The sequence below is a fragment of the Amycolatopsis sp. lyj-90 genome (genome assembly GCF_046549035.1).
In the GTDB taxonomy this organism is placed as follows: domain Bacteria; phylum Actinomycetota; class Actinomycetes; order Mycobacteriales; family Pseudonocardiaceae; genus Amycolatopsis.
The window spans coordinates 56,021-112,189 of sequence record NZ_JAJPWP010000018.1 but is presented as its reverse complement, the minus strand read 5'-3'; the positions used below and the strand labels follow the sequence as shown (position 1 = coordinate 112,189).

Sequence of the window (56,169 nt, the reverse complement as noted above, 5' to 3'; positions counted from 1 at the left end):
CGCCGGCGAGATCGCCGACGAGGTCGAGGAGATCGGCGACGACCTCGCGCACGAAACCCGCTCGGCTTCGCGCAAGGTCGCCAACAAGACCGCGCCGAAGACCACCGCCCCCGTGCGCCGCACCCCCACCAGCCCGGTGGCCAAGAAGCCGGCCACCGCGCCGAAGACGACCGAGAAGTAAAGCTCTCCGCGTGAAGTCCAGGGCCCCTGGCACCGGTTCCGGTGCCAGGGGCCCGGGTCATTCGCCCGGTTTGACGTAAGCTGACTTCGTGTTCGTTGCCACCTGGATCCTCATCGCCATCCATTGGGGCGGCGCATTGACCGGGCTGTTCGCTTTCGTTAATGCGCTGAGGCAGCGCTCGGACGCGTATTCGGCCGCCGACCGCAAGACCAAGCCCATCTGGATGCTCATCACCGGCGGGGCCACCGTGGTGCTGACCCTTTTCGAGTTCTACGGCGGCGGCATGATCCTGTGGCTGCCCGCGCTGGTCGCGGTCCTGGTCTACCTCGTGGACGTCCGCCCCAAGCTCATCGAGGTCCAGCGGGGCGGCCGCAACTGGTGACCGCGGTGGCTATCGTGGCGCTGTGACTACCTGGACCATCGCCGGAAGCCTCACCGTCGTCCCCGCCCTCTCCCGCCCGGACCTTGTCGCCGAGCCCGTCGCCAAGGCGCTCGCCTCCCTAGTCGATCCTGATTCCGTCGGGGTCGTGGAGATCGACGCGGACCTGGCCGACACCGCCGCCTTCTGCGAGGCGTACGGCTCACCGCTGTCGGCGTCCGCGAACTGTGTCGTGGTCGCGGGCAAACGCGCCGGCGAGGTCCGCTTCGCCGCCGCGATGATCCTCGCCACCACCCGCGCCGACGTGAACGGCGTGATCAAGCGCCGCCTCGACGTGCGCAAGGCGTCCTTCGCCCCGATGGACGAGGCCGTCTCGCTCACCGGCATGGAGTACGGCGGCATCACCCCGGTCGGCCTGCCCGAGGGCTGGCCGATCCTGATCGACCAGCGCGTCGCGGACGAACCCGAACTGGTCATCGGCAGCGGGATCCGCGGCGGCAAGCTGCTGATCTCGGGCGCGACCCTCGCGTCCCTGCCCGGTGCCGAGGTGATCGACGGGCTCGCGCGTCCCGTCGAGTGAGACTGTCCACAAAGGATTTCAAGCTGGCTTCGGCGTTCGAGGCCGAGGTCCTCGAGGTCGACCCCGCGTTGCTGACGAGGCTCGGTGAGAACCGCGCCCGCGTGCTCGGCGCGCTGACCGATCGCCCCGTCTACGGCGTGAACACCGGCATGGGGCGGCTCGCGGGAGTCGCCTCGCCCGCGTCGGGCGCGCACCAGCGGAACCTGCTGATCGGCCGGGCCGTCGGCGGTCCGCCCTGGCTTTCGGCGGAGGAAGTGCGCTGGCTCCTGCTGGTGCGCCTGCGGGATCTGCTCGCACCGGAGGCGGGCGCGAGCCCGGGGCTGGTGACGTTCCTCGTCGACCGGCTGAACGAGGGCTTCACGCCCGCCGTGCCGAGGACGGGCCTGGGCAGCGCAGGCGAGATCATCCCGCTGGCGCATGCCTTCCAGACCTTTCTCGGCGTCGGGACCGTGCTGGTGGACGGCGTCGAGACGCCCGCGTCGGAGGTGCTGGCGAAGCCGTACGAGCCGGGTCTCAAGGAGGGCGCGACCCTCATCCAGGGCTCGCCACTGGCCGAGACGCTCGCCGCGTTCGCGCTCGTCGAGGCCAGGCGGCTCGTGGACCTGCAGACGCTGGCCGCGGCGATCGCGATCGACGTTCTCGGTGCGCCGCAAGCGGTCTACCGGCCCGCGCTGGCGGGAGACGATCAGGTCCTCCGCTCGGTGCTTCTCGAAGTGAGCGGACTGATCCACGGATCCGTCGAACGGCCGGAGGTCGTGCAGGCGCCGGTTTCCGTCCGGGTCGCGCCACGCGCGATCGCCCATCTGACCAGGGTCACCGCCGAGCTGGACGAGGTCCTGCGGCGCTCGATGCCGACCGACTCGCCGGTCTTCCTGGACGGCGAATTCGTGTCCACGACAGGTTTCCACGCCGTCGAGCTCGGGCTGCGGATGGACGCGGTGACGGCGGCGCTGGTGCATCTCGGCGAGGTGAGCGTCCAGCGGACGCACCGGTTGCTGGACGAGCGGTTCAGTGGCCTGCCCGCACAACTGGCGCCCGCTCCGGGACCGCAGGCGGGACTGGTGCCGCTGCACAAACGCGCGGTGGGGGAGCTGCACGCGTTGCGGCGGCTGGCCGCGCCCGCGACGTTGGGCTCTGTCGACACTTCCGCCGGACAAGAGGACGTGCAGGCGTTCGCCTGGGCCGCGGGCAATCAGCTTCGTGACGCCTGCGCGCGGCTGTCCGCCATCACGGCTTGTGAGCTGATCACGGGTTCGCAGGCGCGGTGGCTGGCGTCCGGTGACGGGCCGCCCGGGCTTCGGGCGGCATACGCGCGGCTCCGGGAACTGGTGCCACCGTTGGCCGCGGATCGGTCATTGGGGCCGGAAGTGACTGCTCTCGTCGCCGCGTTTTCCTCCTCGGGATTCGCACTCGAACAGGTCAGGCTTGGGCTTCCGCGCGGGACTGGATCGCCAGCCCGCGCGGGGTCACCACCCGGGTGATGAGCGCGAAAACGCCCTCGCACACCAAAGCCAGTACGACGACGGCGATGCCGCCCGCCAGGATCTCGCCGTGTCCCGGATCCCCGAGCGCGAAACCGTCCACAATGTACCGTCCGAGCCCGCCGCCGTCGTTGACGATCGCGCCGATCGCGACGGTCGCGACCAGTTGCAGGAACGCGACGCGGGCACCCGCGAGGATGACCGGTGACGCGAGCGGCAACTCCAGGCGCAGCATGATCTGCCACTCGCGGTAGCCGGTTCCGCGCGCGGCGTCGACGGTTTCCTGCTCCAGCTGGATGACGCCCGCGTAGGTGTTGGTGAACAACGGCGGCAGCGCCAGGGCCACCAGCGCGAGCATCAGCGGCCAGAACGTCGTGTCGACTTCGAGCCGGGAAGCCAGGAACCAGAACAGGATCACCAGCCCGAAACTGGGGATCGCGCGGCCGATGTTCACCGCGCTCGTCGCGAGGAACTGCGCGCGGCGGTAGTGCGCGAGCCACAACGCGGGCGGGATCGTCAGCACGGCCGAGATCACCAGTGCCAGCAACGAGAACTGAAGGTGCTCGACCGTCCGGTACGGCACGCCCGCGGAGTCGGTCCAGCTCCAGCGGTTCGGTTCGCCGAACCACTCGATGGTCTGGTCGATGATGCTCATCGCGACGCCTTCCGAGACCACGGCGCGAGCGCGCGCCCGCCGACCCACAGCAGGAGATCCACCACCACGGCCAGCACCACGGAAAGCCCGACACCGACGATGATCGACGTCGGGTTCGGGGTCGCGGTCTGGATCCCGGCGCGGATGAAGTACCCGAGCCCGCCCTTGCCGAGCATGGAAGTCACCGTCACGAGCCCGATCGTGGTGACCGCCGCGACGCGCAGGCCCGCGATCACCACCGGCAGCGCGAGCGGCAGTTCAACCTGCCACAGCAACCGCGAACGCGTGAAACCCATGCCCAGCGCGGCTTCGCGGACTTCCTTGGGCACCTGTTCGACGCCCGTGACGATATTGCGGATGAGGATCAGCAACGTGTACGTCGCCAACGGGATGACCGCGGTCGTGAAGGACGTCAGGCCGGTGAAGGGCACCAGGACGGCGAAGGCGCCGAGACTCGGGATGACGTAGAGCGAACCGGCCGCGCTCAGCGCGACGACGTAGAACCACCGGCGACGCAGCGAAACCACGGAAACACCGATCGACACCACCAGTCCGATGGCGAGCGCCGCCGCTGTCAGCGTGATGTGCTCGCCGAGCCGCTCGAGGATCTCGTCGAAATGGCGGTCCACCCACCGCCACTCGAACAGCGGCCGCCCGCCCTGGGCGGGTACCGGGAACACGGAGGAGGCTCGCACCGGCCGACCCTACCCCGATCGGGCGTACAGATTCCGCTCTCTGAGAGCACACGGGGCGGAACTCTCAAAATGTGGATTCTGTCGTGACCCGGAGATACTGTCCATTCCTCTGTTCGAGTCATAGGAGTGTGTGCACGTGCGCTGGACACGGAATGTTCGAGTGGGCGCGGTGCTCGCCGCCGCCGTCCTCGGTATGACCGCCTGCGGGGGTGGCGAAGACGCGGCGGCCCCGGCCGCGCAGAGCAAGGGCGGGGCGCCGATCGTCGTCGCCTCCTTCAACTTCACCGACAGCCTGGTCCTCGCCGAGCTGTACGCGAACGCGCTGGAGGCCAAGGGTTACCCGATCACCCGCAAGCTGAACCTCGGTTCGCGCGAGCTGATCTACCCGGCACTGAAGTCCGGCGAACTGCAGTTCATCCCGGAGTACCAGGGCGCCGCCATCACCACCGGCTTCGGCAAGGAGGCCGCGAAGGACGCCGCGGGCGAGCACGAACAGCTCAAGAAGCTGTTCGAGGCCGACGGCATCGGCCTGCTGGACTACTCGCCGGCGGAGGACAAGAACACCTACATCGTGAAGGCCGATCTCGCCAAGGAGAAGGGCCTCGCGAAGATCAGCGACCTGTCCAAGGTCGACAACGTCATCGTCGCGGGCGGCCCGGAGTGCGAGAAGCGGCTTCCCTGCTTCAAGGGCTTCACGGACGTCTACAAGCTGAAGGCCACCTTCCAGACCGTGCAGGAAGCGGGCCCGCGCGTCGAGCAGCTGCGGTCCGGCAAGGTCACCGTCATCCCGGTCGACTCGGTGAGCCCGCTCGTCGGCGACCCGCAGTTCGTGGCGCTGGAGGACGACCTCGCCATCGTGCCGACCGAGAACGTCGTGCCCGCGGTGAACAAGAAGGTTCTCGACGAGCGTGGCGCCGACTTCGCGGCCGCCGTCAACGCCGTCAGCAAGGCCCTCGACACCGTGCAGCTGCGTGAGCTGAACAAGCGCGTCGACTCGGACGGCGAGAAGCCGGGCGACGTCGCGAAGGACTGGCTGAAGGAAAAGTCCCTCATCTAGCCCCCCGCGCGCGCTATGAAAGGCCCGTTACTTGCAAATTTTGCAAGTAACGGGCCTTTCATAGCGTTGGGGGAAGGACGGAGGGGGCGCTCGTTCCCCCTGCGGGTAGCGGTGGAATCGTGGACGCTGTCGTTGCACACGGGTGAAAGGGAGTGGGATGGGAAAGGTCACGGCCATCGCGGAGCGCACCATCGAAGCGCCGGCGGACAAGGTCAGGACGCTCGTCGCGGACTACACGGAAACCCGGCCGAAGCTGCTGACGGAGCACTACCGCGACTACGAGGTCATCGAAGGCGGCGTCGGCGCGGGCACGAAGGCGAGCTGGAAGCTGCAAGCGACGTCGAAGCGGGTGCGTGACGTCGCCGCGACGGTGACCGAGCCGTCCGAAGGCACCATCGTCGAGACCGACGCGAACTCGAGCATGGTCACCACCTGGACCGTCCGCGAGGTGCCGGAGGGCAGCCTCGTCCGGATCGAGACGACCTGGGACGGCGCGGGCGGCATCGGAGGCTTCTTCGAGAAGACCTTCGCGCCCGGTGGCCTCAAGCGGATCTACGAAGGCGTTCTCGGCAAACTCGCCGAGGCCGTGTAGCGCTCGCCACAATCGGAATGGTCGCCCCGGTTAGCCCGTTGTACCCGTCGTGAATACGGGGCGATCGCCCCGCTTGTGGTTCGCAACAGACTTGGAGTTACCTCGTGAACGCAACCGAGATCCGGCTCGCCTCCCGTCCGCACGGTGTCCCGACGCTCGAGAACTTCGAAATCGCGGACGTCGAGATCCCGACGCCGGGTGAGGGCCAGATCCTGGTCCGCAACCAGGTCCTGAGCGTGGACCCGTACATGCGCGGCCGGATGAGCGACGCGAAGTCCTACGCCGAGCCGTACGAGGTCGGCAAGGTCATGCACGGCGGCGCCGTCGGCGAGGTGCTCGAGTCCACCGTGGACGACTTCAAGCCCGGCGACATCGTGCTGCACGGCCTCGGCTGGCGTTCCCACGCCGTCGTCGCCGCGAAGCACGCGGTGAAGGTGGACCCCGAGGCCGCGCCGATCACGGCGTACCTCGGCGTCCTCGGAATGACCGGGCTCACCGCGTACGCCGGGCTGCTCGACGTCGCGGAGTTCAAGGAGTGCGACACCGTCTTCGTGTCCGGGGCGGCCGGTGCGGTCGGTTCCGTCGTCGGCCAGCTGGCGAAGCTGAAGGGCGCGAAGCGCGTCATCGGCAGCGCCGGCACGGACGACAAGGTCAAGTGGCTGACCGACGAGCTGGGCTTCGACGCGGCGTTCAACTACAAGGACGCCCCGGTCGTCGAGCAGCTGCGCGCGGCGGCGCCCGAGGGCATCGACGTGTACTTCGACAACGTCGGCGGCGAGCACCTCGAAGCGGCCATCGACTCGATCAACCTGCACGGCCGGATGGCGATCTGCGGGATGATCTCGGTCTACAACAACACCGAACCCGCCGCGGCGCCGCGCAACCTCGCGTCGATCATCGCGAAGCGGTTCACCATGCGCGGCATGCTGGTGGGCGACCACTTCGCGCTGCAGCCGCAGTTCGTCAAGGAGGTCGCGCCGCTCGTCGCCTCCGGCGAGCTCAAGTACTCCGAGACCATTGTGGACGGTATCCGCAACGCGCCGCAGGCCTTCCTGGACCTGCTGGGCGGTGCGAACACCGGCAAGATGCTGGTCCGCGTCTGACCCCTCCCCACAAGCGCTATGAAAGGCCCGTTACTTGCAAAATTTGCAAGTAACGGGCCTTTCATGTCACGCGCGAGGGGCTCAGTACTGCGTCGTAAGGGCACCTTCGGTCAAGGCGGCGTCGAGCTGCTCCGCCGAGATGTCCAGCTTCATCTGGTCACGGAACATCCGGCCGGCGCTCGGGATGCCGGAGCGGTCCGGCCAGGTCTCCGGCTTCCACAGCGAGGACCGCAGGAACGCCTTGGCGCAGTGCAGGTACAGCTCCTGGACCTCGACCATGATCGCCAGCTGCGGCCGCTTGCCCTTGACCACGAGGTCGTCGAAGAACGGCGCGTCCGCGACCAGTTTCGCGCGGCCGTTGATCCGCAGCGTCTCGTTCATGCCCGGCACCAGGAACAGCAGCCCCGCGTGCGGGTTCTCGAGGATGTTGGTCTGGCTGTCCAGCAGCTTGTTGCCGGGCCGGTCGGCCAGTACCAGCGTCTTGTCGTCGAGCACCAGCACCGAACCGGCCGGGTCGCCGCGCGGGGAGACGTCACAGGTCCCGTCGGACGAGGCCGTCGCCAGCAGGTGGAACGGCGAGTGCTCGATCACCGTGCGCGCGTGTTCGTCGACGAAGGAGAGGATCTTCCCCTTGGTCGTCTCTTTCGGATGGCCCAGGTGCTCGCGCAGCGCTTCCCGCGTCTCGATCACCTTGATCTCTGAGGTCCCCATGACCTCAGTGAACCATCAGAAGACGACGGTTCGGTTACCGTGCACCAGGACGCGGCCCTCGAGGTGCCACCGCAGCCCGCGCGCCAAGGTCACCTTTTCGATGTCGCGGCCCTTGCGGACCATGTCCTCGACCGAGTCGCCGTGGTCGACGCGGATCACGTCCTGGTCGACGATCGGGCCCGCGTCGAGGTCGGCGGTGACGTAGTGACAGGTCGCGCCGATGAGCTTCACCCCGCGCGCGTGGGCCTGGTGGTACGGCCGCGCGCCGACGAACGACGGCAGGAAGCTGTGGTGGATGTTGAGCGCCCGCCCGGCCCATGCCTCGCACAGTTCCGGGGGCAGGACCTGCATGAACCGGGCGAGCACGACGGCGTGCGGGTCGTGCTCGTCGACCAGTTTCCGCACCTCGGCGAACGCGGGCGCCTTGGCGGTGGCGTCACCGGCGGGGAACGGGACGTGGTGGAACGGGATGCCGTGGGCGCGGGTGATGTCGCCGAGCGACTCGTGGTTGCCGATGACCGCGGCGACGTCGACGTCCAGTTCCCCGGACGCGACGCGGCCGAGGAGGTCGTAGAGACAGTGCCCGGCCTTGGAGACGAGGATCACGGCGCGACGGCGCTCACCCGTGTCGCTGACCTGCCAGCTCGACTCGGCGGAAAGCGACTCGGCGACGTCGGCGAAGCGCGTGCGGAGTTCGGTGGCGTCGAACGGGAGCGAGTCGGCGCGGACGACCTGGCGGGTGAAGAACCAGCCGGTGTCCGGGTCCGTGTGATACGCCGCTTCGACGATCCAGCCGCCGTGCTCGGCGAGGAAACCCGAGATGCGAGCGATGATGCCGGTGCGGTCAGGGCAGCCGAAGGAGATCACATAGCGGCGTTCAGGGTTCGACACACACGCCATTGTCGCCGGTCCCGGCCGCGGCGCGGCGCCGGGTCAGGATGCGGACGCGGACCCGCCGCCCGATCTCGATCGCCGCGACCAGCACCAACCCGAGCGCGAAGGACAGCAAAAGGCCCTTCTCCGGCTCGTCCGTGAAGGCCGCTCCGCCGACGAGACCGATCAGGACGCTGTACACCGCCCAGACGCTCGCGCCGAGGGCGTCGAGCGAGACGAACTTGCCCGGCGGGTAGCCGAGACTCCCGTTCGCGAGTCCGCTCGCGACGCGCCCGCCGGGTAGGTAGCGGGCGGCGAGGATGAGCAGGACGGCGTTGCGCCGCACCTGGATCTTCGCCCATTCGTAGCGCCGGACCCCGTCCGGACCGCGTTGCAGGCGGGCCAGCGCTCGCGGGCCCGCCGCGGCGCCGACGGTGTAGCCGAGGCAGTCGCCCGCCCACGCCCCGAGCGCGGCGACCAGCGCGAGGAGCGCCAGCTGCGGCAGGTCCGGGCCGATCAGGACGGCGACGGTGATGACCGTCGTCTCACTCGGCATGAACGGCAGGAGCGCGTCCAACCCGGACACGAGGAACACGATCACCCACAGCCAGGGTGATCCCAGCGAGCCCCGCAGCAGCTCGGTGACGTACTCCAGCAGTTCCACGGTTCCATGGTGATCACCGCAGGTCGCGTAGGGGTGACGGAGTGGGGTTGTACCGATGAATTCCTAGTCGGGAGCGACCGACGACCACGGCACGGTGAGCTCGCCGAGCCGCCACCTCGACGGCCGGTTCAGCACCGGCCAGCCCCGCGCGGTGAGCAGGTGGACGGTATGCGCCCAGCGGGCCCGGACGCCGAAGTTCTGGTGCGGCGCCGCCGTCGCCCAGCAGGTGTCCAAGGTGGACAGTAGTTCGTGGACACGTTCGCCGGGAACGTTGCGGTGGATGAGACTTTTCGGCAATCGCTCGGCCACTGTGGACGGACGTTCCAGGCTGGCGAGATGGACCGAAAGGGTCAGCGTGCGGGGCCCGTCGTGCCCGACGGCCACCCAGGTGCTCAGCCGTCCTATCTCGTCGCAGGTGCCCTCGACCAGGAGCCCGTCCGGCGCCATCGCGTCCAGCATCAGCGACCAGGCCCCCGTGACCTCGGCCTCGTCGTACTGCCGCAGCACGTTGAACGCGCGCACCAGCACCGGGCGGGTCCCGGCGAGTTCGAAGCCGCCGCGCCGGAAGTCCAGCCACGGCTTGTCGACAGCGGATTGCGCGACGGCGACTCGTTCGGCGTCCAGTTCCAGGCCGAGCACGCGGACGTCACGCCGGACCGAGCGCAGCCGGCGCGCCATCTCGACCGTGGTCACCGGTGAGGCGCCGTAGCCGAGGTCCACCACGAGCGGCTCGTCCGCGCGGCGCAGCAGCCGCGTCGCGGCCGGGTCCCGCGCGAGCCACCGGTCCACCCGCCGGAGCCGGTTGGGGTTGGTCGTCCCGCGTGTCGGTGCCCCGACCGGCTTCAGCGCTCGGCCAGCCACTTCGCGACGAATTCCGCCTCGCGTTCCAGCAGTTTGGTGACCTGTTCGGCGATCACGTTCTCCAGTTTCCCGCCGACGAACGGGATCCGCACCTTGACCTCGCCGCTGTTGGTCAGGGTCGTCTGCGCACCTTCGCCGGTCAGCGACGTCTTCGCGGTGATCTCGCCGGGCACGCCCTGCACGGACGCCGTCGCGGTGCCGGCGTAGCCGTCTCCGGAGGCCTTCCAGGTCTGCTCGCGCTCGACGACGAGGTCGCCCCGGTGCAGCGTCCGCACGGCGGAGGGGAGCTTGTCCGAGCTGATGCCCTGACGCAGCTTGTAGCGCACGCCGTCCCCGGCCGGGACGTATTCCAGCAGCTCCGCGTTGTCGCCGCCGATCTGCTCCAGCCTGGCCCGCAGTGCCTCTTCGCTCGCCACCGCTTCCCACGCGCTCGCGAGGTCGGCGGAGAAGGCTGTGCGGTGCTCGATACGGGAGGCCATGGCGCCAGACAGTACCGTTCACGGGCGTGAGCACTGCCGAAACTCCCATCCAGCACGCCGTCCTCGCCGACCACACCACGCTGCGGCTCGGCGGCCCGGCGCGGCGCTACGCCGAGGCGACGACCGCGCAGTCCCTGGTCGACGCGGTCCGCGAGGCCGACGAGGCGGGCGAGCCGGTCCTGCTGCTCGGCGGCGGCTCGAACCTCGTCGTCGCCGACGACGGCTTCGAGGGCACGTTGCTGAAGGTCGGCAACACCGGCTGGACGCGTGACGGGGATCTCGTCGAGGTCGCGGCGGGCCAGAACTGGGACGGTTTCGTCGAGGGCCTGGTCGCCGACGGCGTCGGCGGGCTCGAATGTCTCTCCGGCATCCCCGGTTCGGTCGGCGCGACACCGATCCAGAACGTCGGCGCGTACGGCTGCGAGGTGGCCGAGTCCCTGGTCTCTGTCGACCTCTACGACCGGGCCACTCGCGAGACCCGCACGCTGACCGCGGAGGAACTCGGCTTCGGCTACCGCACGTCGATCCTGAAGGGGACCGATGCGGGCGTCGTGCTCACGGTGCGCTTCAAGGTCACCGAAGACGGCCTCTCGGCCCCGATCCGCTACGCCGAACTCGCCCGCACGCTCGGCGTCGAGATCGGTGACCGGGTCCCGGCGGACAAAGCACGCGAAGCGGTCCTCGGGCTGCGTCGCGGCAAGGGCATGGTCCTGGACGCGGACGATTACGACACGTGGAGCGCGGGCTCGTTCTTCACCAACCCGATCATCGGGGAGGCGCAGGTCGCGAAGGTGCTGGCGGGGATCGTGAACGTCGTCGGCGAGGACGTGCGCGTGCCCCAGTACCCGGCGCCTGGCGGCACGAAGCTGTCCGCGGCGTGGCTGATCGAGCGCGCCGGGTTCGCGAAGGGGCACGAAGGGCCGGGCGGCCGGGTGTCGCTGTCGACGAAGCACACGCTGGCGCTCACCAACCGGGGTAAGGCGTCGACAGCGGATCTCCTCGCCCTGGCCCGCGAAGTGCGCGACGGCGTCGAGGCTCGCTTCGGCGTTTCGCTGCACCCGGAGCCCCTGCTCATCAACTGCTCGCTCTAGCCCTCTCCTGCGTTTCGTCCTCTAGTTGCGGTCGTTCGTGGCACGAACTACCGCAACTAGAGGACGAATTGCGGGTGGTGAACAACCCCGGGCCGGTCCCGTGCGTCTATCCCCTTGAGGGGCGAGGGTGAGTTCCATCGCCGCGGGTAACGTCGGAGAGGTCCCCAGCGCTGAGCGGGTAGAAGCTCGCGGGGGGCCAATGGGAGGTACACGGTGATCGAACGGCGCACGGTGTTCAAGGCCGCGCTCGCCGCGGGTGCGGCCATGGTGGCCGCTGCCTGCTCCAGCGAATCAGGCGGCAACGCCAAGCCGGAAGGCAGTGGTGGCGAAGGAGAGAACTCCGCGCCGCCGGTGGCCAAGATCACCGCCGAGCCCGCCGCCGACGCCAAGGACGCCTCCGTGGTCACGCCGGTCGTGGTGAAGGTCGCCGACGGGAAGCTCACCGAGGTCAAGGTCACCGGGGAATCCGGCAAAGATGTCAAGGGTGAGCTTTCGCCCGACGGTCTCACCTGGACGGCTTCCGAGGTCCTCGGCTACGGCAAGACGTACACCTACGCCGCGAAGGCCACCGGCAGCGACAACAAGCCCGCCGAGTTCAAGGGCACCTTCACCACGGTCAAGCCCGCCAAGGAGGTTCGCGCCACGCTGAACCCGGCCGACGACGCCGAGGTCGGCGTCGCGATGCCGATCAGCGTGAAGTTCGCGTCCCCGGTCAAGGACAAGGCCACCGTCGAGAAGGCGCTGAAGGTGACGACCGACAAGGACGTCGAGGGCTCCTGGGGCTGGCTGTCGGAGACGCAGGTCGACTGGCGGCCGAAGGAGTACTGGCCCGCGAACATCACGGTCAACGTCGAGGCGAAGCTCTACGGCGTCGCGCTCGGCGGCGGCGCGTACGGCAAGGCCGACGTCACCACCAAGTTCAAGATCGGCCGCAACCAGGTGGTCAAGGTCAACACCCCGGACCACACGATGAAGGTCTACCGCGGCGGCTCGGAGTCGGCGAGCTACCCGTGCTCGAACGGGCTCGACGGCGACGTCCAGCGGAACACCCCCAACGGCACCTTCATCGTGATGACGAAGGAGCCGACGGCCCGCTTCGACAACGCGCGCTACGGCTACACCAACGTCAACAAGAAGTGGGCCTGCCGGATCTCGAACAACGGCGAGTACATCCACGAGAACCAGGACAACGCGTCGAACATCGGCAAGGCCAACACCTCGCACGGCTGCGTGAACCTGCTCGAGGCGGACGCGAAGAAGTACTTCGACTCGGCGATGATCGGCGACCCGGTCGAGATCACCGGTTCGAAACTGGCCAGCCCGATGAAATCGGACGTCAAGAACTGGTTCTACGACTGGAAGTCCTGGAAGGCCCTGTCAGCTGTCAAATAGCAGGTGAGCGGGGCACCGACCGACTCGGTACCGGCGCCCTGGTCGCAGGGGTGACGACGTGGGGTCGTCACCCCTGCGGCCTGACTCGCTCCTCGAATATCCACGAGGGGGTCGTGAGCGGTAAGTGTCGTTCTAACGCTCTTTATCACTCACGACCCCCATGTAAAACCGCGCACAGCGCCCGAATCGGGCACCAGAACCCTGACGCAGCCCCTTGTGGGCAGCCGCACCCCGCCAGGCGACAACCCGCCCGCTGGACACCCTCGAAACCTGACCCGTGCGAATAGCCGACTTTGCCGAGACTCTGGCGCTAGGCGCAGTGAAGGCCTCCATCACTACGTTCAAGGTAGGCAAGGGGTCCTTGACGACCCGGCCCCGTGAGCGATCGCAGCCCGAAGCCGGTAGGCACCCTTGGCCCTAATCCGAATCGCCACTCACGACCACCCCGGCCGACCTCATAAAGTGCGGGGCATGAAGACCGAGGTAGTCGGCTACGGCGGGACCCGCATCGGCTTGTGGGTCGAAGGCGACGAGAACACCCGTCCGATCGTGTTCGTGCACGGCTGGGCCCAGTCCGCCAAGGCCTGGGCGCCCCAGATGGCCGATCCCGCGCTTTCCGAGCGGTTTCGCCTGGTCGCGATGGATCTGCGTGGTCACGGGGACTCCGAGGTCCCCTCCGCGGGCTATGACGATCCGCGGATCTGGGCCGAGGACCTCGCCTCCGTGCTCGACTTCGCCGGTGACGACGCGATCGTCGTCGGCTGGTCCTACGGCGGGCTGGTCATCACCGACTACCTCCGGGTACACGGCTCCGCGCGGCTCAAGGGCGTCGTTTTTGTGGGCGCTATCACAGAAATCGGCAAGAACCGGCCGGGTGGCAAGGTCGGGCCTGCGATGCGCGAGGCGATTCCGGCGGTGCTGTCGGACGATCCAGCGGTCGCGATTCCCGCGTTGGTGCAGTTCAGCGCGCGGATGACCGCCTCGCCGGTGTCCGGGACGCTCACTCAATCTCTGCTCGGCGCCTGCCTTTCGACGCCGCCTTCGGTGCGTTCCGCGCTGTTCCGGCGTGACGCCGGGAGCGAGGATGTTCTTCGCGATCTGGACAAACCGGCACTGATCGTCCATGGTCTCGCGGATGCTGTGATCGATCCGACGTGCGCGGAATACGCGGCCGGGAAGATTCAGGGTGCCGTCATGCGTTGGTTACCTGAGGTGGGGCATCTGCCGTTCGCCGAAGCAGCGGATGAGTTCGGTGATCTGCTGCGCGGGTTCGCCGATCAGTAGGACTTCAGGAGTGTTGACCAGGTGACGATCCCTCTGCACGGGTTCGATGCCGCGCCCAGGCGCGTCGCGGTGCTGTCGTTGCACACCTCTCCGCTGGAACAGCCGGGTACCGGCGACGCCGGCGGGATGAACGTCTACGTGAGCCAGACGGCCACCGAGATGGCCCGCAGGGGCGTCGAGGTCGAGGTGTTCACCCGGGCGACGTCCTCGGACCAGCCTCCGGTCGCCGAACTGGCGCCCGGCGTGCTGGTGCGGCACATTCCGGCCGGGCCGTTCGAGCCGCTGGGACGCCACGAGCTGCCGGCGCAGCTGTGCGCGTTCACCGCCGGGGTGCTGCGGGCCGAGGCGTTCCACGAGCCGGGCTACTACGACCTCATCCATTCGCACTACTGGCTCTCCGGCCAGGCGGGCTGGCTCGCCCGCGATCGCTGGGGCGTGCCGCTGGTGCACACCGCGCACACCCTGGCGAAGGTCAAGAACGCGGCGCTGGCCGAGGGCGACACCCCGGAACCGCGCACCCGCGTGATCGGCGAGGAACAGGTTGTCACCGAGGCGGACTGCCTGGTCGCGAACACCCGTGTCGAGGCTCGTGAGCTGATCGAGCTGTACGACGCCGACCCGCACGCCGTGCACGCCATCCCGCCGGGCGTCGACCTCGACCGCTTCACGCCGGGTTCGCGGCAAGCCGCGCGCCGGGCGCTCGGCCTGCCACAGGACGCGATCGTGCTGGCGTTCGCGGGGCGGATCCAGCCGTTGAAGGCGCCGGACGTCCTCCTGCTGGCCGCGGCCGAAATGCTGCGCGAGCGGCCGGAGCTGGCGTCGCGGCTGGTCGTGCTGATCGTCGGCGGCCCGTCCGGGACCGGGCTGGAGCAGCCGCAGGCCCTGCGCGAGCTGGCCGTCTCCCTCGGCATCGAGGAGCAGACCCGGTTCATGCCGCCGCAGCCGGGCCGGTCGCTGGTCAACGTCTACCGCGCGGCCGACATCGTGGCCGTGCCGAGTTACAACGAGTCGTTCGGGCTGGTCGCGCTCGAGGCGCAGGCCTGCGGGACGCCGGTGATCGCGGCCGAGGTCGGCGGTCTGCCGGTCGCGGTCCCGCACGGGGTTTCCGGGCTGCTGGTGCCTTCGCACGATCCGAAGGACTGGGCGGCCGCGCTCGCCAACGTCGCGCTGCGGCCGGGGTGGCGTGCCGAACTCTCGGCCAACGCCGTCGTCCACGCGCAGCGCTTTTCCTGGCGCCGTACGACGGACCGGCTGCTGGACACGTACGCTCAGGCGACCGGCGCGTTCCGGCGTGCCCTCGAACAGCGCGCGGAGGTGGCGGTTTGACGCTCGACGAGACTCTACGGTCCTCTTTGGACAGTGCGGGCCTGGAGTACGACAGACGCGGCGAGGGAAAGTACTTCGTCACGTTGCCCGGCACCAAGAAACTGCAGACGAACTGCTGGCTGGTCGCCGGGGACCACGCGTTCGCCGTCGAGGCCTTCGTCTGCCGCCGTCCCGATGAGTCCCATGAGGACGTTTACCGCTTCCTGTTGCGCCGCAACGCGAAACTGTACGGCGTGCACTACACCGTCGACGCGATCGGCGACATCTACCTGGTCGGCAAGTTCGGCCTGGACACGGTGACCGAGTCCGAACTGGACAAGATCCTCGGGCAGGTGCTGGAGGCCGCCGACGGCGACTTCAACACGCTGCTGGAACTCGGGTTCGCCGAGTCGATCAGGCGCGAATGGGACTGGCGCGTCTCGCGCGGAGAGTCGCTCGCGAACCTGGAGGCGTTCAAGCACCTCATCGAGCCCGCGAACGGGCACGAACCCGGAGCCTTGACCGACTCGTGACCCGAACGGTGCAACGGGTCTGAACCCTGCTCCGTCTCTCTCCGCAGCACTGGAGGGAGAAGGATCGATGTTCAAGCGATTGAGATGGGTGGCCGCCGCCGGCATCGTGCTGGCACTGGCCGGTTGCTCGGCGACCGATTCCGGCGGCGAATCCGCCGCGATGCCGATGTCGGCCGACGGCAAGCAGGCCGTGCCGAACCAGGGCGCGCCGAGTCAGGAAGGCCCCGGCGGCACGGGCAAGGCGGGGGCGAACAAGACGCCGGCGCCCGCCGGTCAGCCGGGGATTACCGACCGCAAGCTGGTGCGCACGGCGAGCCTGGAGCTCACCACGCCGAACGTGGCCGACCTGATCTCGCAGGTGCGCGTCATCACCCAGGGCGCGGCCGGTTACACCGGCCAGGAGAGCACCCAGGAAAAGCGGGCGACGATCAACGTCGTCGTTCCTTCCGAGCGCCTCGACGGTGTGCTGGACCAGCTGGGGAAGCTGGGCAAGCAGGTCCGGCGAGAGGTCACCGCGACGGACGTGACCGAGCAGCTGGTCGACGTCGACTCGAGGCTGGCCACCCAGAAGGCGAGTGTCGAACGCATCCGCGCGCTGCTCGCCAAGGCGACCTCGGTCTCGGAGATCACGTCGGTCGAGAGTGAGCTCACGAGCCGTGAAGCCGAACTCGAGTCGCTTCAGAAGCGCCGCGAGAGTTTGGCCGGAAGTGTTGCCATGTCGACAATTTCGGTGCAGATCAAGGCGGAAACGGTTGCGGCGGCGGAGGAATCCCGCGGTGGGTTCTTCGGCGGGCTGACCGACGGCTGGGACGCTTTCCTGACCTTCGGCGGCGGGCTGCTGACCGTGATCGGTGCGATGGCGCCGTTCCTGCTGGTCTTCGGTATCCCCGCGGCTGCCCTGGTGTGGTGGCTGCGCAAGCGGCGCCGTCCGGCGGCCCCCGCGATGGCCGGGGGCCCGGATCTGCCGTCGGCTCCGCCGCTGGAGTGAGCCGGAAAAAACTAGGCGGGACGGCTCGAGGGAGGGGGGAGTCGCGATCTCGAGCCGCCCCGCTGAAGTTCCCGCCAAGGTGGACCCGGTGACGAGGGGGATGCCAACGGGGCCGGCGGGCGCCGCGACTCGGCAGGGGGGAGACGAGTCGCGGTCGTCACCCGCGTCGAGCCGGGGAGTGCGTGGAATCCGGCCGCGCGGGACGTAGTCAACCTGTCAGATCTCCACCTGTAATCACAAGACTACCGGTTACTCCGTTCGAGTGAACTTCGAAAACCGGGATAACGGAGTGCAGCTTGTTTTCCGGAGATTCGGACTTGTTGGCAACCCGTCTTCTGGACGGGTGAAAGTGTTACTCGCGGGTAACGCACTCTCCGTAGAACGTGGGTCAATCCCGGCCCTCTGACCGGCGCTTCTTCCGGCTCTGGCAGGCTGAACCCCATGGCTGAGCTTGGGACTCTGGTGCTGCTGCGTCACGGGCAGAGCACGTGGAACGCCGAAAACCTGTTCACCGGCTGGGTGGACGTGCCGCTGTCGGAGCAGGGCGAGCAGGAGGCGCGTAAGGGCGGGCAGTTGCTCGCCGAGTCCGGTCTGCTGCCGGACGTCGTCCACACCTCGCTGATGCGCCGGGCGATCTCGACCGCCAACCTGGCGCTCGACGCCGCCGACCGGCACTGGATCCCGGTGAAGCGCGACTGGCGCCTCAACGAGCGGCACTACGGCGCGTTGCAGGGCAAGAACAAGAAGCAGACGCTCGACGAGTTCGGCGAGGAGCAGTTCATGCTCTGGCGCCGCTCGTACGACACCCCGCCGCCCCCGATCGACCCGGCCGACGAGTTCAGCCAGGCGGGCGACGCGCGCTACGCCGACCTCGGCGACGCCGCCCCGCTGACCGAATGCCTCAAGGACGTCGTCGCGCGGCTGCTGCCGTACTGGGAGTCCGCGATCGTGCCGGACCTCCGCGCGGGCAAGACCGTGCTGGTCGCCGCGCACGGCAACTCGCTGCGCGCGCTGGTGAAGCACCTCGACGGCATCTCCGACGACGCCATCGCCGGGCTCAACATCCCGACCGGCATCCCGCTGCGCTACGACCTGACGGACGACCTCAAGCCGGTCACCGCCGGCGGGACCTACCTGGACCCCGACGCCGCCAAGGAAGCCGCGGCCGCCGTGGCGAACCAGGGCCGCTAGTTCCTCCTCGCGTTTCGTCCTCTGGTTGCGGTAGTTCGCTCTCGAACCACCGCGACCAGAGGACGAATTGCGTCAGGGGAGAGGCTGGACCGTCTCGATACCGGCGGCCTTCCAGCCCTCGGGCAGGTTCTGGAGGCGCAGGACGACCGGCAGGTACTTCTTGGTCGCCTGGCCCGACGCGTCCGTGACGGTCGTCGTCGCGTAGAGCAGCACGCTCGCCTTGTCGTCCACGAGCTCCATGACCGCCGCGGCCGCGTTCGGATCCATCGCCGACTTCGTGCCCGCGGACCGGAGCCGGGCGATCTGCGCCGCCTTGTCCTTCTGGAAGCCCGTCAGCAGCTGTCCGGTCGAGACGGACTCGTAGCGGGCGTAGCTGCCCTCGGGGTCGGCCGGGTCCAAGCTCAGCAGGGCCTCCGCGGCCCTCAGAGCGCCGTCACGGGCGGAATCCCGCACCCTCGCGATCGCCCGGTCGCCCGCGCCCGGTTTCTCCGGCGCGACCGGCGACCCGGCCGGGTTCACCTTGATCTCGCCGATGCGCCAGCGTTCGCCCTCGCGCACCGTCGCGAGCAGCACCGAAGCGATGCCCTTGCTCGTGGCCCCGGCCCTGGTACTGCTCTGGTCGAGCACGGCCAGCACCCGCGCCTTGTCCGGCGTCTGCTCGACGGCGGCCGAGACGATCACCCGTGTGACCAGTTTGATCGGTTCCGCCGAGTTCCGGACCTCGGCGAACAGCTTCGCCAGCTCGTCGCGCGCGCTCGGCGTCAGGTTCTCGTTCGCCGCTTTTTCGTAGGCGGGCAGGGCGGCACTGTCGTAGGAGAACACCGTTTCGGTGGCCGTTTTCACCGCCGTCAGCACCGATGCCGTCCGCGTCGGATCGACGAGCGCGAGGTTCGAAGGCGGGCTTTCCGGTTCGGGCCGGGCGGTGCCGGAGACCGCGGTGGTGCAGCCCGCGAGCGCGAGCAGTACGGCGAACCCGGCCCAGCGCCTCACAGCAGGCCTAGCTCCCGTGCCCGCGCGTCGACCTGGAGCCGCGACGTCACGCCGAGCGCGACCAGCAGTTCCGAGACGCGCCGCTGATAGGTGCGCACGCCCATGCCGAGGCTCTTCGCTGCTTTTTCGTCCTTGCAGCCGGTGGTCAGGAACTCGAGGATCTGCGGTGCCTCCATCCGGATGTCGGCGAACCGCGCGTCGAACGTCTCCAGGGTCGCGGCCGCCTGCCAGGCGGTTTCGAACAGCGACAGGATGCCCTGAACCAGCTCCGGGCGCGAGATGACGCTGTACGAGCGCACCGCCTTGCCCTCGTCACCGGCCATGATCGCGACCCGCTGGTCGAGCAGGATGGTCTCGTTGATCTCCTCGGTGCCGATCCGGATCTGCGCGCCGAGACCGGAAAGGTGATGCAGATGCTGGGCGGTCTGCTCGTTCAGCAGGACGCCGGGGCGGTACAGCTTCCGGATCCGCTTGTCGTGCACCAGCCGTTCGCCCTGCCGCGTGAGCGACGGCCGGGAAAGTGCCCAGGTGTAGAGGTCATCGGCCGCGCACGCGATGTCGGTCGCCGCGACGAACAGATGAGCCGTCCGGTCGAACAGCTCTTCTTCTCCGCGAATAAGGGAGATGTCACTGACGAGTTCCACGGCGACAGTCTTCCAACATTCCCCGGCCGCCGTGCGGGAACGTCGCTATTTGCCCACGCGCGGCGAAGAACGCTGCCCGGATAGTCAAGACGAAAGTAGGGATCCGGGCGTCCGGCGCCGCAGATGTCCCCACTTCGGGTGACCCGCCTCACCCAGGAGATCTCGGCCAGGGGTCGGCCACGTGAACGGCGTCTGACCTGCAGGCGAACAGGGTGTCCCCAGGTGTCATAGGCATCACGAGTACGCGGCCGGGACTAGGCCAAAAGGCTACCCGCACGCTTACGATTCCCCTGTGACCACGCCTGTTGCACTCGCCCTGGCCGTCGGCGGACTGATCGTCGGTGTGGTCGTCGGCTTCCTGATCGCGAGGGGCCGCGCCCGCCGCGAAGAGCGTCGCCCGACCGGACCCACCGTGGCCGAACTGCTGGAACGCCTCGTGCGCTCCAGCAACAACGGCGTCGTCGTCCTCAACAAGTTCGGTGACATGGTCCTGCACAACCCGCGGGCCTACGAGCTGGGCCTGGTGAAGGTCAACCAGGCCGATCCGCGGGCCCGCAAGGCCGCCGAGCAGGTGGTCGAGACCGACGACCCGATGGAGATCGACCTGTCCCCGCTGGAGGCGAGGGGCCGCCAGCCCGAAGCCGTCCTCGGCGAGGTCCGTCCGCTGGGCGACGGGTTCACCGTGGTCGAGGCCGTCGATCACTCCGAGGCGATCCGCCTCGAAGCGGTCCGGCGGGACTTCGTCGCGAACGTCAGCCACGAACTGAAGACGCCGGTGGGTGCGATCGCGCTGCTCACCGAGGCCGTCCTCGACGCCGCGGAGGACACGGAAGAGGTCCGCCGCTTCGGCGGCAAGATCCTCCGCGAGTCGACCAGGCTCGGCCAGCTCGTCACCGAGCTGATCGCGCTCTCGCGGCTGCAGGGCGCCGAACGGCTGCCCGACCTGAACGTCGTCGAGGTCGACGCCGTCGTCCGCGAGGCGCTCGGCCGGACCACGCTGTCGGCGGAGTCCGCCGAGATCACCATCACCACCGACTCGGCCAGCGGGCTGCTGATCGAAGGTGACCGCACGCTGATGGTCACCGCGCTGTCGAATCTGCTGGAGAACGCCGTCGCGTACTCGCCGGCGGGCAGCCCGGTGTCGATCAGCAGGCGGCTGGTCGACGGGAAGGTCGAGATCGCGGTGACCGACCGCGGCATCGGGATCGCCGAGGACGAGCAGCAGCGCGTTTTCGAGCGGTTCTTCCGGTCGGACAAGGCGCGCTCGCGGTCGACCGGCGGCACCGGGCTGGGGCTGGCGATCGTCAAGCACGTGGCCGCCAACCACGGCGGTTCGGTCGGCCTCTGGAGCCGTCCGGGCACCGGGTCGACGTTCACCCTGCGGATCCCCGCGCACATCGGTGCCGAACCGGCCGCGGCCGCAAAACAGGCTCCGCCGGCATCCCGGCCGGAGAAGACCCCCGAGCGGACACCCCGTCTCGTGGCAACAGGGCAAGAAAGCCCCGACCATGGAGGAAACCTGTGACGAGGGTTCTCATCGTCGAGGACGAAGAGTCGTTCGCCGACCCGCTCGCGTTCTTGCTCCGCAAAGAGGGCTTCACCGCCGCCGTCGCCGTGACGGGGCAGCAGGCACTCGAGGAGTTCGACCGCAACGGTGCCGACATCGTGCTCCTCGACCTCATGCTCCCCGGTATGAGCGGCACCGACGTCTGCAAGCAGCTCAGGCAGCGTTCCGCGGTGCCCGTGATCATGGTGACCGCGCGCGACAGCGAGATCGACAAGGTCGTCGGGCTGGAACTCGGCGCCGACGACTACGTCACCAAGCCGTACTCGGCCCGCGAGCTCATCGCGCGGGTCCGGGCGGTGCTGCGGCGTGGCGGTGAGCCGGGCTCGGAAGGCGACCTCGCGCCCCTCGTGCTGACCGCCGGGCCGGTGCGCATGGACGTCGAGCGGCATGTGGTGACCGTCGACGGCCAGGAGGTCTCCTTGCCGCTGAAGGAGTTCGACCTGCTCGAGTACCTGCTGCGCAACGTGGGCCGCGTGCTCACCCGCGGGCAGCTGATCGACCGGGTGTGGGGCGCGGACTACGTCGGCGACACGAAGACGCTCGACGTCCACGTGAAGCGCCTGCGGTCGAAGATCGAACCGGACCCGGGATCGCCCCGGCACCTGGTCACGGTGCGTGGTCTGGGCTACAAGTTCGAGACGTGAGCCGCTCGGTACCCGCCTGTTGCGATACAGATCACGGTTACGGTTTCGTGACCTGACGTGCGGGCGGGTACCGTAGACGCTCGTGCGCCTAGGGGTACTCGACGTCGGTTCCAACACCGTCCACCTGCTCGTGGTCGACGCCCACCGTGGCGCCCACCCGACCCCGATGCATTCCGAAAAGGCCGTCCTGCGGCTCGCCGAGCAGATCACCCGCAACGGGGACCTGAGCCGCGCGGGCGCGGACAGCCTCGTGCGGGCGGTCGAATCCGCGAAGGCGGCGGCCCTCCGGCTCGGTTGCGAAGACGTCATGGCGTTCGCGACCTCCGCCGTCCGCGAGGCCAAGAACGCCCCGAAGGTACTGGCGAAGGTCCAAGAAGAGACCGGCGTCGAGTTGAAGGTGCTTTCCGGGGTCGACGAGTCCCGGCTCACCTTCCTCGCCGTCCGCCGCTGGTTCGGCTGGTCGGCGGGCAAGTTGCTGGTGCTCGACATCGGCGGCGGCTCGCTGGAGGTCGCGATGGGCCGCGACGAGGAACCCGAGCTGGCCGAATCCCTCCCGCTGGGCGCGGGCCGGACCACCCGGACGCGGTTCCAGCACGACCCGCCGACCCGCTCCGAGCTCATCGCGACTTCGGCGTGGCTCGAAGAACAACTCGCCCCGCTCGCGAAGAAGGTCGCCAAATTGGGTGAACCCGATCGTGTCGTGGCGACGTCGAAGACGTTCCGGTCACTCGCCCGGCTGACCGGAGCGGCGCCGTCGACCAGCGGGCCACATGTGCGCCGTACCCTGACCGACACCGCGTTGCGCCAGCTCATCGCGTTCATCTCCCGGATGACCGCCCATGACCTGGCACAACTCGAAGGGGTCAGCGCGAGCAGGTCGCATCAGCTGGTGGCGGGAGCGCTCGTCGCACAAGCCACCATGCGGGCGCTTTCCCTGGAAGAACTGGAGATCTGTCCGTGGGCACTGCGAGAAGGTGTCATCCTGCGACGGCTGGACCATTCGAACGGTGCGGACGAGACTGTGGGCGGCAGCGCCCGACTGGACTTCGTCGAAGGAGAACGGGCACGGTGAAGAGGTGACGGAAATGCGGATGACGGTGGATAGCGCGCGCGACGCCGCCGATGCCCCGTCGCGTGCCGGTTCACAACGGCTGGAGCGCGCATTGGACAGCACGGTATGACGGACGAGACAGAGAGCGGCCCGCCGCAGAAGACCGTGGCGGAGCTGCTCGCGCAGCACGGAGCCCAGCCCGAAGGCGGGCGCCGCAGGCGACGCCGCGCGGCCGACGACGAGGACGAGGCTCCCGAGCCGCCGCGCGGCCGGCGCGAGCCCTCGGTGAGCGACACGGCGCCGCAGGCGATCATCGACAGGGTGTCCGGCGACACCCCGCCGCCGCCTTCGCGCCCGCCGCGCCGTTCGCGACCCCAAGCTCCGCCTGATGGATTCTCGGCGGAAAAAAGTACCTCGAACCCCGGCGCGCGTCCGGTGCCTCCGCCGCAGCAGGACTCCGCGCCGCTGCCGGTGCCGCCGAACGTCGCGTCCACCCCGACCCGGCAGACGCCGCCGGTGCGACCGCCGCAGGAGCAGAGCGGCTATCAGCAGCGTCCGCCGCAGCCGCCTCAGCAGTCGGGCCAGTTCGTGCGGCCTGCCCCGCCGCAGGAGCAGAGCGGTTACCAGCAGCGTCCGCCGCAGCCGCCTCAGCAGTCGGGCCAGTTCGTGCGGCCGACCCCGCCGCAGGAACAGTCCGGCTATCAGCAGCGCCCGCCGGATTCCGAGGGCCTGCCCCCGCGAGGCCGTCCGCGGCCCGCGGGCCCGGAGGAGACCCGTGGCGCCGTGCCGCCGGTCCGCCGTCGCCCCGAGCCCCCCGCCGGACCGCCGTCCGCCGGACTTTCGGCGAGACTCGACGGCGGGGCCGACGCTCCGCCCGAAGACGTCCAGGACCCGCCCGGCCCGATGGCCAGTGGCGCGTTCGCGACCCCGCCCGCCCAGCCGGCGCGGCGCCGTCGTCCGCCCGCTCGTCCCGCCCAGCCCAAGGCCGAGCCGAGCACCGAGCAGTTCGCCGCGGTCGGCGACGACACCGCGCCCGAAGCCGAGGCGCCCGTGGAGCCCGCGGCTCCGCCCGCCGGTCTCGCGGGCTGGCGCAAGCGCAGGCAGAAGGTGCAGTCCGAGGACACCGAGATCGGCGGGATCCCGCCCGTGCAGCCCCCGGTCGCACCCCTCGAACCGGACGCCGACCCCGAACCGGACCCGTTCGACGCCGGCCCGCCGACCCAGGCTTCGTCCCACCAGCCCCACCCCGCGCCGATGCCGTTCGTGCCGCCGCATTCGCTCGACGACCGCGAGCGGCAGGACAACCTCGACGAGTACGAACGCGAGTTCGCCGACCCGGCGTACCCCGACGGTGGCCCGGATTTCGGCCGCGAGGAGTACGGCTACCGCGCAGACGACTACGAAGACGACTACGACGAGCAGGACGCGGACGTCGTCGAAGAGGTCGAGCCCGAGGAGCCCGCCGAGAACGCCTCACCGGGGAAGCAGTGGCTGGCGCTCGCCGGTCAGCTCGCCCTCGGCGTGGTCGGCGGCGCCGGGGTCTGGCTGGGCTTCAACTGGCTGTGGGTGAACATCCCCGCCGCCGCGCTGGTCGCCGCGTTGCTGGTGATCGTCGCGCTGGTGTGGATCGTCCGCAAGATCCGCCGGGCGGAAGATCTGCAGACCACGGTGCTCGCGGTGCTGGTCGGACTGGTGGTGACGGTCTCACCGGCCGCACTCCTGCTGGTCGCGCGTTAGCCGGTGCCAGGGCGCCTTAGGCTCTCCCCGTGAGTGCTCTCGGGGACTCGCGCCCTGGCAGCGAGATCGCGAAGGGCGCGACAAATATTCCAGTAGGCGTATCCACCGCGTCCGTTTGGCCGTTGAAGGCGGGCGTGGCCTTCGAGATGGCCGCGGACCTCGGCTACGACGGCGTCGAAGTGATGATCTGGGCCGACCCGGTCAGCCAGGACGTCTCCGCGCTGCGCCGATGGTCGCGCCGCACCGGGGTGCCGGTGCTGTCGATCCACTCGCCGTCGCTGCTGATCACCCAGCGCGTGTGGTCGCCGGATCCCGAGGTGCGCCTGCGGATGTCCGTGGACGCGGCACTGGAACTGGGCGCGCGCACGGTCGTGGTGCATCCGCCGTTCCGGTGGCAGCGCCGCTACGGCGACGCCTTCGGGGACCTCGTCGACGAACTCGAAGAAGAGAGCGGCATCGAGATCGCCGTCGAGAACATGTTCAAGGTCCGCCCGCCCGGTGGGTCGCGGACCTCGCGCGTGTCGGCCTTCCGGCCGTCGATCGACCCTACGGACGTAGGGTTTCGCCACTACACGCTCGACCTGTCCCATACAGCGGCAGCCGGAATGGACGCCCTCGCGCTCGCCGAACGAATGGGAAAGGGGCTCACGCACGTCCATCTGGCGGACGGCACCGGCCTCCCGAAGGACGAGCACCTGGTGCCCGGACGCGGGATCGAACCCTGCGCCGAACTACTCGAAAAGCTCGTGAACAGCGATTTCGCCGGACAGATCGTTCTGGAGATCAACACCCGCCGGTCGCCGAGCGCGGCCCAGCGGTCGCGAGACCTCGCGGAGTCACTCTTGTTCGCGAGGTTTCACCTCGGTCAGTGACAAAGATCGTCTCCAGGTGCGGAGATTCATTCCTGCCTGCGCCCAAGGCGCTGCTACACGTAAAGTTCCGACCGTGAACCAGCTGCGCTTGTTGATCTCCCGCACCCCGATGGATCGGCTCGTGGCCTGGGTCAGTGCTCGGTGAACGCGGCAGACGAAACGGGCACCTCCTTCGACGCGGCATGCGCGACTCGATCACTGGGTGACGGCACGTTCACGGCGGTACTGCGCACCGAATGGTCGATCGGCGGCCATCCGCACGGCGGCTTCCTGATGGCGCTGATGGCGCGAACCGCCCTCTCGCTCCTCCACGAACGCGGCGAACCGCCATCCGAGCCGCTGGCGATCAGCGCGGAGTTCCTGCACCCCCCGGCGGTGGGTCCGGTGCTGCTGCGTACCGACGTCCGGAAGGTCGGAAGGCGCGCCTCGGTCGTCGCGGTCCTGCTGGAGCAGCGGGGCCGCAGTTGCGTCGAGGCCAGGGTGACCACCGGGCGGCTGCCGATGCGGCGTCCGGAGTGGACCGACGTCCCGGCCATGCCCGCCGAGCCGCCGCCCGGCGCGGTGCCCATGACCGGTGAGACGTCCGAAGGCATGTTCAACCTGGCGAAGGGCTGCGAAGTCCGGCTGGATCCGGCGAGCGTCGGCTACCTGCACGGCCGGATCGGCGACCCGCCCAAGATCCGCCTGTGGGTCCGGCCGCGGCACGGTCTGCCGGACCCCTACTTCGCCTTGCTCGCGGGTGACGTGAACCCGCCGGTGGTCTACAACCTCGGCCGCGTCGGCTGGGCGCCGACCGTGCAGCTGACCGCGTTGCTGCGCACCCGTCCGGCGCCGGGCTGGCTGCGGGTGATCGTGCAGGCCCAGTCGGTGCACGAGGCCTGGTTCGATTCGGACGCCGTCGTGGTGGACTCGCAGGGCAGGCTGGTCTGCCAGTCGCGTCAGCTGGCGCTTGCCCCGGCGCCCGGAGGCTGACGGCGGTTTGGCACGCTGAACCGCCATGAGCGAGCCTGCGAGCGAATCATCGGCACAGTGTCCGCTCATGCGACGCGAAGTGACCCAGTACGAGGAGTAGGCATGAGTGTGATCGCGGTTCTGGGTGCCGGGAAGATCGGGGAGGCCCTGCTCTCGGGCCTGCTGCACGGCGGGCACAGCCCCGCTGACCTGCTGTTCACCGAGCGGTATCCGGCGCGCGCGGCCGAGCTGACCGAGCGCTACGGCGTGCACGGGGTCACCGTCGCCGACGCCGCGCGCCGTGCCGACGTGCTGGTCGTCGCGGTCAAACCGCAGGACATCGACCCGGTGCTGGCCGAGCTCGCGCCGCTGCTCGGCGAGGAGTCGCTGGTGGTCTCGCTGTGCGCGGGCCTGCCGACCGCCCTGTACGAGCGCAGGCTGGCCGAGGGCGTCCCGGTGGTGCGGGTCATGCCGAACACCCCGATGCTCGTCGGAGAGGCGATGAGCGCGGTCTCCGCAGGCGCGCACGCGACCGCCGAGCACGTCGCGGTGGTGAAGGAGCTGCTCTCCCACGTCGGGCAGGTCGTCGAGGTGCCGGAGTCGCAGCAGGACGCCGTCACGGCGCTTTCGGGATCCGGGCCGGCGTACTTCTTCTACCTGGTCGAGGCCATGATCGACGCCGGGATCCTGCTCGGCCTTCCCCGTGCGCTCGCCGGGCAGCTGATCATCCAGTCGGCGGTCGGGGCGGCGAAGATGCTCGCGGAGTCCGACGAGCACCCGGTGCTGCTGCGCGAGGCCGTCACTTCGCCCGCCGGAACGACCATCAACGCCATCCGGGAGCTGGAGAAGCACGGCGTCCGCGCCGCGCTGCTGGCCGCCATCGAGGCCGCGAAGGACCGCTCGACCGAGCTGGGCCGCGCCCACGAAGGCTGAAATCCGCTGGATACAGGCCCATCTCGGTGACTCGCGTCGCTTTAGCCACACGTGTCCCGCTACTCTCAGGAGAGCACGTGCGTGTCGATACCACAGGTGGGGAAGCCGCGTGGCGCGACACGTGTCGAAGGGCACGGTGATTCATGCCGTCGAACAAGAAGGATGATCTGCCCTCAGTGGGTCAGGTCCAGTTTCTGACGGTCGCCGAGGTGGCCACGCTGATGCGGGTCTCCAAGATGACCGTCTACCGACTGGTTCACTCGGGCGAGTTGCCCGCGGTGCGCGTCGGGAAGTCGTTCAGAGTGCCCGAAAAGGCCGTTCACGAATATCTGCAGGGCGCGTACTTCGACGTGGGCTGAGGCTCGCTTCGCGGAGCACAACGTGCCCGCCCGAGGGTGTCTTCCGGGGCGCGAGTACCCTGGAAGACCGCTCGTGCCTGTGCGCTCCACCCGTTGGACGCTGCGCCGGGCAGCGTGACCGACGACGAAGGAAGGAGCGCTCTCGATGGGCTCTGTGATCAAGAAGCGCCGTAAGCGCATGTCGAAGAAGAAGCACCGGAAGTTGCTGCGCCGGACGCGCGTTCAGCGTAGGAAGGCCGGCAAGTAAGACACAGCCGGTGAGTGGCCCGTCCAGTTTCTGGACGGGCCATTCCCATTTAGTGGACGGTTTCCGCCCATTCGAGTGAGACGTGGATCCCCTCTGCGAGCGTCGGGTTAATAGCATGTAAGCGCTGGCTCGACTACCCCTAATGAGCGGTAACATCTCAAGGGCAGCCGCGCGATGCTTCCCATGAGTGCGGGTTCGCGCACACTCGGTGGATCGAAGTCGTGCTCAAGGTCATCAGGACCCCGTGATCGAAGTCCGAGAACCGCCCCATAGCCGCAGGGAGTCCTATGCCGTCGAACATCGTGCTCGTGACCGGGGTCGGGGGAGACCTTGGCGGGAAGCTGCTCGCCAGACTCGGCAACAATCCGGAGTTCGAGCGGGTGATCGGCGTGGACACCACGCCCCCGCAGAAGTCGGTTCTGCAGCGCATGGGGCGCGCTGAGTACGTCCGTGCCGACATCCGCAATCCGCTGATCGCCAAGGTGATCAGCACGGCCAAGGTCGACACCGTGGTGCACGCGTCGTGCACCGCGCATCCGGCCGGTCCCGCTCGCCGCACGGCGATCAAAGAGGTCAACGTCATCGGCACGATGCGGCTGCTGGCGGCCTGCCAGCGCTCGCCGCTCGTGCGCAAGCTCGTGGTTAAGTCGACGGCCGCGGTCTACGGCGCGGGCGCGCGCTCCCAGGCCGTCTTCACCGAGGATTCCGAGCTCATCCCCACCTCCACGAGCGGCTACGCGAAGGACGCCGTCGAGATGGAGGGATACGTCCGCGGGCTCATGCGCCGCCGTCCCGACATCACGACGACGCTGTTCCGGTTCGCCAACATCATCAGCCCGGAGATCGACACCGTGCTCTCGCGCTACTTCGCGCTGCCGGTGGTCCCGACCGTCTTCGGCTACGACGCGCGGATCCAGCTGCTCCACGCCACCGACGCGCTGGCCGTCTTCGAACAGGCGACGCTGAACGACAAACCCGGCGTGTTCAATGTCGGCTCGGAAGGGGTACTCACCCTTTCACAGGCGATCCGGCGAGCCGGCCGGGTCGAACTGCCGATGCCCAGCGGTGTCGTGCCGTCGGTCGGCAAGGTCCTGCGCGGAGCCCGGGTGGTCGATTTCTCCGCCGATCAGGTCCGGTTGCTGAACTTCGGCCGCGTCGTGGACATCACGAAGCTCAAGAAGGACTTCGGCTACATCCCGCGGTGGACGACCCGCGAGGCGTTCGACGACTACATCACCGGCCGCGGGCTCCGGCCCGTGGTGGACGGTGGCAGGCTGGCCGGGTTCGCGGGCAAGGTCCTGGTGGCCGCGGCGACCGGGCAGGCGGCGCACCGGTGAGCAGGCCGCGCGAGAACACCCCCGAAAACTCTCACGAAGGCGAGGCGGAAAACGTGAGCGGCGCTGAAGCGCAGGTCATCCCGTTGCACGGCCCCGGCAGAGAGAAGCCGGACTCGGCCGCTCAGGCGGATCGGGATCTTCGCGAGTCCGAAGAGGCGCAAGAGCAGCTGAACCAGGAGCGCCGGGCCGACGCGCCCGTCGTCGAGTTCCCCGGGGCGGCGCGGGTCTCGCCCGCCCGGACCAGCCCGGTCGACGCGGACCTCCTCCCGGCCTCGCTCAGGTCGGCGCTGGGGTTCCTGCGGGACCGGCTGACCGGTGACTACACCGTCGACGAGTTCGGCTTCGACGCCGAGCTCACCGAAACCCTGCTGCTGCCGCCGCTGCGCGCGCTGTACGAGAAGTGGTTCCGCGTCGACACCTTCGGCGTCGAGAACCTGCCCGCCGACGGCGGCGCGCTGCTGGTGTCGAACCACTCCGGCACGTTGCCGCTCGACGCGCTGATGACCGCCGTCGCCGTGCACGACCACGTCCCCGGCGGCAGGCACCTGCGCGGCCTCGGCGCGGATCTGGTGTTCCAGGTCCCGCTCGTCGGCTCCTTCGCCCGCAAGTCCGGGCAGACGCTCGCCTGCAATGCCGACGCGGAACGCTTACTGCGCAAGGGAGAACTCGTCGGCGTCTGGCCGGAAGGGTTCAAGGGCATCGGGAAACCGTTCTCGTCACGCTACAAACTCCAGCGGTTCGGCCGCGGTGGTTTCGTTTCCGCCGCGCTGCGGACCGGGGTGCCGATCATTCCCGTGTCGGTCATCGGCGCGGAGGAGATCTACCCGAAGATGGGCGACATCAAGCTGCTCGCGCGGGTGCTCGGCCTGCCGTACTTCCCGGTGACGCCGTTCTTCCCGCTGCTCGGCCCGCTCGGCGCGATCCCGCTGCCGACGAAGTGGAGCATCGAGTTCGGCGAGCCCATCCGCACGGACACCTACGAAGCGGACGCCGTGGACGACCCGATGCTGGTGTTCACGCTGACCGACCAGGTGCGGGAGTCGATCCAGCAGTCGCTGTACAAACGCCTTTCGCGGCGTAAGAGCGTCTTCAAGGGCTGAGCCCGCCCCACCCACGCGTTTCGTCCTCTAGTTGCGTTTGCTCCGCCTTCCGGACGCTATGAAAGGCCCGTTACTTGCAAAATTTGCAAGTAACGGGCCTTTCATAGCACGGGGGGAGGGGTGACACCCTCCGCAACTAGAGGACTAAACGCGAGAGGCGTCAGCGGCGCCGGTAAGCCATTCCGGCCGCCACGGCGCCGGCCACGGCACCCACGCCGAGCACCGAGGGCACGCCGATCTTCGCGGCCTTCCGCCCGGTCCGGAAGTCGCGGATCTCCCAGCCGCGCGCCCGCGCGACGTCCCGAAGGCCGCCGTCCGGGTTCACCGCGACCGCGGTCCCGACGACCGACAGCATCGGGACGTCGTTCTGCGAGTCCGAATACGCGGTGCAGCGCTTGAGATTCAGCCCTTCGCGTGACGCCAGCGCCCGGACGGCGTGGGCTTTCGCGCGGCCGTGGAGCAGATCGCCGACCAGACGGCCGGTGTAGACGCCGTCCCTGGTCTCGGCGACCGTGCCCAGCGCGCCGGTGAGGCCGAGGCGCCGCGAGATGATGGCCGCGAGTTCGATCGGGGTCGCGGTGACGAGCCAGACGCGCTGCCCGGCGTCGAGGTGCATCTGCGCGAGCGCCCTGGTGCCGGACCAGATCTTGTCCGCCATCAGCTCGTCGTAGATCTCTTCGCTGATGTCGGTCAGTTCCTGCACGGTGCGACCGGCCACAAAGGACAGTGCGCGCTCGCGGTGGGTTTTGATGTCTTCCTTGTTCTCCCGGCCGCCGAGCCGGAATTTCACCTGCTGCCAGACGAATCCGGCCAGATCGGCGGAGGTGAAGAACTTGCGCGCGGCCAGGCCGCGGGCGAAGTAGAAGATCGACGCGCCCATCATCATGGTGTTGTCGACGTCGAAGAACGCGGCCGCTGTCAGGTCCGGCGGTGCGGGTGGCGCGGGCGGTTCGAGGGCTTCGGCGGACGCGGTCGCCATGGCGGCCTCGGCCGACGCTTCACCCGCCAGCTCGGCCAGCCGTTCGAGCTCTTGACTCTTATCCTTGCCCCGCCAAACTGACACGCACACCGCCTCCGGAATCCCAGGTGCCTATGCACAGCGTAGCGAGAGCTCAACCGAGTCGTACCAGGTGTGGCGCCTGCCTCATCGCCCGGCGCGTCAGCCGATGATGATCGGCGGTAACCCCGGGATGAGCGGCGGAATCGAAATCAGCGGCGGCGGGGGTGTGGTGGTCGTCGGCGGGGACGGCGTCTTCGTCTGGGTGGGCGTCGCCACCACGGGCGGCGGTGTCCCGCCGGTAGGCGGCGCGAGCGGTCCGGTCGGGGTCGCGGTGTCCACGTTCGACGTCGGCGGCACCGAGGTCGGCGACGGTGACCCGGTCGGTGCCGAGGACGGCGCGGGCGAGACCACCGGCGGCACGACGGCGTTGGGGGAGCCGGGGTCGCGGACGCAGTCACCGGCGGCCGGGAGCGCGCCCAGATCGTCGGAAGTGCCCGTGGTGATGGTGTAGCAGACCAGTCGCGAGCCGAGGTCCGTCGTGCGCGCCTGGACCTTGTCGAGCAGGACACGGGCGGCGGCGAACTTGTCGCGCGCCTCGGCGGGGGCGTTCCCGACCTGGAGGCCGAGCCGGTCGGACTGCTGCCGCGCCCACGAGCTGAGTTCGGTCAGCCTGCTCTGGCCGCCCTGATCGGTGACGACCGCCGTCAGCTGCGACACGCCCGCCCGCAGATCGGTCTCGAAATCGGCGAGACCGGTGAAGTACGCGCCGGTGGACGCGCCCTGGCGGGTCAGTTCGTCGAGTTCGCCGACGCGGTTCGTGGCGAATTCCAGATGCTTCTTCGCCTTGTCCTGCTCGTCGAAGGTGAGCCCGAGCGCGGCCGATTCACCCGCTCGTTTGATGCCGTAGAGCGGATCGCCCGGCAACGCGTCCCTGGACAGCAGGAGGGTGATGCCGCCCAGAGCGAGGAAGAGCGCGACGGCGGCCGCGGAAAGGTTGGCGATGGTGTGACCACGGCGTTTCGACGGGGCTTCGGCTTCGGCGAGGCGTCCGGCGATCTCGTCGCGGATCCGCTTCCGGGTTTCGGCGTCGGGGGCGCCACCGGCGCCGAGTTCGCGCAGGCCGCCGACGAGCGCCAGTTCCAGCTCGAATTCGTCGTCCCGGGGTGGGGTGCCGTCGACAAGGTCCGCGAAGCGGTCACCGTCCGCTCGCTCCCGTGCGAACCATCCCGGCACGCCCACGGCGAAGTCTCCATCTGCTCAGCCCGGTCCTGACACCGGTCTGGCTGGGAAAACGAGCGGGGACGCCCAAGGGTTACGGCAAGGCCCGGTCAGGAGTAAATATGGGACTTTAACGCAATCCGGTGGGCAGAAGTTGTGCCAAACGGCGTACCGCGCGGTGCTGAAGGGCCTTGATGGCGCCCTCGTTGCGCTTCATGATGGCTGCCGTCTCGGCGACCGAAAGTCCCTGCATGAACCGCAGCACGATGCACTCGCGCTGGTCTTCACCGAGTTCGGCGACGCAACGCAGCAGTTCGGCGCGGGTGGCGCGGCTGATGGCCTGCTGTTCGGGCCCCGCGACGGCCTGCACGCCGACGTTCCCGATCGGCGCACCGCTCGGCTCGGCGACCTCGTCGGTGACGACTTCGAGGCGGAACCGGCTCGACTTCACGTGGTCGAGGATGATGTTGCGCGCGATGGTGACGAACCAGGCGCCGACGTCGCGCCCCTGGTAGCTCACCGACGTGATGCGGCGCAGCGCGCGCAGGAAGGTCTCGCTGGTGACGTCCTCCGCGAGGTCCCGGTCGCCGAGGCGGAACAGGACATAGCGGTAGACGACGTCGACATAGCGGTCGTAGAGCCTGCCGAAAGCGGACGTGTCGCCGCCTTGCGCGGCAGTCACCAGTTCCCAGGCTTCGGCCTTCGCGGCCTCGGCGGCGGCGTCGGTCGTCTCGGTCTTGTCGCCGGACTTGGCCCTCGACGACGGAACCGCGGGGAAACCGCTCCGCCGGAGGATGTGGCCCGCCAGCATGGAGACGGGGTTGGGCGCGGGAAGGGTCATGGCGCACCTCCCGTTCCGGACTCCGAAGACCGGCCCGCATGTCCCACCGCCGCGTGGGCCTGCAAGATCTGCACGTCCGGACTCCCTTTCTCACCATCGAGTGATCAACACCACTCGACGACGATCAGCAGCATACGTGTAGTTACCGCGAAGTAGGTAGCGGTGCCGGGGTTACGGAACTGCGACGAAAGCGAGTGACACCCATGACGGTGGTCGAGATGACAAACTGGCAACGCCGTTCACCGAGGGAAGAGGTTCGCAGTTGAGCGCGGAGCAGGTTGCCGAAGGAAGCGTGCCCACCTTGCTCGCCGAGGCCGCCCGGCAGTGGCCCGGCAAGACCGCCGTCCACGAGACCGGCGGAGGGGTCTCGCTGACCTGGGCGGAACTCGACAGCGCCGCCCACACGCTGGCCCGCGCCCTGCTCGACGCGGGAATCGAGCGCGGCGACAGGGTGGCGTTGCGGCTGCCGACGTCGGCCGCTTTCGCCGTCTCGCTGTTCGGGGCACTCCGGGCGGGCGCGGTGGTCGTCCCGATCTCGCCGCAGGCTCCGGTGGCGGAGCTGAACGGGCTGCTGGAGCACAGCGGCGCGCGGCTCGTCCTCGAACGTGAGACGACTGAAGAGCTCCTCGACGGAGTGACGAGCCTCTCACCACCTGTTACTTCGGATGGAGCAGCCGAACCGGTCGAGGCGGCCGGGGCCGGTGAGGACATCGCGGTCATTTCGTACACCTCGGGAACGACGGGCCCGCCGCGCGGCGTGATGCTGTCGCACCGGGCGCTGCTGGCGAACCTCGATCAGCTGAGCCGGATCGTCCCGACGCCGCTCGTGCACGGCGACCGCGTGCTCATCACCATCCCGCTGTTCCACGTCTACGGACTGGGACCCGGATTGCTGCAGGTCGCCTCGGTCGGGGCGACGGCGATCCTGTCCGAGCGGTTCCTCGCCGAGCGGACGCTGGCCGACTGCGCCGAGTACCGGGTGACCTCGATCGCCGGCGTGCCCGCGATGTACGCTGAGTTCGCCGCGATGGACCCCGAAGAACTGGGCGCCGGCCTGTCCACCGTCCGGCGGATGACGTCGGGCGCGGCGCCGCTGCACCCCAAGATCCTCACCTCGCTCCGCGGCGCCACCGGATTGGACGTCTACGAGGGCTACGGCCTCACCGAATGCGCGCCCGTGGTCACCACGACGCTGGTCACCGGCTATCCGAAGCCGGGTTCGGTGGGACGGCCGCTGCCCGGTGTCGAGCTCCGGCTGGTCGACAGCGACGGCGATGCGACGCCTGTCCCGCAGGACCCGGACGAACTCGGCGACGCCTTCGACGAGGACGGCGGCACCGGCCTGGTGTCGATCCGCGGCGCGAACCTGTTCTCCGGCTACTGGCCCGACGGCTCGCACGGCCCCGACGAGGAAGGCTGGTTCCGCACCGGCGACGTCGGCTACCTCGACACCGACGGCGACCTGCACCTGGTGGACCGGGCCAACGACCTGATCATCGTCAACGGCTTCAACGTCTTCCCGCACGAGGTCGAGAACGTCATCTCGATGCTGGACGAGGTCGTCGAGGCTGGCGTCGTCGGTGTCGTCGACGAGCGGACCGGCGAAGCGGTGAAGGCCGTCGTCGTCCCCGCGCCCGGCGCTTCGCTCTCGGAGCAGCAGGTCGTCGAGCACTGCGCGGCGCACCTGGCCGGGTACAAGGTGCCGCACACCGTCGAGTTCGCGGAGTCGCTGCCGCATTCGGCCACCGGAAAATTGCGCCGCCTCCGACTGCGCTGATGGGCCCTCGGCGGAAAAGAGTGCCTCGGACCAGGTAAGGATTGACGCATGACGCACCACGTGACCGTCATGACCCGCACGGGCTGCCACCTGTGCGAGGTCGCGGAACAGGACATCGAGCGGATCTGCGGCGAGCTGGGCGTCGCCTGGTCGGCGGAGGACGTCGACAGTGACCCCGAATGGCGGGCCGAATACGGCGACCGCGTGCCGGTGATCCTGATCGACGACGCCGAGCACGGGTACTGGCGGGTCGAAGAGGACAGGCTCCGGAAGGCGCTGGCGTAACACACTCGTAAGGGCGAACGGCCGATCTTCCGGGGTATCCCTGGCGAAGATGGAGTCGTGGACGACGAACGCAGGCTCACCTTCCCGCAAGCCGCTCTGACCGGGCTGCTCGCCCTCGCCGCCGCACTCGGCGTCGGGCATCTCGTCGCGGGCTTCGTCGGGTACACGGCCTCGCCGTTCGTCGCCGTCGCGAACTTCGTCATCGACCACAGTCCGCACGCCGTCGTGGCCTGGGCCGAGCGGACGCTGGAGACGTGGGACAAGCCGATCCTCAAGATCGGCCTCGCCGTGGTGCTGGTGCTGATCGCGCTGCTCGCGGGACAGCTTTCGCGCCGCAAGCCGCTGCCCGGCCAGGTGATCGTCGGCCTGCTCGGCGCGGCGGGCGTCGCCGCCGTCTACGTGCGCACCGACCTCGGGCAGGTCTCGTTGCTGGCGCCGGTGGCCGCGACGGTCGCCGGGCTCGTCGTCTTCACCTGGTTGCAGTCGTTCTTCCGCCCGCCGGTGTTCTTCGACGCCCGCGAGGGCGAGGGCCCGGACCGGCGGAAGGTGCTGATCACCGGCGCTTCCGTCGCGGCGGGCGCGGGTGTCGCCGCGCTGACCGGCCAGTTCGTCGGAACGCGGAAGAACGCCGAGGAGTCGCGCGCCGCCGTCGGCAGGCTCGTCGCGACGAGGACCGCGCCGCCGATCCCGCCCGACGCGGACTTCGTGAAGTTCGGCACCCCGCCGTACCTCACTCCATCGAAGGATTTCTACCGGATCGACACGGCCCTGGTCGTCCCGCAGGTCCGCACCGAGGACTGGAGCCTGCGGATCCACGGGATGGTGGATCGCGAAGTCACCTATACGTATGACGACATCCGCTCGCGGCCGCTGCTCGAACGCGACGTCACGCTGTGCTGTGTCTCCAACGAGGTCGGCGGTCCGTACATCTCCAACGCGCGCTGGATCGGCATCGACCTGCGCGATCTGCTGACCGAGGCGGGCGTGAAACCCGGCGCCGAGCAGATGTTCGCGACCAGCGTCGACGGCTGGACCTGCGGAACCCCGGTCGAAGCCGCGCTGGATCCCGGACGCGGCGCGATGCTCGCCATCGGCATGGACGGCGAACCGCTGCCGATCGAGCACGGCTTTCCGGCGCGGATCGTGATCCCCGGGCTGTACGGCTACGTGTCCGCCACGAAATGGGTGACCGAACTGGAGATCACCACGTGGAAGGACCGCGAGGCGTACTGGCTCAACCGCGGCTGGGGCCGCGAAGGACCGGTGAAGACACAGTCGCGGATCGACGCGCCGGGTTCGGCCGTGACCGCGGGCAAGGTCGTCGTGTCCGGGATCGCGTGGGCGCAGCACACCGGCGTCGCGAAGGTCGAGGTCCGCGTCGATCAGGGGCCGTGGCGGGAGACCGTCCTGTCGGCCGAGACGTCGAAGGACACCTGGCGGATGTGGTGGGCCGAGGTGGACGTCGCCGCTGGTCAGCATCAGGTCGCGGTCCGGGCGACGGATCAGTCCGGCTACACGCAGACGGAAACGCGAGTCGGAACCGTGCCGGACGGCGCGACTGGCTGGCACGCAGTGTCTTTCAACGCACGCTGACGGAAACCTTTCGCAGGGCGCCGGGCCGTCCCGCACGTCACGCAGGTGCGAAGGGCGCCCTGCAAAACGTTCCCGTGGGCCTTCGGCCCAAGAGAGGCGCGCGCCGGTGAAGTCCCCCGTCGCGCTGACGCGCTCCCGAGCGACGGTCCGCCGGTAGGGTTAGAAGCTCTACGCGACCTTCGACACAGCACCTACCAGTGACTTTGTGCCTGCGTTCACAAGTGGCTACCGTAGATACGTCGCCTCCGAAAGCGCCCGGCATCGAACCGGACTCAGCGCCGCGGGTCAAGAGCCGATTTCCCGGTTCGGGCGACTCATGTACTCAGCAGGACCAGAGGAGCGGACAAGCGTGGTGTCGCAACGAGGCCGGCGCACCCGGGTGACACCGGACGCCGACAACGCGCCCACCGCGGAGATGCCCGCCGTCGAGGCCACCGCCGAGCCGGAAGCCGTCCGCGCGAAGTCGATTCCCGAGGCCGCCGTCGCGCGCCTCGCCGTCTACCTCCGCGTCCTTTCCGGGCTGGCCGAGCAGGGCGCGACGACGATCTCCAGCGAGGAGCTCTCGCAGGCCGCGGGCGTCAACTCCGCGAAACTGCGCAAGGACCTGTCCTACCTCGGCTCGTACGGCACCCGCGGCGTCGGCTACGAAGTCAGCGTCCTGGTCAGCCAGATCGAGCGGATCCTCGGCCTGACCCGCAAGCACAAGGTCGCCGTGGTCGGGATCGGTAACCTCGGGCACGCGCTGGCCAACTACGGCGGGTTCCCCGGCCGCGGTTTCCCGGTCGAGGCGCTGTTCGACCTCGACCCGGATCTGGTCGGCGTGCCGGTCGGCGGCCTCCCGGTCTCCCATCTCGACGAGATCCCCAAAGTCTGCGCCGAACGGCAGATCTCCATCGGCGTCATCGCCACTCCGCCCACCGCCGCGCAGTCGGTCTGCGACCGGCTTGTCGCAGGTGGCGTGCAGTGCATCCTGAATTTCGCCCCGGTGGTGCTGCAGGTTCCGGCCCATATCGAGGTGCGCAAGGTCGATCTCGCCGTCGAGCTGCAGATCCTGTCGTTCCACGTCGCTCGCCGCGCGGATTTGGCCGCTCACGGCAACGGCGGAGGAGACGCCGCCCCCAAGGGCGCCGAGAATGGCAGCGTGAACGGCCACGGCAACGGAATGGTGGTGCGCTGAAGATGAGCGTGTTGGCGGTCGGGCTTTCGCACCGCAGTGCCGAGCTGAACACCCTGGAGCGCGTCGCGGTCCCCGCGACCGACGTGACCAAGGTGCTCCACGAACTGCAGCAGGCCGAGCACGTCAGCGAGGCGATCCTCGTCTCCACCTGCAACCGCATCGAGGTCTACGCGGTCGTCGAGACCTTCCACGGCGGCCTGAACGACGTCTCCGACGTGCTCGCCCGCCAGGCCGGGATGGAGCCCGCGGACCTTTACGACTCGCTGTACGTGCACTACGCGGGCGCCGCGATCGAGCATCTGTTCTCGGTCACTTCCGGGCTGGACTCGATGGTCGTCGGCGAGACGCAGATCCTCGGCCAGATCCGGTCGTCGTACGCCACCGCGCGCGACGCGGGCACCGTCGGCCGCACGTTGCACGAGCTGATCCAGACCACGCTGCGCGTCGGCAAGCGCGTCCACAGCGAAACCGGGCTGGACAAGCTCGGCGCGTCGGTCGTCTCCGAGGCGCTGGCCGCTGCCGGGGACATCACGGGCAAGCGCGCGCTGATCGTCGGCGCCGGGTCGATGGGCGCGCTGACCGCGTCCCAGCTGCGCAAGTCCGGGATCGGCGAGATCACCATCGCCAACCGCACCGAAGCCAGGGCCGCCCGCCTCGCCGCCGCGAGCGTCGAGCAGGGGGTGCCCGCCAAGGCCGTCCAGATGAGCGGGATCGCGGTCGCGGTCGCCGAGGCGGACGTCGTCGTCTGCTGCACCGGCGCGAACGCGGCGGTGTTCACCACCGCGCACGTCCCGGCCCGCGCCGGTCGCCCGCTGGTCGTCTGCGACCTCGGACTCCCGCGTGACGTCGAGCACGAGGTCGCCGAACTGGCCGACGTCACCGTGGTCGACCTCGAGACCATCCAGCGCCGCATGCGCGAAGCGGGCACCCCGACCACGGAACGTCAGACCGCGAAGGCCACCGGCATCGTGCTCGACGAGGTGCGCGAGTACCTCGCCGGCCAGCGCAGCGCCGAGGTCACCCCGACGGTGACGGCGTTGCGGCGCCGGGCGGCCGAGGTGGTCGACGCCGAACTGCTGCGGCTGGACAACCGCCTGCCGGACCTCGAAGCCGGGGTCCGCGAGGAGGTCGGCCGCACGGTCCGCCGCGTGGTCGACAAGCTGCTGCACGCGCCGACGGTGCGGGTCAAGCAGCTGGCCGCCGAGACGGCCGACACCGATTACGCCAACGCGCTGCGCGAGCTGTTCTGCCTCGACCCGCAGGCGCCCGCCGCCGTGGCGAGTCCTACGTCAACGCCGAAAGACAGTGATCATCAGTGAGCAGAGTCATCCGGATCGGGACGCGCGGCAGCAAACTCGCCCTCGCGCAGACCGGCACCATCGCCGACGCCCTGCGCGCCACCGGGGCCGAGGTCGAGCTCGTCACCGTGACGACCCCCGGCGACAAATCGTCCGCCCCGATCCCGACGATCGGGGTCGGCGTGTTCACTTCCGCGCTGCGCGAAGCCTTGCTGCGCGAGGAAGTCGACGTCGTCGTGCACTCGTACAAGGATCTGCCGACGAAACCGGAGCCGGGCATCGTGCTCGCCGCCGTGCCGCTCCGCGAGGACCCGCGTGACGCGCTGATCGCCCGTGACGGGCTCACTCTCGGTGAGCTCCCGCCCGGTTCGACCGTCGGCACCGGCTCGCCGCGGCGCACCGCGCAACTGCGCGCGCTCGGTCTCGGTTTGGAAATCGTGCCGATCCGAGGCAATATCGACACCCGCATGCGCAAGGTGACCGACGGAGAGCTCGACGCCGTCGTCCTGGCGCGTGCCGGACTGGCCAGGATCGGCCGGGCGGAGGAGATCACCGAGACCCTCGACCCGATCCAGATGCTGCCCGCGCCCGCACAGGGCGCGCTGGCGGTGGAGTGCCGGGCCGGTGACGTGGACATCGAGCACCTGCTCGGGTCCACAGTGGACGATGAAGGCACCCGTGCCGTGGCGACCGCCGAGCGGGCGTTGCTCGCGGCGCTGGAAGCCGGGTGCAGCGCACCGGTCGGAGCGCTGGCGGAGATCGTCGAAGACCTGGACGCCGATGGCCGGGTCGTCGAGCGGATCTCGTTGCGGGGCACCGCCGCCGTCGAAGGAGACGGGGACGCGGTCGACATGGTGCGCGCTTCCGCGCTCGCCGACAAGCACGAAGCCGAACAACTCGGCCGGACACTGGCCGCCGAGCTGCTCGACCTGGGGGCCGGCGCACTGTCCGGCCCCGCCCAGTGAGTCAGAACGTTGAAGGTAGGGCCGCGATCGACTGCGGCCGCTCAAGAGGAGAACGCACAGATGACCCCCGCGCGTAAGACCACCGGGCGTGTCGCCTTCGTGGGCTCGGGCCCCGGTGACGCCGGTCTGCTGACCGTCCGCGCTCAGGAGCTGCTCGCCAAGGCCGAGGTCGTGGTGACCGACCCGGACGTCCCTTCGGGCGTCCTGGCCCTCACCGCCGAGGGCGCCGAAGTGCGCCCCGCCGTCGGCGAGGCCACCGAGGTCGCCAAGGACCTGGTGAACGAGGCCAAGGCGGGACGGCTGGTGCTCCGGCTGATCGCCGGTGACCCGCTGACCCAGCCCGCCGTCGTCGCCGAGGTGCAGGCCGTTTCCCGGACCAGCGCCGTCTTCGACATCATCCCCGGCGTCTCGCCCGGCGCCGCCGTCCCGGCGTACGCCGGTGTCGCGCTCGGCGGCACGCACACCGAGGTCGACGTCCGCGGTGACGTCGATTGGGCCGCTTTGGCCGCGACCCCGGGCCCGATCGTGCTGCACGCGACTTCGGCGCACTTGGCCGAGGCCGCGTCCGCGCTGACCGAGCACGGGCTGCCGTCGAGCACCCCGGTCGCGGTGACGTCCAACGGCACCATCAACACCCAGCGCACCCTGGACACCACGCTGGCCACCGTCGCGAACGAGGCGGGCGAGCTCGTCGGCCCGCTGATCGTGACCATCGGCCAGGCCGTCGGCCAGCGCTCGAAGCTGTCGTGGTGGGAGTCGCGCGCGCTGTACGGCTGGAAGGTCCTGGTGCCGCGCACCAAGGAGCAGGCCGGTGAGATGGCGGAGCGGCTTCGCGGCCACGGCGCCACCTCGCACGAGGTCCCGACCATCTCGGTCGAGCCGCCGCGCAGCCCCGCGCAGATGGAGCGTTCGGTCAAGGGTCTCGTCGACGGCCGCTACCAGTGGATCGTCTTCACCTCGACCAACGCCGTCCGCGCGGTGTGGGAGAAGTTCGAGGAGTTCGGCCTCGACGCCCGCGCGTTCTCCGGCGTGAAGATCGCCTGCGTCGGCGAATCGACCGCCGCGAAGGTGCGCTCGTTCGGCATCATCCCCGAGCTGATCCCGGAAGGTGAGCAGTCCTCGGAAGGCCTCCTCGCCGAGTTCCCGCCGTACGACGACGTCCTCGACCCGGTCGACCGCGTGCTGCTGCCGCGGGCGGACATCGCCACCGAGACCCTTTCGGCCGGCCTGCGGGAACGCGGCTGGGAGATAGACGACGTGACCGCGTACCGCACGGTGCGGGCCGCGCCGCCGCCAGCCGAGACCCGCGAGATGATCAAGACCGGCGGTTTCGACGCGGTCTGCTTCACCTCGTCCTCGACCGTGCGGAACCTCGTCGGCATCGCCGGCAAGCCGCACACCCGCACGCTGGTCGCGTGCATCGGTCCGAAGACCGCGGAAACCGCCGTGGAATTCGGGCTGCGGGTCGACGTCCAGCCCGAGAAGGCCGACGTCCCGCACCTGGTCGACGCGCTCGCCGAGCACGCCGCGCGGCTCCGCGCCGAAGGTGCGCTCCCGCCGCCACGCAAGGCGAAGCGGGCCCGCCGCTCCTGACGGTTCGTTGAAGTACATGAAGGCCCCCTTCCTTGCGCCAGGCGCAAGGAAGGGGGCCTTCATGTACTTGGGCCCTTCGCGCAAGTAGTCGACTACTTGCGTAGGGGTCGTGAGTGGCGATTCGTGGACTGTGTGGATTTTGGGTCATCTAACGCCCCAAAATCCACACAGTCCCGCCGTCACTGGTCCGATCGTGGCGGGGTGTGTGGAAATAGGGACACTCAACGTCCCTATTTCCACACAGCCCTTCGCAGGTAGTCGACTACTTGCGTAGGGGTCGTCTCCTGACGATCACCGCTGAAGCCCCCTTCTCACGTTTCGCGTGGGAAGGGGGCTTTTTCGGTCCTTAGTGGCTCTCATCGCGCGGTTCGCCGTGTCCCCGCCTGGGGTGATCAACCAGATCGTCGTCGACGACGGGGCGCGCTGGGTCGTGTTCCGGTTGCCGCTCACGAGAACGTCAGCTGAAGAACTTCACGACCTCCGTGTAGGCCAGGTACGCGAACATCGCCAGGCAGATGCCCAGCAGCCCGTTCGAAATCCAGCCGGACCGCCCCGCCCTCGGCACCCGCGAGGTATTCAGCATCACCAGCAACGTCGCAGCCAGGAACGGCATGAACAACGCGCCCAGCACGCCGTAAATCACCGTGAGCTGGAAGGGCTGGTCGAGGAACAGCAACGCCATCGGCGGAAAAGTCAGCCACAGCACGTAACCTCGATAGGCGAAACTGCGTTCCCCGGCCTTTTTCTCGTACGCCTCAACGCTTTCCGTCGTGTCCGCGGGCTGTCGCAGGATGCGCCACCAGTCCGCGAAGAGCAGGCTCACGCCGTGCCAGACGCCGATCACCGACGTGAACGAAACCGCGAAAAAGCCGATGAGGAACGGGATCCGCGCCCATTGACCGTAGTCCGCGGCGAGTGTGTCGCCGAGGAACAGCAGGCCCTTGTCGCCCGAGATGATCTTCTGGCCCAGCAGCAGTTCCGCGCCGACGATCAGCATCGCGATCACGAAGATCCCGGTCATGAGGTAGCCGACGGCGTTGTCGGTGCGCATCATCGGCAGCCACTTCGCCGAGCGCCAGCCCTTCGCGAGTGTCCAGTAGCCGTAGGCCGCCATGGTGATCGTGCCGCCGACGCCGCCGACCAGGCCGAGGACGTAGACGAGCGAGCCGTCGGGCAGGGTCGGGACGGCGCCTTCGAACAGCGCGGTGAAGTTCGGCATGACGAGGATCGCGGTGCCGACCACGGTCACGAACATCACGCCGGTGAGCACCGTCATCAGCTTCTCGATGATCGCGTACCGGCCGAACCACACCAGCGCGAAACCGAGCAGACCGCAGAGCATCGCCCAGTACCGCACCGGGAGCGCGGGGAAGAGCGCGTTGAGCGGCAGCCCGGACGCCGACATCGCGGTCGCGCCGTAGACGAAGCCCCAGATCACCGTGTAGATCCCGAAGTAGATCAGCGCCCAGACACCGAGGGTCCGCCAGCCGGAGAGGATCGTCCGGCCCGAGGTCAGATGCCAGCGGCCGACGGCTTCGGCCAGCGCGAGTTTGAAGATCGTCCCGACGAGCACCGCCCACAGCAGCGTGTACCCGAAGCGCGATCCGGCCACCATCGTCGCGACGAGGTCGCCCGCGCCGACCCCGGTCGCGGCGGCCATGATTCCTGGCCCGACCTGACGCAGCCGTGCGCGCCAGCCGACGGGCGGTTCTCCCAGTTGGTCGGTCACCGTTGAACTCGACATGCGGTGGAATGTAACCCGCGTCACAGTGGGTACAAACCGGACGAAGGTGACTCTTTACCGTCTCTTAGGGAACGCCGCCCGACTGGACCAATGAGCCTTTCATCGCGCCTGCGGACCGGTTCTCAAGCGGGCCGGAGTACCGTCGTAGGGGTGTTTCCCGAACATCGTCCCCGCAGGCTCCGTACCACTCCGGCCATGCGCAGGCTGGTCGGTGAGACGACGCTGCGCCCGCGCCAGCTGATCCTCCCGATGTTCGTGGCCGAGGGCATCGACGCGCCCCGCCCGATCTCCAGCATGCCCGGGGTCGTCCAGCACACCCGCGACACGCTGCGCAAAGCCGCCGTCGAGGCGGTCAACGCCGGTGTCGGCGGGCTGATGCTGTTCGGCATCCCGAAGACGCGTGACGCGGAGGGTTCCGGCGCGATCGATCCGAACGGGATCCTCAACGTCGCCCTGCGCGATCTGAAGTCCGAGCTCGGCGACACGACGGTCCTGATGGCCGACACCTGTCTCGACGAGTTCACCGACCACGGTCACTGCGGCGTCCTCGACGCCGATGGCGGTGTCGACAACGACGCGACCTTGCGCCTGTACGCGGAGATGGGTCTCGCGCAGGCGGAATCGGGCGCGCATCTGCTCGGGCCCAGCGGGATGATGGACGGCCAGGTCGGCGTCATCCGCGCCGCGCTCGACCGCGCCGGGCGCACCGACACCGGGATCCTCGCCTACTCGGCCAAGTTCGCCAGCGCGTTCTACGGTCCCTTCCGTGAGGCCGTCGACTCGCAGTTGAAGGGCGACAGGAAGACGTACCAGCAGGATCCGGGCAACGTGCGTGAAGCGCTGCGCGAGATCGAGCTGGACATCGCCGAGGGCGCGGACATGGTCATGGTCAAGCCCGCGCTGTCCTATTTGGACGTCATCAGGGCCGCCGCCGAAGCGTCGCCGGTTCCCGTGGCGGCGTACAACATCTCGGGTGAGTACGCGATGGTCGAAGCCGCCGCCGCGAACGGCTGGCTCGAACGCGAGCGCACGATCCTCGAGGTGCTGACGTCGATCCGCCGCGCGGGCGCGGACATGATCCTCACCTACTGGGCGGCCGAAGCCGCTGCTTGGCTCGACTAGGCTGCCTCGCGTGAGCGACAGCGAAACGGGCGAAACGGACGACGAGCGCCGCAAGCGGGGGAGGGCACCCGACCCGATCCTCCCGGGTCAGGAGCCGCCGAAGCGGGTCGTGCCGACACCCGTCACCCTCTCGTTCTGGCTGTGGATCGCGACCGGTCTCACCCTGATCGCCGGACCCGCCTGGTTGCAGATCGGCAGGCAGCAGGTGATCGACGAGTACTCCAGGCAGAACGCCGTGCAGCCCGACCCCGCGCTGAAGGTCGACCCGGCGCGGATCGTCGAGGGCGTCGATGTCCTGATCAGGAACCTCTTCGTCGGGGCGATCACCTTCGCCCTGCTGTTCGGCCTTTTCGCTTACAAGGCCCGCGAGGGCACGCGTTCGGCCAGGTCGGTGCTGACCGGTCTCGCGATCTTCCTGGCGCTCGTCGGGGTCTTCCTCCTCGGTGGCGCACTCTTCGTGGTCATCGCCACCCTGATCGCGGCGATCGCGCTGATCCTGATGTACCTGCCCAGCGTCGCCGACTACTTCCCGAAAGTCGGGCGCAAGCTGCCATGACGCCCGAGCCGGCTCTCTACGGTGAACCCGGCGTCGGCTGGACGGCGTTGCTGTGGGCACCGCTGTTCGCCCTCGCCGGGCTGCTCGCCGAACTGGCGACCGGTGGACCGGTCCACTGGCTGGCCTGGATCCTGGTCGCGGCGGGACTGGTGCTGATCACCGTGCCGTGGGTGTACGCCCGCCGCCGGTACCTCTCGCTCGAAGTCACCGCCGACGGCTACCGGCAGGGCCGCGAAACCCTGGAGGCCGCCCGGATCACCGAGGTCCTCGGTGACGAAGAAGCCCCGGTCGGGGCGCGGGTCCTCGGCGGCGGCTGGACGATCCCCAAGAAGCACGGCGAGGTCGGCCTGAAGCTCGCCGACGGGGTCTTCGTCCGCGCCTGGGCCAAGGATCCGGACGCCCTCCGTGAGGCCCTCGAAGATTTGGTGCGTGCTCGCACCACAGAGTCATGAGAAGCTGCTCACTGTGATCGACCTTCCCCAGCCGACCGGGGCCGACCTGTGGCCACCGGAGGACGCCCGGCCCGCGGCCCGCCTGCACAAACCCCTGCGCGCCGTGGTGGGTGCCGTCGAGCTGATCCTCGCCGCGTTCGCCGTGTGGGGTGTTTTCGCGTGCTGGAAAGCCGGGGTCGTCCCGGTCGTGATCACCTACGGCGAGACGACCCTCGAATCGCAGCGCTACTTCGGCGGCCCGCTCGCCGGCGCCATCGGGCTGGGTGTCCTGGCCGCGATCCTGGTGGTGGACGCGATCCGCCAGTTCCTCCTCGCCGTCCGCACCAAACAGCGCAAGCCCAAGGACTAGTTGAGCCAGACGACGGCGGCGTTGACCGCGGTCGAGAACAGCAGCCACAGCAGGTACGGCACGAGCAGCCAGGCCGCGAGCTTCGACCGGCGCCCGAACTCCATCATCGTGATGGGCACCACGAAGTCCAGCAGGACGACGTCGGCCAGCGCCAGGGCGTGCGCGCTGCCGGCGAAGAACAACGGCGTCCACAGCAAGGTCAGCAGCAGGCAGAGGCCGTAGAAGGCGAAGCCGCGCGTTTCGCCGTCCGTCCGCCAGTAGAACCAGCCCGCGACGGCGACCACGAGGAGCAGCGCCGACCACACCGGACCGTAGAGCCAGCCCGGCGGCGCCCACGACGGACGCGCCAGCGCGTTCTGCGCCTCGGAGCGGGTGGCCACGGCCAGCGCGGCCACCACCCCGACGATCACCGACAGGGCGATGAATCCGGCCAGGGCCTGCCAGCGCAGGCGACGATGGTGGGTCGGCGGTGAAGGCACCGTGGACACGTGGGTTCCTCCGCGAGTGTTTCGACAGGAGTGCTTCCCACCCTAGTGGGACCGGTCACGCCGCGCCCGGAACCGCGAGGACTCGGCGGCGGGTGTCATCCGGGATTTGCGAGACTGGGGGCGTGACTACCGGAGTCGATCAGTCCAAGGCATGGTTCGAACGAGCGAAGGCCGTGGTCCCGGGCGGGGTGAACTCCCCGGTGCGGGCCTTCAACTCCGTCGGCGGCACCCCGCGGTTCATGGTGCGCGGCGAGGGTCCGTACCTGTGGGACGCCGACGGCAACCGCTACGTCGATCTGGTCTCCTCGTGGGGGCCGATGATCCTCGGGCACGCGCATCCGGACGTCGTCTCCGCCGCGCGCGAAGCCGCCGTCAACGGCCTGTCGTTCGGCACGCCGACCCTCGGTGAGGTCGAGCTGGCCGAGGAGATCATCGGGCGCGTCGAGCCGGTGGAGCAGGTCCGCCTGGTCAACTCCGGCACCGAGGCGACGATGAGCGCGATCCGGCTGGCCAGGGGGTTCACGGGCCGGGCGAAGATCATCAAGTTCGCCGGTTGCTACCACGGTCACGTCGACGCGCTGCTCGCCGAAGCGGGCTCCGGCGTCGCGACGCTCGGCCTCCCGACGTCGCCCGGTGTCACCGGCGCGCAGGCGGCCGACACGATCGTCCTGCCCTACAACGACCTCGACGCGGTCCGGAAGTCCTTTGTGGACAACCCGGAGTCGATCGCCGCGATCATCACCGAAGCGGCCGCGGGCAACATGGGCGCCGTCGCCCCGGCCGAGGGCTTCAACGCCGGGCTCAAGGAGATCGCGCACGAGCACGGCGCGCTGCTGATCATGGACGAGGTGATGACCGGGTTCCGCGTCTCGAAGGCGGGCTGGTTCGGCCTCGAAGGCGTCGCCGGTGACCTGTACACCTTCGGAAAGGTGATGTCCGGCGGGCTGCCCGCCGCCGCCTTCGGTGGCCGCGCCGACGTCATGGCGAAGCTGGCCCCGGGCGGGCCGGTGTACCAGGCGGGGACGCTGTCGGGGAACCCCGTCGCCGTCGCCGCCGGGCTCGCGACCCTGCGCGCGGCCGACGACGCCGTGTACGCGGCCCTCGACGCCAACGCGAAGCGGCTCGGCGACCTGTTCGACCGGTCGCTGACCGAGGCCGGGGTCACGCACACCGTGCAGTACGCGGGCAACCTGGTCAGCGTGTTCTTCAGCGGGACCCCGGTGACGAACTACCCGGGCGCGCAGGCTTCGGAGACCTGGCGGTTCCCGGCGTTCTTCCACGCGTTGCTGGACAACGGCGTGTACGCGCCGCCGAGCGCGTACGAGGCGTGGTTCGTCAACGCGGCCATGGGTGACGCCGAGTTCGAGATCATCTCCTCCGCGCTGCGCGTGGCCGCCCGCGCCGCGGCCGAGGCGGTCCAGGCGTGAGCGAGACGACGATCGTGCACCTGCTCCGCCACGGTGAAGTGCACAACCCGGACAAGATCCTGTACGGCCGGCTGCCCGGCTTCAAGCTCTCCGACCGCGGCCAGCGCCAAGCGCTGACCGTCGCCGAAGCCGTCGCGACGCACGACATCACGCATGTCGTCGCTTCGCCGCTTCAGCGCGCGCAGGAGACCGCGGCGCCGATCGCGGCCGCGCACCGGCTCGACGTCGACACCGACGAGAGGCTCATCGAGGCGGACAACCAGTTCGAGGGCGAGCGGGTCGCCGTCGGAGATGGTGCCCTTCGGCAGCCGAAGCACTGGCCGAAGCTGGTCAACCCGTTCCGGCCGTCGTGGGGTGAGCCGTACGTCGAGATCGCGCACCGCATGCTCGGCGCGATCTACCGCGCGCGGCAGGCGGCCGAGGGGCACGAGGCGCTGTGTGTCTCACACCAGCTGCCGATCTGGACCGTGCGGCGGTTCCTGGAGGCGAAGCGGCTCTGGCACGACCCGCGCGTCCGGCAGTGCTCGCTCGCGTCGCTGACCAGCCTGGTCTTCGAGGGCGAGGAACTCGTGCGGATCGTCTACAGCGAGCCCGCCGGCACCACCGATCCGAAGGTGACCGGGGCATGAAGCGGATGCTGGCGGCCATGGCGGTGCTGCTGCTCGTCGTCACGGGCTGCACGACCGGCAAGGACGCCGTCGTCACCGGCGGCAGCTTCAACTTCGTGTCGCCGGGTGGGAAGGTCGACATCACCTACGACGTCGCGGACCGCCAGAAGTCACCGACGCTGTCCGGCGACGACCTCATGAACGAGGGCAAACAGCTCTCGATCGCCGACTTCCCCGGCAAGGTCGTCGTGCTGAACCTGTGGGGCCAGTGGTGCGGGCCGTGCCGCGTCGAGGCGCCCGAGATGCAGAAGGTCTACGACCAGACCAAGGCGTCCGGCGTCCAGGTGGTCGGCATCGACCTGCGCGACAACGACCGGCAGCCGCCGCAGGACTTCATGCGGGACCGGAAGCTGACGTACCCGTCGATCTACGACCCGTCCGGGCGGACGCTGCTGCAGCTCTCGGGCTATCCGCGCAACATCATCCCGTCGACGATCGTGCTGGACAAACAGCACCGCGTCGCGGCGGTGTTCCTGCGGGACCTGCTGGCTTCGGACCTGCTGCCCGTCGTCGAACGCCTGGCCGCCGAACCCGCCTGACCTCCTCGCGTTTCGTCCTCTAGTTGCGGTCCTTGCCCGAGCAACGACCGCAACCAGAGGACGAAACGCGGAGGCTGGTTATTCTCCTCGTCTGCCGCGCAGGGCGGCTCTGAACTGGGGAGAAGGAAATGACGACTGCTGGAGATGTGCCCAGAGCAGGTCAGCGTGACGCCGAAGCCATGATCGCCGAGGCCAAGAAGGCTCTCTTCGTCATGGTCGGCGTGCTCGTGGTCCTCTGGCTGATCCAGATCTACAACGCCATCGACGGCTACGCGCTCGCCCTCGAATACGGGACACGGGCGCGGGAGATCAGCTCGCTGCCCACCGTGCTCACCGCGCCGCTGATGCACGCCAGCTGGGGGCACATCGAGTTCAACTCCGGGCCCCTGTTCATCTTCGGGTTCCTCGCGGCGTATCGCGGGGTGAAGAAGTTCCTCAGCGTCACGGTCCTGATCGCGGTGACGAGCGGCCTCGGCGCGTGGGCCCTGCACGACTCCGGCACGATCGGCGTCGGCGCGAGCGGGCTGGTGATGGGGTACTTCGGGTACGTGCTCGTGCGCGGGATCTTCGACCGGCACAAGATCGACATCGTGATCGGCCTGGTCATGGCGTTGTGCTTCGCGTACCAGTTCACGAACCTGTTCCCGCAGGACGCGGGCGTCAGCTGGCAGGCGCACCTCTTCGGCTTCCTCGGTGGCCTGATCGGCGGCTGGGTGTTCCGGGACCGCCGTCCCAAGCCGGTGGACGCCGCGCCCGCCTTCCCCGCCATCCCGCTGACGCCGCCCGACACCCTCAAGTAGTCCTCTGGTTGCGGTAGTTCGTCAGCGAACTACCGCAACCAGAGGACGAAACGCGGGAAGTGGGACGGGACCAACGTCCTGACCGGGTGCGACGTAGGTCCCGTTGGGCCAGCCCCGGCGTTTTAACTCCGACCACACTGCCTACGCTCAGCCGAGTGAACGCAGTAACTCCGCAAGATGCGTGGCCACGTTGGCGACGGGTGTAACCGAGCTGGCCCTCTCAGGGCCATTGCTGCTCGCTGCGGGTGTCGCGCTGCTGGCCGGGACGATCTCCTTCGCGTCCCCGTGCGTCGTGCCGCTGGTGCCCGGGTACCTCGCGTACCTGGCGGCGCTGGTCGGCGCGGACGCCCCCGCGGTCAGCCCCGACGAGGAGCGCAAGAAGGGCCGCTCCGCCGTCGTCGGCGCGGCGGCGCTGTTCGTGCTCGGGTTCACCGTCGTCTTCGTGGTGACGCTGGGGACGCTGGTGTGGATCGCCGACGTCGTCCAGCTCAACATGGACCTCCTCCAGCGCTTCGGCGGCGTGCTGACGATCGCGATGGCGCTGGTCTTCCTCGGCTGGATCCCCGGGCTGCAGCGCGAGTTCCGTTCGCACCACGTGCCGCGCGGCGGCCTCTGGGGCGCGCCGGTGCTCGGCGCGGTGTTCGGGCTCGGCTGGACGCCGTGCATCGGGCCGACGCTGTCCGCGGTCATGTCCATGGCCAGCGCCACCGGCGGGGCGGCCGTCCGCGGCTACGTGCTGATCCTGGTCTACTGCCTCGGCCTCGGCGTCCCGTTCCTCCTCATCGCGTTCGGCGCCCGCTGGGCCGTCCGCGCGACGGACTGGCTGCGCCGCCACGGCCGTCAGGTGCAGGTCTTCGGCGGCGCCCTGCTGATGATCGTCGGCATCCTGCTGGTGACCGGCCTGTGGAGCGACATGACCGGCTGGATCAGAGACACCCTCGTGACCGACATCAGGCTGCCCTTGTGACCACCGAATACCGCCAGACGCCGCTGAAGCGGGTCCTCGCCTTCCTGCGCAACACTTGGCGCGGGCTGACGTCGATGCGCACCGCCCTGGTGCTGCTGTTCCTGCTCGCGCTCGCCGCGATGCCCGGCGCCCTGCTGCCGCAGCGGAACCTCAACGTCGCCAAGACCGACGAGTACATCGCCGCGCACGGCTGGTGGGGCGAACTGCTCGACCGCACGCAGTTCTTCGAGGTCTACGGCAGCGTTTGGTTCTCGGCGATCTACATCCTGCTGATGGTCTCGCTCATCGGCTGCCTCGCGCCGCGCAGTCTCGACTACGCGAAGGCGATGCGCGCCAAGCCGGTGCTCACGCCGCGCAAGCTCGCGCGGATGCCGCACCACCTGTCCACCACGACCGACCGGACTCCCGAAGCGGTCATGAAGGACACGCACGCGCTACTCAAGGGCTGGCGCCGCGTCGAGCGCGAAGAGGCCGACGGAGTCCGAAGCATCTCCGCCGAACGCGGGTACCTCCGCGAGACCGGCAACCTCGTCTTCCACTTCGGCATGCTCGGCCTGATCATCTTCTTCGCGCTGGGCAAACTCTTCGGCTACGAAGGCCAGGTCATCGTCCAGGCCGACAACAGCCAGTGGTGCAACTCCGGGATCCTCGGTTACGACACCTTCAACGCGGGCCTCCGCGTCGACGGCACCGACCTGAACCCCTTCTGCATCCGCCTGAAGGACTTCGAGGCGCGCTACACCGAGGCCGGGCAGGCGAACTACTACCACTCCAACATGGAGTACCAGTCCGGCGAAGACCTGCAGACCGGCGCGTGGAAGCCGTACGGACTCGAGGTCAACTCGCCGCTGCGCACCGCAGGCGACCGCGTCTACCTGCTGAACTTCGGGTACTCCCCGAAGTTCACGGTGACCTTCCCCGACGGCACCGTGCGCACCAACATCACGCCGTGGCGTCCCGCCGACGAGCCGACGAAGCTCTCCGAAGGCGCGACGAAGATCGACCAGCCCGGCATCACCGACCCGATCGAACGCCGCACCCGGCAGCTCGCGATCACCGGACTGCTCGCCCCGACCGCGTTCCTGCACGGCAACGTGCTGACGTCGTCGCGGCCCGAGGCGAGCAAGCCGGCCGTGGCGGTCGACATCTACCGCGGCGACCTCGGCCTCGACGCGGGCCGCGGGCAGTCGATCTTCCAGATCGACCAGTCGCTCGTCGAGGACGGCAGGCTCAAGAAGCTCACCCGGCAGAACCTGAACCAGGGCCAGGAGACCGTGCTGGACGACGGCACGAAGGTCCGCTTCGACGGCGTCCAGGAATGGGTCGCCATCCAGGTCTCGCACGATCCGGTGCAGGGCTGGGTGCTGGTCTGCGCGGTCGCGATGCTGATCGGGCTGGCGGGATCATTGCTGGTCAAGCGGCGCCGGGTCTGGGTCCGGGTGATCCCGGCGCGTGAGGGCGGGACAGGTACCGTGATCGAGGTCGCCGGGCTGGCGCGCACCGATCAAGCGGGCTATGGCGAAGAGTTCCAGCGGATCGGCGACAAGCTGGTCCAGGGGCAGAGAGGCAACTAGAGGTCATGCCGATCAACGAGACGCTGTCCCAGTACAGCGACTACTCCTACACCACCGCGGCGGCGATCTACGTCATCGCGCTGATGTTCGCCCTCATCGAGCAGGGTTTCGGGGCGAAGGGCCGCCTGGCGGCCGAACGCAGCATGCAGCGCTCCCGCGAACTGGTCGGCGCGGGCGGTCCGCCGTCGACGCCGCCGGCTTACGGGACGCCCGTCGAGCCCCCGCGCGAGATCGGCCGCCCCGAGCGCATCGGCCGCATGGGCGCCGCGCTGCTGGTGCTCGCCGCGCTGCTCCACCTGTCCGCGATCGTGTTGCGCGGCCTCGCCGTGAACCGCGCGCCGTGGGGCAACCTCTACGAGTACGGCATGGCCACGACCTTCATCGCCGTGGTGACCTGGATCGTCATCATGCGGAAGTTCCCGGTCCGCCACCTCACCGGCTTCCTGCTGCTGCCGGTCGTGATCCTGATGTTCGTCAACGGCACCATGCTCTACACGACGGCCGCGCCGGTGCAGCCCGCGCTGCAGTCGTACTGGCTGATCATCCACGTCTCCGCGGCGATCATCGGCTCGGGTGTCTTCCTGGTGCCGGGTGTCGCGAGCGTCCTTTACCTCTTCCGCGCCGCCCACGACGACAACCCGGCGAAGTTCGCCAAGTTCGGCCCGAAGCTGCCCGCCGCGGACGTGCTCGACCGCATCGCCTACCGGACCACCATCTTCGCCTTCCCGATCTTCACCTTCGGCGTGCTCTGCGGCGCGGTGTGGGCCGAGGCGGCGTGGGGCCGGTTCTGGGGCTGGGACCCCAAGGAGACCGTCGCGTTCGTGGCGTGGGTCGTCTACGCGGCGTACCTCCACTCCCGGGCCACCGCGGGCTGGCGGGGGAAGCGGGCCGCGATCATCAACATCGTCGGCTTCTCCGCGACGATCTTCAACATGTTCTTCGTGAACCTGGTGACGTCGGGCCTGCACTCCTACGCCGGGGGCTGACCGTCGCCGCTGCACGCGAGCCGACTACCGTCAATACTGAGGTAATGGGGGAAGACGTGCGCGGAGGAGGAATTCAGCGGTGACCGGACCCAATGAAGAATCGGCTCCTGGCCACCCCGAACCCACCGAGAGCGCCCAGCCCTCGGAGTTGTTCTCCGAGGACAGGACGGACTCGGCGCCGCACCCGCCCGCGAGCGCCTTCGAGGCCGAGCCGACTCAGGTCGTCCAGCCCCAGTACCCGCCGCAGGCGCAGTACCCGCAGCAGCCCGCCCAGCAGCAGCCGCCGTTGCCGCAGCCGTCGCAGGGGCAGTACCAGCAGGCCTACGACCAGAACCTGCCCCCGCTTCAGCCTCAGCAGCAGGCGCCGCAGCAGGCCGCCCAGTACCCGCCTCAGCAGCAGTACGCGCCGCCTCCGCAGCAGCAGCCCGTCCAGCAGCCCGGGGTGCCGGGGCTCCCGCAGCCGCAGGGCAGGCACGCGCTCCCGGACGAGCTCGCCACCGCGAGCCTGGTCAAGCCGCAGAAGCGCAAGCCGCAGTCGGGCTGGCGCAAGGCGCTCTACGTGGGCACCGGCAAGCTCCTCAACCCGGGGGAAAGCCCGGCCGACACCCGCAAGCGTGAACTGATCGCGCAGATCAACCAGCCGCTGCGCGGGTGCTACAAGATCGCGATGCTGAGCCTCAAGGGCGGCGTCGGCAAGACCACCACGACCACCACGCTGGGCTCGACGTTCGCGTCGCTGCGCGGTGACCGGGTCGTCGCCGTCGACGCGAACCCGGACCGCGGGACGCTGTCGCAGAAGATCCCGATCGAGACCACCGCGACCGTCCGGCACCTGCTGCGGGACGCGGACAAGATCACCAGGTACAGCGACGTCCGGTCGTACACCTCGCAGGGCGGGAGCAGGCTGGAGATCCTCGCCAGCGAGCAGGACCCGGCGGTTTCGGAGGCGTTCTCCGAGGACGACTACCGGCGCACGGTCAACCTGCTGGAGCACTTCTACAACATCGTGCTCACCGACTGCGGGACCGGTTTGATGCACTCGGCGATGAAGGGCGTCCTGGACGTCGCGGACGCGCTGGTGGTGGTCTCGTCAGGGTCCGTGGACGGCGCGCGCAGTGCCTCGGCCACGCTCGACTGGCTGGAGGCGCACGGCTACGGTGACCTGGTCAAACGATCCGTCGCGGTGATCAACTCGGTGCGGCCGAAGGGCGGCTCCGTCGACCTCGACAAGCTCTCCGCGCACTTCGGCGCTCGGGTCCGCTCGGTCTGCCGCATCCCGTTCGACCCGCACCTGGAAGAGGGCGCCGAGATCGAACTGGACCGGCTCGACGCAGACACCCGGCTCGCGCTGCTGGAGCTGGCCGCCACCGTCGCCGACGGTTTCGGAGGCCAGCAGTACCGGCAGGTCCAGCCCTAGTCTTTGTCCTCGTCTTTACCTTTGCGCTGTTGCTCACCGAGCTTGCGCAGGAAGTCGGGGTCGTCGTCCGGGGCCAGCGTCGGCCGCGGCGAGGGCACCCCGACACGCTCGATCCCGAACGCGCGCCACAAAACCACGGCGACGGTGAGCGCTCCGATGGCCGCGAGCAAATAGATCATGCTCGGTCCCTTTCCGCGTGGAGGACGTTGCTCAGTCCCACGAGGCTAGCCTCTTTGCCGCGCGCGGGGGGACTCACGGATACCCCAATGTGACGAAGGGCCATTACGAACCCTTCGTCACCGGAGTCCCGTTTGGGAGTAATGCGAGGTCAGACCTTACGAGCGGGCTCGCTGGCGTCGGTGGTCAGCTCGGCGAGGAGCTCGTTCACTTCGGCCTCACGGAACCGGCGGTGCCCGCCGGGCGTGCGGATCGAGCCGATCCGGCCCGCGGTCGCCCATCGGGTCACGGTCTTGGGGTCAACCCGGAACAGGGCCGCCACTTCACCGGGGGTGAGCAACCTTCCGCCCATGGTCGCGGTCATTTTCCGCCTCCTTCACGGCTCAACTGCTAAACCGGCTCTACTGCCAAAACCGAGAGAGGCCTTGTGTCCGTCGAGCTCGGGTAGCCAACACGGCAATCGTTGCATCTCACCCGTCAGGTACTCGAACGGTTGTCCAACAGTAAAGAGCCCTTAAAGGTCAAAACCGACAACCGCGACATGTGTGGCCGGACCCCGCGGTCTTGTCACGGATGTACGAAAACGCGCCCTGGTCATGCGAATCGGGCCATGGGACCTAAGGTGTAGC

General features: G+C 69.2%; 60 protein-coding genes (1 of these 60 running past the window's edge). 44 read left to right on the top strand and 16 right to left on the bottom strand.

Translation table 11 applies throughout. From position 1 onward, the window contains the following. The 4 genes from ACLJPX_RS44025 to ACLJPX_RS44010 form a co-directional block, all read left to right on the top strand. Positions 1-181: the 3' end of a hypothetical protein gene (locus ACLJPX_RS44025; protein ID WP_410606051.1), read on the top strand. Its footprint begins 461 nt before the window's first position; 181 of the gene's 642 nt are visible here — the last part of the coding sequence; its start codon lies off the left edge, out of view; it ends in the stop codon at positions 179-181. Between the two features lie 88 nt (positions 182-269). Next, complete coding sequence (locus tag ACLJPX_RS44020) at positions 270-563, top strand: DUF2516 family protein (protein ID WP_101611983.1); 294 nt, start codon at positions 270-272, stop codon at positions 561-563. A gap of 22 nt (positions 564-585) precedes the next feature. Then, a complete protein-coding gene (locus ACLJPX_RS44015; RefSeq protein WP_410606050.1) occupies positions 586-1,140 on the top strand; it encodes a YbaK/EbsC family protein in 555 nt (184 codons plus the stop codon). Then, positions 1,137-2,621: an aromatic amino acid lyase gene (locus tag ACLJPX_RS44010; protein WP_410606049.1), complete on the top strand. Its 1,485-nt coding sequence runs from the start codon at positions 1,137-1,139 to the stop codon at positions 2,619-2,621. The genes ACLJPX_RS44015 and ACLJPX_RS44010 overlap by 4 nt, the downstream gene beginning before the upstream one ends. Here ACLJPX_RS44010 and ACLJPX_RS44005 read toward each other — a convergent pair. Continuing rightward, positions 2,560-3,276: an ABC transporter permease gene (locus tag ACLJPX_RS44005; protein ID WP_410606048.1), complete on the bottom strand. Its 717-nt coding sequence runs from the start codon at positions 3,274-3,276 to the stop codon at positions 2,560-2,562. The genes ACLJPX_RS44010 and ACLJPX_RS44005 overlap by 62 nt on opposite strands. Further along, positions 3,273-3,956 carry an ABC transporter permease gene (locus tag ACLJPX_RS44000; protein WP_410606074.1) on the bottom strand — a complete coding sequence of 228 codons (684 nt, stop codon included), beginning with the start codon at positions 3,954-3,956 and terminating at the stop codon, positions 3,273-3,275. The genes ACLJPX_RS44005 and ACLJPX_RS44000 overlap by 4 nt, the downstream gene beginning before the upstream one ends. 175 nt (positions 3,957-4,131) lie before the next feature. Here ACLJPX_RS44000 and ACLJPX_RS43995 point away from each other — a divergent pair, with 175 nt between their 5' ends. The 3 genes from ACLJPX_RS43995 to ACLJPX_RS43985 all read left to right on the top strand — a co-directional run bounded on the left by ACLJPX_RS43995 (position 4,132) and on the right by ACLJPX_RS43985 (position 6,723). Next, a complete protein-coding gene (locus ACLJPX_RS43995; RefSeq protein WP_410606073.1) occupies positions 4,132-5,028 on the top strand; it encodes an ABC transporter substrate-binding protein in 897 nt (298 codons plus the stop codon). A gap of 157 nt (positions 5,029-5,185) precedes the next feature. Next, positions 5,186-5,620, top strand: coding sequence for an SRPBCC family protein (locus ACLJPX_RS43990; protein WP_410606047.1), 435 nt, complete (start codon positions 5,186-5,188; stop codon positions 5,618-5,620). 104 nt (positions 5,621-5,724) lie between these two features. After that, the gene (locus tag ACLJPX_RS43985; protein WP_410606046.1) at positions 5,725-6,723 is read left to right on the top strand and encodes an NADP-dependent oxidoreductase; all 999 of its coding nucleotides are present in this window, start codon (positions 5,725-5,727) and stop codon (positions 6,721-6,723) included. Positions 6,724-6,804: 81 nt separating this feature from the next. Here ACLJPX_RS43985 and ACLJPX_RS43980 read toward each other — a convergent pair whose 3' ends face one another. The 5 genes from ACLJPX_RS43980 to ACLJPX_RS43960 all read right to left on the bottom strand — a co-directional run bounded on the left by ACLJPX_RS43980 (position 6,805) and on the right by ACLJPX_RS43960 (position 10,311). Continuing rightward, entirely contained in the window at positions 6,805-7,434 is a 630-nt protein-coding gene (locus tag ACLJPX_RS43980; protein ID WP_101611991.1) for a pyridoxamine 5'-phosphate oxidase family protein, read from the bottom strand. A 15-nt stretch (positions 7,435-7,449) separates the two neighbouring features. After that, positions 7,450-8,334: a formyltetrahydrofolate deformylase gene (gene purU / locus ACLJPX_RS43975; protein ID WP_410606045.1), complete on the bottom strand. Its 885-nt coding sequence runs from the start codon at positions 8,332-8,334 to the stop codon at positions 7,450-7,452. After that, on the bottom strand, positions 8,312-8,971 hold the full coding sequence (locus ACLJPX_RS43970) for a DedA family protein (protein WP_410606044.1): 660 nt from the start codon (positions 8,969-8,971) through the stop codon (positions 8,312-8,314). Before ACLJPX_RS43970 ends, purU begins: the two co-directional genes overlap by 23 nt. A 63-nt stretch (positions 8,972-9,034) precedes the next feature. Then, positions 9,035-9,832, bottom strand: coding sequence for a class I SAM-dependent methyltransferase (locus ACLJPX_RS43965; RefSeq protein WP_410606043.1), 798 nt, complete (start codon positions 9,830-9,832; stop codon positions 9,035-9,037). After that, a complete protein-coding gene (locus ACLJPX_RS43960) occupies positions 9,814-10,311 on the bottom strand; it encodes a DUF2505 domain-containing protein (RefSeq protein WP_410606042.1) in 498 nt (165 codons plus the stop codon). The genes ACLJPX_RS43965 and ACLJPX_RS43960 overlap by 19 nt, the downstream gene beginning before the upstream one ends. 26 nt (positions 10,312-10,337) lie before the next feature. On the opposite strand from ACLJPX_RS43960, the gene ACLJPX_RS43955 reads away from it, so the two are divergent. From ACLJPX_RS43955 to ACLJPX_RS43925, 7 genes are all read left to right on the top strand, one after another. Then, positions 10,338-11,402: a UDP-N-acetylmuramate dehydrogenase gene (locus tag ACLJPX_RS43955; protein WP_410606041.1), complete on the top strand. Its 1,065-nt coding sequence runs from the start codon at positions 10,338-10,340 to the stop codon at positions 11,400-11,402. 213 nt (positions 11,403-11,615) lie between these two features. Then, positions 11,616-12,794, top strand: coding sequence for a L,D-transpeptidase (locus ACLJPX_RS43950; RefSeq protein WP_410606040.1), 1,179 nt, complete (start codon positions 11,616-11,618; stop codon positions 12,792-12,794). 471 nt (positions 12,795-13,265) lie between these two features. Further along, positions 13,266-14,078: an alpha/beta fold hydrolase gene (locus ACLJPX_RS43945; RefSeq protein WP_410606039.1), complete on the top strand. Its 813-nt coding sequence runs from the start codon at positions 13,266-13,268 to the stop codon at positions 14,076-14,078. A gap of 21 nt (positions 14,079-14,099) precedes the next feature. Next, positions 14,100-15,404, top strand: a complete 1,305-nt coding sequence (gene mshA / locus ACLJPX_RS43940; RefSeq protein ID WP_168214474.1) for a D-inositol-3-phosphate glycosyltransferase — start codon at positions 14,100-14,102, stop codon at positions 15,402-15,404. After that, positions 15,401-15,916, top strand: coding sequence for a YbjN domain-containing protein (locus ACLJPX_RS43935; RefSeq protein ID WP_101611999.1), 516 nt, complete (start codon positions 15,401-15,403; stop codon positions 15,914-15,916). The genes mshA and ACLJPX_RS43935 overlap by 4 nt, the downstream gene beginning before the upstream one ends. A gap of 67 nt (positions 15,917-15,983) precedes the next feature. After that, a complete protein-coding gene (locus ACLJPX_RS43930) occupies positions 15,984-16,904 on the top strand; it encodes a DUF4349 domain-containing protein (RefSeq protein ID WP_410606038.1) in 921 nt (306 codons plus the stop codon). A gap of 441 nt (positions 16,905-17,345) precedes the next feature. Then, on the top strand, positions 17,346-18,095 hold the full coding sequence (locus tag ACLJPX_RS43925; protein WP_410606037.1) for a phosphoglyceromutase: 750 nt from the start codon (positions 17,346-17,348) through the stop codon (positions 18,093-18,095). Between the two features lie 72 nt (positions 18,096-18,167). On the opposite strand, the gene ACLJPX_RS43920 is transcribed toward ACLJPX_RS43925, so the two are convergent. Beyond that, a complete protein-coding gene (locus ACLJPX_RS43920) occupies positions 18,168-19,085 on the bottom strand; it encodes a hypothetical protein (protein WP_410606036.1) in 918 nt (305 codons plus the stop codon). After that, positions 19,082-19,729: a LuxR family transcriptional regulator gene (locus tag ACLJPX_RS43915; RefSeq protein WP_101612003.1), complete on the bottom strand. Its 648-nt coding sequence runs from the start codon at positions 19,727-19,729 to the stop codon at positions 19,082-19,084. The genes ACLJPX_RS43920 and ACLJPX_RS43915 overlap by 4 nt, the downstream gene beginning before the upstream one ends. Positions 19,730-20,021: 292 nt before the next feature. On the opposite strand from ACLJPX_RS43915, the gene ACLJPX_RS43910 reads away from it, so the two are divergent. The 11 genes from ACLJPX_RS43910 to ACLJPX_RS43860 all read left to right on the top strand — a co-directional run bounded on the left by ACLJPX_RS43910 (position 20,022) and on the right by ACLJPX_RS43860 (position 30,527). Next, positions 20,022-21,254: a sensor histidine kinase gene (locus ACLJPX_RS43910; RefSeq protein WP_076164238.1), complete on the top strand. Its 1,233-nt coding sequence runs from the start codon at positions 20,022-20,024 to the stop codon at positions 21,252-21,254. Continuing rightward, complete coding sequence (locus ACLJPX_RS43905) at positions 21,251-21,940, top strand: response regulator transcription factor (protein WP_005167072.1); 690 nt, start codon at positions 21,251-21,253, stop codon at positions 21,938-21,940. Before ACLJPX_RS43910 ends, ACLJPX_RS43905 begins: the two co-directional genes overlap by 4 nt. Before the next feature lie 82 nt (positions 21,941-22,022). After that, entirely contained in the window at positions 22,023-23,012 is a 990-nt protein-coding gene (locus tag ACLJPX_RS43900) for a hypothetical protein (protein WP_410606035.1), read from the top strand. 105 nt (positions 23,013-23,117) lie between these two features. Further along, entirely contained in the window at positions 23,118-24,728 is a 1,611-nt protein-coding gene (locus tag ACLJPX_RS43895; protein WP_410606034.1) for a hypothetical protein, read from the top strand. Between the two features lie 146 nt (positions 24,729-24,874). Next, entirely contained in the window at positions 24,875-25,600 is a 726-nt protein-coding gene (locus tag ACLJPX_RS43890) for a sugar phosphate isomerase/epimerase family protein (protein WP_233223111.1), read from the top strand. 141 nt (positions 25,601-25,741) lie between these two features. Further along, on the top strand, positions 25,742-26,572 hold the full coding sequence (locus ACLJPX_RS43885; protein ID WP_101612006.1) for a thioesterase family protein: 831 nt from the start codon (positions 25,742-25,744) through the stop codon (positions 26,570-26,572). A 102-nt stretch (positions 26,573-26,674) separates the two neighbouring features. After that, positions 26,675-27,484 carry a pyrroline-5-carboxylate reductase gene (gene proC / locus ACLJPX_RS43880; RefSeq protein WP_410606033.1) on the top strand — a complete coding sequence of 270 codons (810 nt, stop codon included), beginning with the start codon at positions 26,675-26,677 and terminating at the stop codon, positions 27,482-27,484. A 143-nt stretch (positions 27,485-27,627) separates the two neighbouring features. Next, positions 27,628-27,843 carry a helix-turn-helix domain-containing protein gene (locus ACLJPX_RS43875; protein WP_076164244.1) on the top strand — a complete coding sequence of 72 codons (216 nt, stop codon included), beginning with the start codon at positions 27,628-27,630 and terminating at the stop codon, positions 27,841-27,843. A gap of 145 nt (positions 27,844-27,988) precedes the next feature. Beyond that, positions 27,989-28,090 (top strand): 30S ribosomal protein bS22, encoded by a 102-nt coding sequence (locus ACLJPX_RS43870; protein ID WP_007030867.1) that lies wholly within the window; start codon positions 27,989-27,991, stop codon positions 28,088-28,090. A 287-nt stretch (positions 28,091-28,377) separates the two neighbouring features. After that, positions 28,378-29,427, top strand: a complete 1,050-nt coding sequence (locus tag ACLJPX_RS43865; protein ID WP_410606032.1) for an NAD-dependent epimerase/dehydratase family protein — start codon at positions 28,378-28,380, stop codon at positions 29,425-29,427. Then, positions 29,424-30,527 (top strand): lysophospholipid acyltransferase family protein, encoded by a 1,104-nt coding sequence (locus ACLJPX_RS43860; protein WP_410606031.1) that lies wholly within the window; start codon positions 29,424-29,426, stop codon positions 30,525-30,527. The genes ACLJPX_RS43865 and ACLJPX_RS43860 overlap by 4 nt, the downstream gene beginning before the upstream one ends. Positions 30,528-30,687: 160 nt before the next feature. On the opposite strand, the gene ACLJPX_RS43855 is transcribed toward ACLJPX_RS43860, so the two are convergent. The 3 genes from ACLJPX_RS43855 to ACLJPX_RS43845 form a co-directional block, all read right to left on the bottom strand. After that, positions 30,688-31,590: an HAD family hydrolase gene (locus ACLJPX_RS43855; protein WP_410606030.1), complete on the bottom strand. Its 903-nt coding sequence runs from the start codon at positions 31,588-31,590 to the stop codon at positions 30,688-30,690. Positions 31,591-31,686: 96 nt separating this feature from the next. After that, positions 31,687-32,766 carry a DUF5667 domain-containing protein gene (locus tag ACLJPX_RS43850; RefSeq protein ID WP_410606029.1) on the bottom strand — a complete coding sequence of 360 codons (1,080 nt, stop codon included), beginning with the start codon at positions 32,764-32,766 and terminating at the stop codon, positions 31,687-31,689. A gap of 109 nt (positions 32,767-32,875) precedes the next feature. Beyond that, complete coding sequence (locus ACLJPX_RS43845) at positions 32,876-33,586, bottom strand: sigma-70 family RNA polymerase sigma factor (RefSeq protein ID WP_410606028.1); 711 nt, start codon at positions 33,584-33,586, stop codon at positions 32,876-32,878. Positions 33,587-33,878: 292 nt separating this feature from the next. On the opposite strand from ACLJPX_RS43845, the gene ACLJPX_RS43840 reads away from it, so the two are divergent. The 7 genes from ACLJPX_RS43840 (at position 33,879) to ACLJPX_RS43810 (ending at position 42,274) form a co-directional block, all read left to right on the top strand. Further along, positions 33,879-35,363 carry an AMP-binding protein gene (locus ACLJPX_RS43840; protein ID WP_410606027.1) on the top strand — a complete coding sequence of 495 codons (1,485 nt, stop codon included), beginning with the start codon at positions 33,879-33,881 and terminating at the stop codon, positions 35,361-35,363. Positions 35,364-35,411: 48 nt separating this feature from the next. Beyond that, the gene (locus ACLJPX_RS43835) at positions 35,412-35,648 is read left to right on the top strand and encodes a glutaredoxin family protein (protein WP_410606026.1); all 237 of its coding nucleotides are present in this window, start codon (positions 35,412-35,414) and stop codon (positions 35,646-35,648) included. A gap of 57 nt (positions 35,649-35,705) precedes the next feature. Then, on the top strand, positions 35,706-37,241 hold the full coding sequence (locus ACLJPX_RS43830) for a molybdopterin-dependent oxidoreductase (protein WP_410606025.1): 1,536 nt from the start codon (positions 35,706-35,708) through the stop codon (positions 37,239-37,241). Between the two features lie 349 nt (positions 37,242-37,590). Beyond that, complete coding sequence (locus ACLJPX_RS43825; protein ID WP_369862300.1) at positions 37,591-38,418, top strand: redox-sensing transcriptional repressor Rex; 828 nt, start codon at positions 37,591-37,593, stop codon at positions 38,416-38,418. Between the two features lie 2 nt (positions 38,419-38,420). Beyond that, entirely contained in the window at positions 38,421-39,737 is a 1,317-nt protein-coding gene (locus ACLJPX_RS43820; RefSeq protein WP_410606024.1) for a glutamyl-tRNA reductase, read from the top strand. Continuing rightward, positions 39,734-40,681: a hydroxymethylbilane synthase gene (gene hemC, locus ACLJPX_RS43815; RefSeq protein ID WP_410606023.1), complete on the top strand. Its 948-nt coding sequence runs from the start codon at positions 39,734-39,736 to the stop codon at positions 40,679-40,681. Before ACLJPX_RS43820 ends, hemC begins: the two co-directional genes overlap by 4 nt. 60 nt (positions 40,682-40,741) lie before the next feature. Next, on the top strand, positions 40,742-42,274 hold the full coding sequence (locus tag ACLJPX_RS43810) for a uroporphyrinogen-III synthase (protein WP_101612017.1): 1,533 nt from the start codon (positions 40,742-40,744) through the stop codon (positions 42,272-42,274). 457 nt (positions 42,275-42,731) lie between these two features. On the opposite strand, the gene ACLJPX_RS43805 is transcribed toward ACLJPX_RS43810, so the two are convergent. Next, positions 42,732-44,018, bottom strand: a complete 1,287-nt coding sequence (locus ACLJPX_RS43805; RefSeq protein WP_410606022.1) for an Nramp family divalent metal transporter — start codon at positions 44,016-44,018, stop codon at positions 42,732-42,734. Between the two features lie 150 nt (positions 44,019-44,168). Here ACLJPX_RS43805 and hemB point away from each other — a divergent pair, with 150 nt between their 5' ends. From hemB to ACLJPX_RS43785, 4 genes are read left to right on the top strand one after another with little or no spacing between them, the layout of a single operon-like run. Then, positions 44,169-45,140: a porphobilinogen synthase gene (gene hemB, locus ACLJPX_RS43800; protein WP_410606021.1), complete on the top strand. Its 972-nt coding sequence runs from the start codon at positions 44,169-44,171 to the stop codon at positions 45,138-45,140. Positions 45,141-45,150: 10 nt separating this feature from the next. Continuing rightward, positions 45,151-45,696, top strand: a complete 546-nt coding sequence (locus ACLJPX_RS43795) for a hypothetical protein (protein WP_410606020.1) — start codon at positions 45,151-45,153, stop codon at positions 45,694-45,696. After that, complete coding sequence (locus ACLJPX_RS43790) at positions 45,693-46,148, top strand: hypothetical protein (protein WP_410606019.1); 456 nt, start codon at positions 45,693-45,695, stop codon at positions 46,146-46,148. The genes ACLJPX_RS43795 and ACLJPX_RS43790 overlap by 4 nt, the downstream gene beginning before the upstream one ends. After that, on the top strand, positions 46,126-46,497 hold the full coding sequence (locus ACLJPX_RS43785) for a hypothetical protein (RefSeq protein ID WP_410606018.1): 372 nt from the start codon (positions 46,126-46,128) through the stop codon (positions 46,495-46,497). Before ACLJPX_RS43790 ends, ACLJPX_RS43785 begins: the two co-directional genes overlap by 23 nt. On the opposite strand, the gene ACLJPX_RS43780 is transcribed toward ACLJPX_RS43785, so the two are convergent. Further along, on the bottom strand, positions 46,494-46,985 hold the full coding sequence (locus tag ACLJPX_RS43780) for a TspO/MBR family protein (protein ID WP_410606017.1): 492 nt from the start codon (positions 46,983-46,985) through the stop codon (positions 46,494-46,496). The two genes, ACLJPX_RS43785 and ACLJPX_RS43780, sit on opposite strands and share 4 nt — an antisense overlap. Before the next feature lie 122 nt (positions 46,986-47,107). Here ACLJPX_RS43780 and hemL point away from each other — a divergent pair, with 122 nt between their 5' ends. The 8 genes from hemL to ACLJPX_RS43740 all read left to right on the top strand — a co-directional run bounded on the left by hemL (position 47,108) and on the right by ACLJPX_RS43740 (position 55,363). Beyond that, positions 47,108-48,412: a glutamate-1-semialdehyde 2,1-aminomutase gene (gene hemL / locus ACLJPX_RS43775; protein WP_410606016.1), complete on the top strand. Its 1,305-nt coding sequence runs from the start codon at positions 47,108-47,110 to the stop codon at positions 48,410-48,412. After that, positions 48,409-49,041, top strand: a complete 633-nt coding sequence (locus ACLJPX_RS43770; RefSeq protein WP_101612025.1) for a histidine phosphatase family protein — start codon at positions 48,409-48,411, stop codon at positions 49,039-49,041. The genes hemL and ACLJPX_RS43770 overlap by 4 nt, the downstream gene beginning before the upstream one ends. Beyond that, positions 49,038-49,619, top strand: a complete 582-nt coding sequence (locus ACLJPX_RS43765; protein ID WP_410606015.1) for a TlpA family protein disulfide reductase — start codon at positions 49,038-49,040, stop codon at positions 49,617-49,619. The genes ACLJPX_RS43770 and ACLJPX_RS43765 overlap by 4 nt, the downstream gene beginning before the upstream one ends. Before the next feature lie 128 nt (positions 49,620-49,747). Continuing rightward, the gene (locus ACLJPX_RS43760; RefSeq protein WP_410606014.1) at positions 49,748-50,419 is read left to right on the top strand and encodes a rhomboid family intramembrane serine protease; all 672 of its coding nucleotides are present in this window, start codon (positions 49,748-49,750) and stop codon (positions 50,417-50,419) included. Positions 50,420-50,600: 181 nt separating this feature from the next. Continuing rightward, positions 50,601-51,386 carry a cytochrome c biogenesis CcdA family protein gene (locus ACLJPX_RS43755; protein WP_410606013.1) on the top strand — a complete coding sequence of 262 codons (786 nt, stop codon included), beginning with the start codon at positions 50,601-50,603 and terminating at the stop codon, positions 51,384-51,386. 74 nt (positions 51,387-51,460) lie between these two features. After that, entirely contained in the window at positions 51,461-52,960 is a 1,500-nt protein-coding gene (locus tag ACLJPX_RS43750; RefSeq protein WP_410606072.1) for a cytochrome c biogenesis protein ResB, read from the top strand. A 5-nt stretch (positions 52,961-52,965) separates the two neighbouring features. Further along, positions 52,966-53,946 carry a c-type cytochrome biogenesis protein CcsB gene (gene ccsB / locus ACLJPX_RS43745; protein ID WP_410606012.1) on the top strand — a complete coding sequence of 327 codons (981 nt, stop codon included), beginning with the start codon at positions 52,966-52,968 and terminating at the stop codon, positions 53,944-53,946. 79 nt (positions 53,947-54,025) lie between these two features. After that, positions 54,026-55,363, top strand: a complete 1,338-nt coding sequence (locus tag ACLJPX_RS43740; RefSeq protein WP_410606011.1) for a MinD/ParA family protein — start codon at positions 54,026-54,028, stop codon at positions 55,361-55,363. On the opposite strand, the gene ACLJPX_RS43735 is transcribed toward ACLJPX_RS43740, so the two are convergent. Beyond that, complete coding sequence (locus tag ACLJPX_RS43735) at positions 55,360-55,542, bottom strand: hypothetical protein (RefSeq protein WP_101612031.1); 183 nt, start codon at positions 55,540-55,542, stop codon at positions 55,360-55,362. The two genes, ACLJPX_RS43740 and ACLJPX_RS43735, sit on opposite strands and share 4 nt — an antisense overlap. A 149-nt stretch (positions 55,543-55,691) precedes the next feature. Then, a complete protein-coding gene (locus ACLJPX_RS43730; RefSeq protein ID WP_005151795.1) occupies positions 55,692-55,904 on the bottom strand; it encodes a BldC family transcriptional regulator in 213 nt (70 codons plus the stop codon). Positions 55,905-56,169 lie beyond the last annotated feature (265 nt).

Excerpts from the sequence above, each read along its gene's own strand:
- ACLJPX_RS43735 (WP_101612031.1), bottom strand. The coding sequence starts at position 55,542 with ATGATCTATTTGCTCGCGGCCATCGGAGCGCTCACCGTCGCCGTGGTT.
- ACLJPX_RS43960 (WP_410606042.1), bottom strand. The coding sequence starts at position 10,311 with ATGGCCTCCCGTATCGAGCACCGCACAGCCTTCTCCGCCGACCTCGCG.
- ACLJPX_RS43990 (WP_410606047.1), top strand. The coding sequence starts at position 5,186 with ATGGGAAAGGTCACGGCCATCGCGGAGCGCACCATCGAAGCGCCGGCG.
- ACLJPX_RS43895 (WP_410606034.1), top strand. The coding sequence starts at position 23,118 with ATGACGGACGAGACAGAGAGCGGCCCGCCGCAGAAGACCGTGGCGGAG.
- ACLJPX_RS43890 (WP_233223111.1), top strand. The coding sequence starts at position 24,875 with ATGGCCGCGGACCTCGGCTACGACGGCGTCGAAGTGATGATCTGGGCC.
- ACLJPX_RS43945 (WP_410606039.1), top strand. The coding sequence starts at position 13,266 with ATGAAGACCGAGGTAGTCGGCTACGGCGGGACCCGCATCGGCTTGTGG.
- ACLJPX_RS43810 (WP_101612017.1), top strand. The coding sequence starts at position 40,742 with ATGACCCCCGCGCGTAAGACCACCGGGCGTGTCGCCTTCGTGGGCTCG.
- ccsB (WP_410606012.1), top strand. The coding sequence starts at position 52,966 with ATGCCGATCAACGAGACGCTGTCCCAGTACAGCGACTACTCCTACACC.
- ACLJPX_RS43760 (WP_410606014.1), top strand. The coding sequence starts at position 49,748 with ATGACGACTGCTGGAGATGTGCCCAGAGCAGGTCAGCGTGACGCCGAA.
- purU (WP_410606045.1), bottom strand. The coding sequence starts at position 8,334 with ATGGCGTGTGTGTCGAACCCTGAACGCCGCTATGTGATCTCCTTCGGC.
- ACLJPX_RS44005 (WP_410606048.1), bottom strand. The coding sequence starts at position 3,276 with ATGAGCATCATCGACCAGACCATCGAGTGGTTCGGCGAACCGAACCGC.
- proC (WP_410606033.1), top strand. The coding sequence starts at position 26,675 with ATGAGTGTGATCGCGGTTCTGGGTGCCGGGAAGATCGGGGAGGCCCTG.
- ACLJPX_RS43805 (WP_410606022.1), bottom strand. The coding sequence starts at position 44,018 with ATGTCGAGTTCAACGGTGACCGACCAACTGGGAGAACCGCCCGTCGGC.
- ACLJPX_RS43765 (WP_410606015.1), top strand. The coding sequence starts at position 49,038 with ATGAAGCGGATGCTGGCGGCCATGGCGGTGCTGCTGCTCGTCGTCACG.
- ACLJPX_RS43875 (WP_076164244.1), top strand. The coding sequence starts at position 27,628 with ATGCCGTCGAACAAGAAGGATGATCTGCCCTCAGTGGGTCAGGTCCAG.
- ACLJPX_RS43790 (WP_410606019.1), top strand. The coding sequence starts at position 45,693 with ATGACGCCCGAGCCGGCTCTCTACGGTGAACCCGGCGTCGGCTGGACG.
- ACLJPX_RS43870 (WP_007030867.1), top strand. The coding sequence starts at position 27,989 with ATGGGCTCTGTGATCAAGAAGCGCCGTAAGCGCATGTCGAAGAAGAAG.
- ACLJPX_RS43865 (WP_410606032.1), top strand. The coding sequence starts at position 28,378 with ATGCCGTCGAACATCGTGCTCGTGACCGGGGTCGGGGGAGACCTTGGC.
- ACLJPX_RS43930 (WP_410606038.1), top strand. The coding sequence starts at position 15,984 with ATGTTCAAGCGATTGAGATGGGTGGCCGCCGCCGGCATCGTGCTGGCA.
- ACLJPX_RS43835 (WP_410606026.1), top strand. The coding sequence starts at position 35,412 with ATGACGCACCACGTGACCGTCATGACCCGCACGGGCTGCCACCTGTGC.
- ACLJPX_RS43820 (WP_410606024.1), top strand. The coding sequence starts at position 38,421 with ATGAGCGTGTTGGCGGTCGGGCTTTCGCACCGCAGTGCCGAGCTGAAC.
- ACLJPX_RS43980 (WP_101611991.1), bottom strand. The coding sequence starts at position 7,434 with ATGGGGACCTCAGAGATCAAGGTGATCGAGACGCGGGAAGCGCTGCGC.
- ACLJPX_RS43845 (WP_410606028.1), bottom strand. The coding sequence starts at position 33,586 with ATGACCCTTCCCGCGCCCAACCCCGTCTCCATGCTGGCGGGCCACATC.
- ACLJPX_RS43730 (WP_005151795.1), bottom strand. The coding sequence starts at position 55,904 with ATGACCGCGACCATGGGCGGAAGGTTGCTCACCCCCGGTGAAGTGGCG.
- ACLJPX_RS43925 (WP_410606037.1), top strand. The coding sequence starts at position 17,346 with ATGGCTGAGCTTGGGACTCTGGTGCTGCTGCGTCACGGGCAGAGCACG.
- ACLJPX_RS43750 (WP_410606072.1), top strand. The coding sequence starts at position 51,461 with ATGCGCACCGCCCTGGTGCTGCTGTTCCTGCTCGCGCTCGCCGCGATG.